The organism is Enterovibrio paralichthyis (assembly GCF_019209835.1).
Taxonomy (GTDB): domain Bacteria; phylum Pseudomonadota; class Gammaproteobacteria; order Enterobacterales; family Vibrionaceae; genus Enterovibrio; species Enterovibrio paralichthyis.
This window is the reverse complement of sequence record NZ_JAHUTS010000001.1, coordinates 173,015-230,560: the sequence shown is the minus strand read 5'-3', so window position 1 is coordinate 230,560 and position 57,546 is coordinate 173,015. Positions and strand designations below refer to the sequence as shown.

At 49.8% G+C, this 57,546-nt stretch carries 57 protein-coding genes and 1 pseudogene (2 of these 58 only partly in view); 24 read left to right on the top strand and 34 right to left on the bottom strand.

The genetic code is table 11. From position 1 onward, the window contains the following. Positions 1-326: the beginning of a hypothetical protein gene (locus tag KU854_RS01000; protein ID WP_218356634.1), read on the bottom strand. Its footprint begins 1,258 nt before the window's first position; only the first 326 of its 1,584 coding nucleotides appear in the window; it begins with the start codon at positions 324-326; the stop codon falls past the left edge of the window. Between the two features lie 489 nt (positions 327-815). After that, positions 816-1,712 (bottom strand): LysR family transcriptional regulator, encoded by an 897-nt coding sequence (locus KU854_RS00995; RefSeq protein WP_218356633.1) that lies wholly within the window; start codon positions 1,710-1,712, stop codon positions 816-818. A gap of 211 nt (positions 1,713-1,923) precedes the next feature. Here KU854_RS00995 and dgcN point away from each other — a divergent pair, with 211 nt between their 5' ends. The 4 genes from dgcN to KU854_RS00975 all read left to right on the top strand — a co-directional run bounded on the left by dgcN (position 1,924) and on the right by KU854_RS00975 (position 5,771). Then, complete coding sequence (gene dgcN, locus KU854_RS00990) at positions 1,924-2,946, top strand: N-acetyltransferase DgcN (protein WP_218356632.1); 1,023 nt, start codon at positions 1,924-1,926, stop codon at positions 2,944-2,946. Next, entirely contained in the window at positions 2,943-3,881 is a 939-nt protein-coding gene (locus KU854_RS00985) for an enolase C-terminal domain-like protein (protein ID WP_218356631.1), read from the top strand. The genes dgcN and KU854_RS00985 overlap by 4 nt, the downstream gene beginning before the upstream one ends. A gap of 192 nt (positions 3,882-4,073) precedes the next feature. Further along, complete coding sequence (locus tag KU854_RS00980) at positions 4,074-5,207, top strand: acyl-CoA desaturase (RefSeq protein ID WP_218356630.1); 1,134 nt, start codon at positions 4,074-4,076, stop codon at positions 5,205-5,207. A gap of 96 nt (positions 5,208-5,303) precedes the next feature. Continuing rightward, a complete protein-coding gene (locus tag KU854_RS00975) occupies positions 5,304-5,771 on the top strand; it encodes a GNAT family N-acetyltransferase (protein ID WP_218356629.1) in 468 nt (155 codons plus the stop codon). A 20-nt stretch (positions 5,772-5,791) separates the two neighbouring features. On the opposite strand, the gene KU854_RS00970 is transcribed toward KU854_RS00975, so the two are convergent. Further along, positions 5,792-6,781, bottom strand: coding sequence for a hypothetical protein (locus KU854_RS00970; protein ID WP_218356628.1), 990 nt, complete (start codon positions 6,779-6,781; stop codon positions 5,792-5,794). Positions 6,782-7,404: 623 nt separating this feature from the next. On the opposite strand from KU854_RS00970, the gene KU854_RS00965 reads away from it, so the two are divergent. Next, positions 7,405-7,728, top strand: coding sequence for a hypothetical protein (locus tag KU854_RS00965; RefSeq protein WP_218356627.1), 324 nt, complete (start codon positions 7,405-7,407; stop codon positions 7,726-7,728). Positions 7,729-7,743: 15 nt separating this feature from the next. On the opposite strand, the gene KU854_RS00960 is transcribed toward KU854_RS00965, so the two are convergent. Next, a complete protein-coding gene (locus KU854_RS00960; protein ID WP_218356626.1) occupies positions 7,744-8,412 on the bottom strand; it encodes a glutathione S-transferase family protein in 669 nt (222 codons plus the stop codon). Next, positions 8,409-8,834, bottom strand: coding sequence for a GFA family protein (locus tag KU854_RS00955; protein ID WP_218356625.1), 426 nt, complete (start codon positions 8,832-8,834; stop codon positions 8,409-8,411). Before KU854_RS00955 ends, KU854_RS00960 begins: the two co-directional genes overlap by 4 nt. 110 nt (positions 8,835-8,944) lie before the next feature. Here KU854_RS00955 and KU854_RS00950 point away from each other — a divergent pair, with 110 nt between their 5' ends. From KU854_RS00950 to KU854_RS00940, 3 genes are all read left to right on the top strand, one after another. Next, the gene (locus KU854_RS00950; RefSeq protein WP_218356624.1) at positions 8,945-9,226 is read left to right on the top strand and encodes a hypothetical protein; all 282 of its coding nucleotides are present in this window, start codon (positions 8,945-8,947) and stop codon (positions 9,224-9,226) included. 151 nt (positions 9,227-9,377) lie between these two features. Next, positions 9,378-10,079, top strand: coding sequence for a glutathione S-transferase (locus KU854_RS00945; RefSeq protein ID WP_218356623.1), 702 nt, complete (start codon positions 9,378-9,380; stop codon positions 10,077-10,079). A 56-nt stretch (positions 10,080-10,135) separates the two neighbouring features. After that, positions 10,136-10,579: a hypothetical protein gene (locus tag KU854_RS00940; RefSeq protein ID WP_218356622.1), complete on the top strand. Its 444-nt coding sequence runs from the start codon at positions 10,136-10,138 to the stop codon at positions 10,577-10,579. 85 nt (positions 10,580-10,664) lie between these two features. On the opposite strand, the gene KU854_RS00935 is transcribed toward KU854_RS00940, so the two are convergent. The 3 genes from KU854_RS00935 to KU854_RS00925 all read right to left on the bottom strand — a co-directional run bounded on the left by KU854_RS00935 (position 10,665) and on the right by KU854_RS00925 (position 14,008). Continuing rightward, the gene (locus tag KU854_RS00935; protein ID WP_218356621.1) at positions 10,665-11,066 is read right to left on the bottom strand and encodes a DUF1801 domain-containing protein; all 402 of its coding nucleotides are present in this window, start codon (positions 11,064-11,066) and stop codon (positions 10,665-10,667) included. Between the two features lie 114 nt (positions 11,067-11,180). Beyond that, complete coding sequence (locus KU854_RS00930) at positions 11,181-12,887, bottom strand: RluA family pseudouridine synthase (protein WP_218356866.1); 1,707 nt, start codon at positions 12,885-12,887, stop codon at positions 11,181-11,183. Positions 12,888-13,021: 134 nt separating this feature from the next. After that, positions 13,022-14,008 (bottom strand): CobW family GTP-binding protein, encoded by a 987-nt coding sequence (locus tag KU854_RS00925; RefSeq protein ID WP_218356620.1) that lies wholly within the window; start codon positions 14,006-14,008, stop codon positions 13,022-13,024. 215 nt (positions 14,009-14,223) lie between these two features. Between KU854_RS00925 and KU854_RS00920 the strand changes: the two genes are divergently transcribed. The 3 genes from KU854_RS00920 (at position 14,224) to KU854_RS00910 (ending at position 17,531) form a co-directional block, all read left to right on the top strand. Then, a complete protein-coding gene (locus tag KU854_RS00920) occupies positions 14,224-15,609 on the top strand; it encodes a TldD/PmbA family protein (protein ID WP_218356619.1) in 1,386 nt (461 codons plus the stop codon). Further along, positions 15,609-16,952: a TldD/PmbA family protein gene (locus tag KU854_RS00915; RefSeq protein WP_218356618.1), complete on the top strand. Its 1,344-nt coding sequence runs from the start codon at positions 15,609-15,611 to the stop codon at positions 16,950-16,952. Before KU854_RS00920 ends, KU854_RS00915 begins: the two co-directional genes overlap by 1 nt. A gap of 72 nt (positions 16,953-17,024) precedes the next feature. Next, positions 17,025-17,531, top strand: a complete 507-nt coding sequence (locus tag KU854_RS00910; protein ID WP_218356617.1) for a GNAT family N-acetyltransferase — start codon at positions 17,025-17,027, stop codon at positions 17,529-17,531. An 11-nt stretch (positions 17,532-17,542) separates the two neighbouring features. Here the strand turns inward: KU854_RS00910 and KU854_RS00905 are convergent, their stop codons facing one another. The 9 genes from KU854_RS00905 to KU854_RS00865 form a co-directional block, all read right to left on the bottom strand. Continuing rightward, positions 17,543-18,016, bottom strand: a complete 474-nt coding sequence (locus KU854_RS00905) for an NYN domain-containing protein (protein ID WP_054779773.1) — start codon at positions 18,014-18,016, stop codon at positions 17,543-17,545. A 385-nt stretch (positions 18,017-18,401) separates the two neighbouring features. Then, positions 18,402-19,259, bottom strand: a complete 858-nt coding sequence (locus tag KU854_RS00900; RefSeq protein ID WP_054780659.1) for an alpha/beta hydrolase — start codon at positions 19,257-19,259, stop codon at positions 18,402-18,404. Positions 19,260-19,347: 88 nt separating this feature from the next. Beyond that, a complete protein-coding gene (locus tag KU854_RS00895) occupies positions 19,348-19,938 on the bottom strand; it encodes a TetR/AcrR family transcriptional regulator (protein WP_218356616.1) in 591 nt (196 codons plus the stop codon). 109 nt (positions 19,939-20,047) lie between these two features. Continuing rightward, positions 20,048-20,530 (bottom strand): anthrone oxygenase family protein, encoded by a 483-nt coding sequence (locus tag KU854_RS00890; protein WP_218356615.1) that lies wholly within the window; start codon positions 20,528-20,530, stop codon positions 20,048-20,050. Between the two features lie 60 nt (positions 20,531-20,590). Next, a complete protein-coding gene (locus tag KU854_RS00885; protein WP_218356614.1) occupies positions 20,591-21,157 on the bottom strand; it encodes a Crp/Fnr family transcriptional regulator in 567 nt (188 codons plus the stop codon). Between the two features lie 73 nt (positions 21,158-21,230). Next, positions 21,231-21,863, bottom strand: a complete 633-nt coding sequence (locus KU854_RS00880) for a flavin reductase family protein (protein ID WP_218356613.1) — start codon at positions 21,861-21,863, stop codon at positions 21,231-21,233. Between the two features lie 72 nt (positions 21,864-21,935). After that, complete coding sequence (locus KU854_RS00875; protein ID WP_218356612.1) at positions 21,936-22,835, bottom strand: 1-aminocyclopropane-1-carboxylate deaminase/D-cysteine desulfhydrase; 900 nt, start codon at positions 22,833-22,835, stop codon at positions 21,936-21,938. An 80-nt stretch (positions 22,836-22,915) separates the two neighbouring features. Continuing rightward, positions 22,916-23,332, bottom strand: a complete 417-nt coding sequence (locus KU854_RS00870) for a VOC family protein (protein WP_218356611.1) — start codon at positions 23,330-23,332, stop codon at positions 22,916-22,918. Then, positions 23,329-23,802: an Lrp/AsnC family transcriptional regulator gene (locus KU854_RS00865; RefSeq protein WP_218356610.1), complete on the bottom strand. Its 474-nt coding sequence runs from the start codon at positions 23,800-23,802 to the stop codon at positions 23,329-23,331. Before KU854_RS00865 ends, KU854_RS00870 begins: the two co-directional genes overlap by 4 nt. Positions 23,803-23,944: 142 nt before the next feature. Between KU854_RS00865 and KU854_RS00860 the strand changes: the two genes are divergently transcribed. Then, on the top strand, positions 23,945-24,928 hold the full coding sequence (locus KU854_RS00860) for a hypothetical protein (RefSeq protein ID WP_218356609.1): 984 nt from the start codon (positions 23,945-23,947) through the stop codon (positions 24,926-24,928). A 104-nt stretch (positions 24,929-25,032) separates the two neighbouring features. Continuing rightward, positions 25,033-25,461: an N-acetyltransferase gene (locus tag KU854_RS00855; protein WP_218356608.1), complete on the top strand. Its 429-nt coding sequence runs from the start codon at positions 25,033-25,035 to the stop codon at positions 25,459-25,461. 62 nt (positions 25,462-25,523) lie between these two features. On the opposite strand, the gene KU854_RS00850 is transcribed toward KU854_RS00855, so the two are convergent. Further along, the gene (locus KU854_RS00850) at positions 25,524-25,838 is read right to left on the bottom strand and encodes a hypothetical protein (RefSeq protein ID WP_218356607.1); all 315 of its coding nucleotides are present in this window, start codon (positions 25,836-25,838) and stop codon (positions 25,524-25,526) included. 138 nt (positions 25,839-25,976) lie between these two features. Here KU854_RS00850 and KU854_RS00845 point away from each other — a divergent pair, with 138 nt between their 5' ends. Next, entirely contained in the window at positions 25,977-26,441 is a 465-nt protein-coding gene (locus KU854_RS00845; protein ID WP_218356606.1) for a DUF5680 domain-containing protein, read from the top strand. Between the two features lie 11 nt (positions 26,442-26,452). Here KU854_RS00845 and KU854_RS00840 read toward each other — a convergent pair whose 3' ends face one another. Then, positions 26,453-26,890, bottom strand: coding sequence for a hypothetical protein (locus KU854_RS00840; protein WP_255555350.1), 438 nt, complete (start codon positions 26,888-26,890; stop codon positions 26,453-26,455). A gap of 287 nt (positions 26,891-27,177) precedes the next feature. Next, entirely contained in the window at positions 27,178-29,724 is a 2,547-nt protein-coding gene (locus KU854_RS00835; RefSeq protein ID WP_218356604.1) for an Ig-like domain-containing protein, read from the bottom strand. Positions 29,725-29,828: 104 nt separating this feature from the next. Between KU854_RS00835 and KU854_RS00830 the strand changes: the two genes are divergently transcribed. Further along, entirely contained in the window at positions 29,829-30,089 is a 261-nt protein-coding gene (locus KU854_RS00830) for a hypothetical protein (RefSeq protein ID WP_218356603.1), read from the top strand. Positions 30,090-30,200: 111 nt separating this feature from the next. After that, positions 30,201-31,232 carry a TRAP transporter substrate-binding protein DctP gene (gene dctP, locus KU854_RS00825; protein ID WP_218356602.1) on the top strand — a complete coding sequence of 344 codons (1,032 nt, stop codon included), beginning with the start codon at positions 30,201-30,203 and terminating at the stop codon, positions 31,230-31,232. Positions 31,233-31,272: 40 nt separating this feature from the next. On the opposite strand, the gene KU854_RS00820 is transcribed toward dctP, so the two are convergent. Further along, positions 31,273-33,387: an EAL domain-containing protein gene (locus KU854_RS00820; RefSeq protein WP_218356601.1), complete on the bottom strand. Its 2,115-nt coding sequence runs from the start codon at positions 33,385-33,387 to the stop codon at positions 31,273-31,275. 495 nt (positions 33,388-33,882) lie between these two features. On the opposite strand from KU854_RS00820, the gene KU854_RS00815 reads away from it, so the two are divergent. Next, entirely contained in the window at positions 33,883-34,482 is a 600-nt protein-coding gene (locus KU854_RS00815) for a leucine-rich repeat domain-containing protein (protein WP_255555317.1), read from the top strand. 3 nt (positions 34,483-34,485) lie between these two features. On the opposite strand, the gene gloA2 is transcribed toward KU854_RS00815, so the two are convergent. Further along, a complete protein-coding gene (gloA2, locus tag KU854_RS00810; RefSeq protein WP_218356600.1) occupies positions 34,486-34,875 on the bottom strand; it encodes an SMU1112c/YaeR family gloxylase I-like metalloprotein in 390 nt (129 codons plus the stop codon). A gap of 498 nt (positions 34,876-35,373) precedes the next feature. Between gloA2 and KU854_RS00805 the strand changes: the two genes are divergently transcribed. Together KU854_RS00805 and dgt are read left to right on the top strand one after the other, a co-directional pair. After that, positions 35,374-37,368 (top strand): methyl-accepting chemotaxis protein, encoded by a 1,995-nt coding sequence (locus KU854_RS00805; protein WP_218356599.1) that lies wholly within the window; start codon positions 35,374-35,376, stop codon positions 37,366-37,368. Between the two features lie 125 nt (positions 37,369-37,493). Beyond that, entirely contained in the window at positions 37,494-38,954 is a 1,461-nt protein-coding gene (dgt, locus tag KU854_RS00800; protein WP_218356598.1) for a dGTPase, read from the top strand. Here dgt and KU854_RS00795 read toward each other — a convergent pair. After that, entirely contained in the window at positions 38,951-39,577 is a 627-nt protein-coding gene (locus KU854_RS00795) for a TetR/AcrR family transcriptional regulator (protein WP_218356597.1), read from the bottom strand. The two genes, dgt and KU854_RS00795, sit on opposite strands and share 4 nt — an antisense overlap. A gap of 135 nt (positions 39,578-39,712) precedes the next feature. Between KU854_RS00795 and KU854_RS00790 the strand changes: the two genes are divergently transcribed. Further along, complete coding sequence (locus KU854_RS00790) at positions 39,713-40,804, top strand: efflux RND transporter periplasmic adaptor subunit (RefSeq protein ID WP_218356596.1); 1,092 nt, start codon at positions 39,713-39,715, stop codon at positions 40,802-40,804. Positions 40,805-40,809: 5 nt separating this feature from the next. Then, positions 40,810-43,902, top strand: a pseudogene (locus KU854_RS00785) (efflux RND transporter permease subunit). Positions 43,903-44,294: 392 nt separating this feature from the next. Here the strand turns inward: KU854_RS00785 and KU854_RS00780 are convergent. The 3 genes from KU854_RS00780 to KU854_RS00770 form a co-directional block, all read right to left on the bottom strand. After that, a complete protein-coding gene (locus KU854_RS00780) occupies positions 44,295-45,455 on the bottom strand; it encodes an AAA family ATPase (protein WP_218356595.1) in 1,161 nt (386 codons plus the stop codon). A gap of 120 nt (positions 45,456-45,575) precedes the next feature. Beyond that, complete coding sequence (locus KU854_RS00775; RefSeq protein WP_054780465.1) at positions 45,576-46,037, bottom strand: methyltransferase family protein; 462 nt, start codon at positions 46,035-46,037, stop codon at positions 45,576-45,578. A 153-nt stretch (positions 46,038-46,190) separates the two neighbouring features. Next, positions 46,191-46,898, bottom strand: coding sequence for a cation efflux transmembrane domain-containing protein (locus KU854_RS00770; protein WP_218356594.1), 708 nt, complete (start codon positions 46,896-46,898; stop codon positions 46,191-46,193). Positions 46,899-47,082: 184 nt separating this feature from the next. Between KU854_RS00770 and KU854_RS00765 the strand changes: the two genes are divergently transcribed. Next, positions 47,083-47,964 carry a LysR family transcriptional regulator gene (locus KU854_RS00765; RefSeq protein WP_218356593.1) on the top strand — a complete coding sequence of 294 codons (882 nt, stop codon included), beginning with the start codon at positions 47,083-47,085 and terminating at the stop codon, positions 47,962-47,964. 22 nt (positions 47,965-47,986) lie between these two features. Here KU854_RS00765 and KU854_RS00760 read toward each other — a convergent pair whose 3' ends face one another. Genes KU854_RS00760 through KU854_RS00730 form a run of 7 tightly spaced genes read right to left on the bottom strand, consistent with a single transcriptional unit; the run spans position 47,987 to position 54,400 of the window. Then, a complete protein-coding gene (locus KU854_RS00760; RefSeq protein WP_255555316.1) occupies positions 47,987-49,408 on the bottom strand; it encodes a sensor histidine kinase in 1,422 nt (473 codons plus the stop codon). Further along, entirely contained in the window at positions 49,398-50,054 is a 657-nt protein-coding gene (locus tag KU854_RS00755; protein WP_218356592.1) for a response regulator, read from the bottom strand. Before KU854_RS00755 ends, KU854_RS00760 begins: the two co-directional genes overlap by 11 nt. Before the next feature lie 3 nt (positions 50,055-50,057). Continuing rightward, positions 50,058-50,699, bottom strand: a complete 642-nt coding sequence (locus KU854_RS00750; RefSeq protein WP_218356591.1) for a tetratricopeptide repeat protein — start codon at positions 50,697-50,699, stop codon at positions 50,058-50,060. A 17-nt stretch (positions 50,700-50,716) separates the two neighbouring features. After that, on the bottom strand, positions 50,717-51,535 hold the full coding sequence (locus tag KU854_RS00745; RefSeq protein WP_218356590.1) for an SDR family oxidoreductase: 819 nt from the start codon (positions 51,533-51,535) through the stop codon (positions 50,717-50,719). 8 nt (positions 51,536-51,543) lie between these two features. Then, positions 51,544-52,233, bottom strand: a complete 690-nt coding sequence (locus KU854_RS00740) for a TenA family transcriptional regulator (RefSeq protein ID WP_218356589.1) — start codon at positions 52,231-52,233, stop codon at positions 51,544-51,546. 6 nt (positions 52,234-52,239) lie between these two features. Next, on the bottom strand, positions 52,240-53,772 hold the full coding sequence (locus tag KU854_RS00735; RefSeq protein ID WP_218356588.1) for an AMP-binding protein: 1,533 nt from the start codon (positions 53,770-53,772) through the stop codon (positions 52,240-52,242). Further along, positions 53,765-54,400: a thermostable hemolysin gene (locus tag KU854_RS00730; RefSeq protein ID WP_218356587.1), complete on the bottom strand. Its 636-nt coding sequence runs from the start codon at positions 54,398-54,400 to the stop codon at positions 53,765-53,767. The genes KU854_RS00735 and KU854_RS00730 overlap by 8 nt, the downstream gene beginning before the upstream one ends. Positions 54,401-54,650: 250 nt before the next feature. Here KU854_RS00730 and KU854_RS00725 point away from each other — a divergent pair, with 250 nt between their 5' ends. Beyond that, complete coding sequence (locus KU854_RS00725; protein ID WP_218356586.1) at positions 54,651-55,571, top strand: M14 family metallopeptidase; 921 nt, start codon at positions 54,651-54,653, stop codon at positions 55,569-55,571. A 216-nt stretch (positions 55,572-55,787) separates the two neighbouring features. Continuing rightward, positions 55,788-57,254 carry a GGDEF domain-containing protein gene (locus KU854_RS00720; protein WP_218356585.1) on the top strand — a complete coding sequence of 489 codons (1,467 nt, stop codon included), beginning with the start codon at positions 55,788-55,790 and terminating at the stop codon, positions 57,252-57,254. A 106-nt stretch (positions 57,255-57,360) separates the two neighbouring features. Here KU854_RS00720 and KU854_RS00715 read toward each other — a convergent pair whose 3' ends face one another. After that, on the bottom strand, positions 57,361-57,546 hold the 3' end of the coding sequence (locus KU854_RS00715; protein WP_218356584.1) for a glutathione synthase. Its footprint extends 1,251 nt past the window's final position; the window shows 186 of its 1,437 coding nt (coding positions 1,252-1,437); its start codon lies off the right edge, out of view — the gene reads right to left on this strand; its stop codon occupies positions 57,361-57,363.

The following is a 57,546-nucleotide window of genomic DNA, read 5'->3' as shown; positions in this document are numbered from 1 at the left end:
CGTGCCAGCGGATCACTTGCATTTATGTCAGGCATTGCGCCGCCATTGTGGCGACGCCAGACAGTAAACATGTGCTGGCCGTTTTGCAGCACATGGGGAAGACGGTGGAAAAAAGACTGCTCGATATCGCCCTGCGATACCGCAGCAGCACGCATTTGTCTGCACAATTGAATGTAGGAAGCAAGAGTCTCTTTCTGCTTGGGATTGAGTTTGGCCTGATGCAGGAACACCTGACGCGCGACAGGCTCGGACACATTCAGGATGTAGCCGATAACACGGTGCCCCATGGCTTTGACGAAATTTGGGATTGGTTCTTTCAACGACATGACACCCCCAGCGTCAATGACTCCTTGCGTTATCCCCATATCGCAGAGAAGTCGTCCCCCCAAACAGTGCTAAACACCATCTGTATTGATGCCACGTACTCAAAAAGAAAAGCAGCTGTCTAGGGTCTGTTGACCTTTGGTGGTTAAATTTTGTTCTAGCCATAAGCGTTTTAGGCGCGGCGAGGTGTGTGCCGCCTAGTTATTCTAAGCAAATACACCTCAACAAAGCATAAAACGCTTAGGGCAGAACCCTTCGGGCAGCGTTTGTGGGGAATTTCTGCTGTGTTATCGGCTTCTCATGTAGGCTAGCTACACATCGAAGCCTCTGCCTTGCATAAAATCCCCACAAACTGCTGCAAAAATCATCATCAAAGGTCAACAGACCCTAGGTTTGTTTTGTTGTTATGGTTATCGGCAGCGCGTTCCAAAAATATAGCACCTGTCACATTTATTTGAGTATCAGATCGCGTAATGAGGGGATTTTTGCAGCTAGTTTAAGAGGTTATCAGCCGCAATTTTTTTCAGTACCGACCACACTTTTTCTCCTGTCGGATGAAGCCGTGATTGGTATCTATAGGCGTAGTAAGAAACCTGTCGGATAAGACCCCGGTTCCCTACCACACAGAGCCTCCCCTGCGCCAGCTCGTCCCCAACTGCAAAATCAGGCAACCAGGCCACGCCCTGACCAAGTAGCGTCTGTTGCTTGAGCATTTCGACCATAGAGGAAAAGAAAACCGGCGTAAGGTTCACTGACTGACGCAACGTCGCGGTTTGTCGCCCCATGTAGGAAGACGGACTGTAGGCAAGCCAGGGTGTGGGCGTATCTTCGCAAAGCCTAAAGTAAGGCTCCCCTTCACCATCAACGCCTGACACCGGGAGCAAATCCGCATTGCCGACCAAAATATGTTCGAACGGCGGTAGTTTCAGATGTTCATTATCAAAAGCCAGCAGGATATCGCACTCGCCCTGTTGCAGCGCTTCAACGGCTTCATCCACATTCATCGCCTCCACGCTAAGCATCGGGCGGTATTCAGCAGAAAAAGAGTGCTGGATAGCCTGGGTCATATCGAGTGCCAGTGAATGGGCAGAAGCGATACGCACCACACTGCCATCCGTGTAATGAAGTGCCGAGATCTGGCCGATCCCTTCCTCAATCTGGTTAACCAGCGTTCTCGCCGTTACACGGAAAATCCTGCCGCTCGCCGTCAATGCCACCGGTGTTTGGGTACGGTCAATCAACTCCGCACCAACTGATTGTTCCAGCATTCGGATGCGGCGGCTGAATGCGGGTTGAGTGATATTCCGAAGCGCTGCGGCCGTTGAAAAGTTTCGTGTATCGGCCAGTGCAAGAAAATCTTCCAGCCATTTACTTTCAATGTTGAGCATTCAAGCATCCCGCCTTTTCGTATCCTTCCTTCAATCATTGGCATTTTATAGCCAGCGAAAAACCAGAATGACTTATTGATCACACTTATTAGGGATTTTGATAACCATTCGGCATCGGCAAGGTGCAAACAGCATTTATCAGCCTGCGCCTTCACTTCTATAGTGAAAACACTCGAATACGGACAGACAACAGATTCCATCAAGGAGAGCCATGAACATTCCTGCCCCTTACCTGCTGATGCTGGGTGAAACCAAAGACCCTCTTGCTATCAAAACCGCCCGTGGTGTGCATTACTGGCGCCCGGAGAAATGCCTGGGCCAGCTCCGACTTAATGACGATGTACCATCATTGGGTTTACCCGAAATGGACATTGAAACCGCCGTGGAAAAAGGGGCAAAGACATTTGTACTGGGCACCGCCAATGCGGGTGGGGTTTTGGCTGAGCACTGGATCCCTATGATTGTCGATGCTATCGAGCGTGGCATGCATGTAGCGTCCGGTCTTCACCAGCGCCTTTCGGATATTCCAGCAATTGCAGAAGCAGCGAAAAAAACCGGTGTATCACTGTTTGATCTTCGCCACTACAAAGAAAAGCTGGATGTTGGCAACGGCAAAAAGCGCTCAGGCAAACGACTGCTTACCATTGGCACCGACTGTTCTGTCGGCAAGATGTTCACCACGCTGGCGCTTGAGCGCGAAATGCAATCCAGAAACCTCAAGGCGACTTTCTGCGCCACCGGCCAGACAGGTATCCTGGTAGCAGGGAAAGGCATTGCAGTGGATGCAGTGATTTCCGATTTTATCGCAGGCGCGACCGAAGCCTTGTCACCCGACTGCCCGCCTGATGAATGGCAATTGGTGGAAGGCCAAGGTTCGCTGCTTAACCCTGCGTTTTCTGGCGTGACACTTGGCCTGTTGCATGGCTCACAACCGGATGCATTGGTGCTGTGCCACGAAGCTAACCGCGAGCATATTCGCCACATGCCACACATGCCAATTCCAACCTTGCAGGACATCATCGACCTGAGCCTGAAACTGGCATCGTTGACCAATCCCAATCCGCGCTTTGTCGGCATGGCGATCAACACGTCTATGCTTAGCGAAGAAGACGCGAAAGCATACCTGCGGGAGATGGAAACCACCTACGGCCTGCCCGCGACAGATCCGGTGCGCTTTGGCGTTGCCAATATCATCGACAACTTGATCGATGTATTTGAGGAACAGGTTGAATGAAAATCACCGCGGAAATAGTCTCCTATACCCTGAAGCGCCCTTTCACTATCTCGCGCAGCAGCAGAACCAAAGCTGATGTGCTGCAGGTGACGATAGAAAAGGATGGTAAAACCGGTGTCGGGGAATGTTCCCCGACCAGCCGCTATGGCGAAAGTTTTGAGAGCGTCCAGGCACAGATTGAATCCGTCAACGGCAAGACGTTCGATCGCATGCAGTTGCAAAATCTGCTGCCACCGGGTGCGGCAAGAAACGCTCTGGATTGCGCCCTTTGGGCGATTGAACAAGCGACGTTTCCGTACAACTTTTCATTGCCCGCCAAAATCCAGACAGCCATGACAGTTTCCATTGCTGAGCCAGAAGCAATGGCAGATGAAGCCGCGCAATATGTCGCCCAAGGCGCGGGGCTTATCAAAGTCAAACTCAACGGAGAGCAAGTTGTTGAGCGGTTAATGGCGGTGCGCGCTGCCGCACCGGAAGCCACCTTAATTGTTGATGCCAATGAAGCATGGGGAAATATCGACATTGCAGGCACTATCAAGGCTATCGCGCCATTGAACATCGCAATGATCGAACAGCCATTCCCTACTGGCGATGACGATGCCCTGCTGGAATTGCAAAGCCCCATCCCGATCTGTGCCGATGAAAGTTGCCACACTGCGGATGATGTGGGTGCGCTGGTGGGCAAATACCAAATGGTGAATATTAAATTGGACAAAACAGGCGGTTTAACCGGCGCCTTTGCGTTAGAACAAGCAGCACGTTCGGCAGGGATGCAAGTGATGGTCGGTTGTATGCTCGGCAGCTCTATCGCCATGCGCGCCGCACTGCCTGTTGCGGCGACCGCTATTTTGGTCGATTTAGACGGCGCATTCCTTATTAAAGATGATGTTGAGAATGGGTTGGCTTATGAAAATGGCACCATATTGATCGAATAAATCGGCCAGGTCTGCGGGTTCGAAAAAGGGGTGAAACGGCGTGGCGCTGTTTCACCCCTTTGCTATTTGTGCGCAGATAATAACGATGTAGCCAACAAAATTGCGACAAAGTGTTAATGGCTATCTTGACCACTTTACAGGTCGCCCCTATTCTAGCGTACATGTGTACGCTGGATTTTGCGGTATTTAAAAATGGAATCGAAAAATACAAACAAACCGCCGATCATATGGTTAAACGTATCGGTATTCGTCATCACTTTCGCTGTCGCGGCCATTGGTACGCCGCTATGGGCCTACTACCATGGATTTGACTGGGCGCAAATCGCCATGTTCGTTGCAGCATTCAGTTTTGCAGGGCTTTCAATTACTGCAGGCTATCACCGCCTTTGGTCCCACAAAACTTACGAAGCCCACCCTGTTCTAAAAATGATTTTTGCTTTGGGCGGCGCATTTGCCCTGCAAAACAGTATTCTCCACTGGTCTTCCGACCACCGTATTCACCACCGCCATGTAGACAACAACGATATCGACCCTTATTCCGCTAAACGTGGATTCTGGTACTCCCATATCGGTTGGATGTTGCGTGAATATCAAAAACACCGCTATTCCGATTACAGCAACTGCCGCGATCTACAAAAAGACACAATCGTCATGTGGCAGCACAAGTATTATCTGCCATTGGTTCTGGCAACCAACTTCGGTATTCCTATCGCGTTTGGTTTGATCCACGGCGATTTCTGGGGCGCGATCATTCTGATTGGCTTTACCCGCCTAGTGATAAACCACCACTGTACGTTCTTCATCAATTCTCTGGCGCACATCTGGGGTAGCCAGCCATACACCGAGAAAAACACGGCGCGTGACAATGGCATTTTGGCACTGTTCACCTTTGGTGAGGGCTACCACAATTTTCACCACATCTTTGAGAACGATTACCGAAACGGCATCTACTGGTGGCAATTCGACCCTACCAAATGGCTGATCAAAGCGAGCAGCTGGATGGGCCTGACAACTAAACTCCGGGTGGTGCCTGAAGATCGCATCGAAAAAGCGCGTGCAACCATGATGCTGAAAAACATCCAGGCACGTTTGAGTGTGTCACCAAACACGGCGCACCGCCTGCAGATCATCGAGCAAGAGTATGATGCGCTGGTTGCACGAATGAGCGATTACTACGAAGCGAAAATGCGATTAATTGATTTGAAGAAAAAGAACCTGCTGAAAAAGTACGAGAAGGCGATTCTGGTACAACAGCTGCAGATTCTGAAAACCGATTTCAAACAGCAAAAACGCAGCTGGGCGACACTCACCGCCTCCTATGCGTAACATCGCAAACTGAAAACCAAAGGGCAGAACAATCTGCCCTTTTTTATTGTTCCCATTTCGTTGAAACTAACCAGCCGCGCATACAGGAAGTTTTCAATGATCACCATCCGTCGATATCAAGTGGGCGATGAGCCCAAGCTCTGGCAATTGTTCTTTCATACCGTCCGCCACATCAATATTCGTGACTATTCAACCGAGCAGGTCGAAGCTTGGGCACCAGACAACTTTGACGCCGAGGTTTGGAAGCAAAAAATCCGTGCACTGAACCCTTTTGTGGCAGAAATCGACGGCGAAATTGTCGGTTATACCGACTTACAGCCAGATGGCCTGATTGATCACTTCTTTACTCATCATCAACATCAGGGAAAGGGCGTTGGCCGGGCTTTGATGAATGCCCTATTCGAAGAAGGCGATAAGCAAGGGATCAGCCGGTATTACTCTCATGTCAGCATTACCGCTAAACCATTTTTCGAAGCGATGGGATTTAAAGTGATAACAGCGCAGCAAATCGAAGTTCGCGACGCGTTATTACAAAATTACATAATGGAAACCCAATCGGCATAGTTGCCGATTGGGTTTTGCAGTTAGCGTTGAAGCGTAATGCTGTTGCTTCGCGCAATTTTCGTTGTACCGTTAGAGTAACGGATATAAGCCACAACCTGCATTGTGTCGCCAATACTCATCGCAGCATTCGCGCCGAGATGATGCTCTCTGCCGGTTTCAAAGCTGATTGCTTCTGTTTGCTCAAAATCGGAGAAATCAATCAGACGAGGATCTTCACCTGGTGTTGGTGAAAATACACTTCTAATTGCGTATTCATGAAAAGCTACGCTTTCAGGTTGTGAGCCATCCTCTAACGGCTCAAATTTAAAATTGATGGTAAAGCCATAATTTCCCCATCCGGTATGGCCATTTGTTAGTTCAAATTTGCTGTAGGATGACGAGTCATAAATTTCTTGTTCTACGCGCTCTGGTGACACCTGTGCTTGAACTGCCCGGCGCTGCGCTTCAAGTTGATGTTCAGACAAGGCGATAGTCACCGGGATCTGTTTCTCAATGCCTACAAACTGCCAATCTGCATTTGAGCTCTGGTTAGTTGGGAAATACCAATACCCGCCTTCATGTTTTGCCTGAAAAAGTTCGGCTTCACGGGTGTGAGGGTTATGGTAAAGGAATAAGTCACCGTCATCAGCTTCGTCATTGTACTTCCAATAACGGACGCCATTCACGTTATAGCGGAAAGACATCGCTGTGATATCGGCGATACCATCACCTGAAATTTCTATGGCCTCGCTTTCATTCCCATAAGTTCCACTTACGGTAAGTGCATCAGAGTTCCCACTAAACGTCGTTACAACGGTATTCGCCGGAACACAAATTTTGGTGACATGGCCAATGTAAGTTTGGGGGAACAGGACTTGGCGTTCAGCAAAGCCGTTCTCAGGACCCGACTGGAATCCAGTAACCTGAGAATCAGTAAAAACTGTTACTTTTTCCAGAGAGTCACAGTCAATGGCCAAAGCATTAAAACTGGCGAAAATACCACCAATAATCACTGTGTTTATTAGTTTCATTGAAACATTCCTTTTGATTTATTTCTTGCCTCCATCGGCAGCAGCAATGCTAAATAACCAGTCAAACAGAACAGATCCGACTTCAAAAATGAGACTAATACAATTTATTCCACTCCACATAAGACTAATTGGTTAGAAAAAGTCGGTTGCAAACTAACACTTAACCTGAATGGCAAGATCTACTGATTAGAGCTCAACACAATGAACTTTAGCAAGTAAGAAAATACTAAATAATACGTCGTTAAATTAGTAGAATTTGAATAACAAAGCTGGTGGTTACAATTCTTTAAATCATGCACTCCAAAACCAAGCAAAAAATCAAAACCACACAAACTTTTAAAACTTGCATTCATGACAAGGAAGTGAATTTAGTTTGATATGTAATGAATGAAATATCTGATACATCCAAATCATTTATGAGATTTCAGTTGTAATGAAATCCAGAAAGACGAAAAAGCGTAAAAAATTATTGCGCTTTTTGTCTCATATTTGATTCGTTTTACTTCAGTTGCAGAGTGTGGAGAACGGAGTCTTCTCTTGAATTGGGCTATTCCCATCTTTGGCATTTACCTGAAAAATGCAGCACCTAGGCTTATTGGACGTAACCTCGAAAGTTATCCAGCATGATTCATCTCTCCCATGTTCTGCCGCTGATCGACAAACTGATTGGCACTATGAGCCCCAAAGAGGCTGTTCAGTTCAAAACTTACAAGAAAGATCGGGGATTCATCCTTTACTGTATCGCGCCCAATGAATTCCAGATTATTGAGAATGGCTTTAAGAACGAGAATTACCTTGGTGATGCGGTAAGAATCAAGAAGCAGGCAAAGAAGACGTTACATCGCGAGTTTCCCCGCAGCAACAACGCCTGGGTGGCGTATTTTCAGGATGTGGAATCCCCTTTCGATATCAAATCTCACCACGCAAAACAGATGAACCTGTTTTGAGTGACTTCATCACGTTCAAATCGCAGGTTGGCGAAACGCCTCCAGATCAATTTCTTCAACGCCACAAACAGCCTCAATCGTCGAAAGGTGACTTAATCTGTCCAGATAGTCGCTTAGCGAATCAAACGACATTGGAGATGTCTTCATGGGCATCGACCATCCCGCCAACATAAACAGGAAATAATCGCAGGCGGTTAACGTATCACCCAACAGGTATTGCTTTCCTTTCAACTGCGCATCAATGATCGACAAGACATCTGCGATCCGTTCCTCCTGGGCGGCTCTGATACTGTCACAGGCCAATTCTTCCGTCGTGTGCCTTTGTGGGTAATACCGAATCATCAACTCTGCCTGCAGTGTGTTATTCAAATACGCCATCCACTGGAAAAACTGCGGTCTTAACGGGCTACCCAATCGGGGAATAAGCTGATGTTCAGGATGGCTTTCACACAGGTGGATACAGATAGCCGAGCTTTCGAATATGGGTAAACCGTCCGCAACCAGCGTTGGAATACGCCCAGCCGGATTGAGCTTTAAATACGCTTGCGACTTTTGCCCATTCCCCTTTTTATCCACCAGCACCAATTCGTAATCCAGCCGCATATGATGCAATAGAAAATGGGGTGCCAGGCTGGCGTTGTTTGGGTAGTAGAAAAGCCGGTATTTCGGCGCGTTGCCCTTCATACTGATTCCCTACCCTCATCAAACTGGGGTAAATCATCGGTGATCTCATACCACTGGGCTTTGAATTTGGTGAAGATGTGGGCATCTGGCTTTAAAGGGATCGGGCTTTCCAATGTACCCAAGGTGAATTCCACCAATTTCCCTGTGCTGTCCGAAGCTTCAAACAACAGGCTGGAACCACAGTTTTCGCAGAATGTCCGTTTGGTACCGTTCTCAGCTTCGTAAACCTTCAACTTGTCAGCACCTTTGGTGAATCGGAAGTTTTCCGCTTTGGCTTCGCCAAATGTTGCGAATGCAGAGCCGTGAAATTTCCGGCACATCGAGCAATGGCAGTGTCCCATATCCGGTTCGATTTGATCGACTTCATAAGCAATTTGGCCACAGAGACATTGGCCTTTGAATGGCAGAGTTTGGTTTTTCATTGAGGCAATCCTTTTTCTGACTCTCTCCAAGCTACCTGCCAAGCGCCCTATCGACAACTCAAAAACAGAAGAATAGAATCCCCGGTCTCAATAACAGGCGGGTCATTGCCATGAGTAAAAAACCGACTCGCATGGACGCAATGAAACAGATCATCGAGCAGGTAAAGCAGGAACTTCCGCTCTATGAATCAGACACCTTTGTATGTGGGCCTGAAGGCAATTGCATCGGCTGCCCTAAAAAGCTGTTAGAAATGGTGGATTCAGAACTGACCTACTGGGAATCTGCCATGGCGCGAGGTATCACACCACAGTTCGATGAAATCCGCCGCTTCGGGAAAATGTGCACCAGCGTTCGCCGCGAATTGGTGCGAAACAACATTATCTCTGCGTAACACTGTCCTTTGTGGGCTGATTTGTCTTGTTCAATCAGCCCCCTTCCTACGGTATTTCTCCATATACGTCACACACTTGCACCAAACAATCCTAGTTAACTCCCCTATTATTTAGCGTATCAACCAGATAACGACATGTCATCGAGGAAAGATGTCAGACGCTAAATACACCCTTTACTACTGGCCGATTGCCTTTCGCGGGTGCTTTATCAGCTATCAGTTTGCTTACAAAAACGAACCGCTGACACTGGCAGGTACCTGGGAAAGCATTGCAGCAATGAATGCAGAGCAGCCAGAAGAGCAGAACATTCCCTGTACTGGCCCGCCGGTTCTGTTTGAACACGAAACCGGAAGGTACCTCAGCCAGACGCCCGCGATCATTTTGTACGCCGCAAGCAAGTTGGGACTCGCTCCCGCAGATCCTTATGACACCGCCATGTGTTTAAAAGTACAGATGGATTGCAACGACGTGTTGATGGAGATCTGTCGCCACAACGGCTCAACGATGTGGACGCGGGATGAATGGGTTCAGTTTCGCACCAAACGCCTGCCAAGATGGATGCGGGTATTTGAAGAGTCGGTAAAGCGTGGTTTTATTGGCAAAGAACAGGTCACCTTTGCGGATATCAGCGTGTTCGCCCTGTTTGGCACTATGACTCGCTGCCTACCTGAACTTGATGGCGACCTTCTCCAACATGCGCCGAATGTTCACCAGCTATGTAAACGCATGGGCGAAACACCCTCACTTGCCAAAGCCGTGGAACTTGATGAACAACGTGCAGGTAAAACCTATTGCGGTGGGCAAATAGAGGCATCGATTCGGGAGATGTTGGCGGGAGACCGCCAGGGTTGAATAGATTCAATGGATTTCATTTAGTCCTTTTAGGTAGCGTGATATTGGGTTTCGCCATGATCATTTTGTCTTTTACCAATGGTGCCGTTTTGCCAAAATCAGAATTGACCCAACTCAATGGTCAGATTGAATGGTTAGAAGTCAAAGGCAGATACAATGACACTTTGGCGTTTAAATTTAAGGGGATAGATACTTATCTCGTTTACTCTTCCATTGGTGGGCACATAAGCGAAGTTCACTCCGCTTTGACAACTCCAGGAGCGACAATTTCCGTTTTATATGACCATACGAGCTCACATACACCACCATTTGGTAGTCACTCCTATTTCACCATCTATGAACTAACAAAAGATGGGGTTACTGTCCGTAGCTACGAAAGTATAGTTGCTGCTTATGCAGAAAATAACGGATTAGGATTTTGGGTTGGCTTGGCGTTTTTATCCATACCAGTCATCTTTATCGTTTTGATAGTTCGATATTCCCGTAACCGACGCCTTTAAATCAGGCTTTACCCTAACCGTATCGCTACCCAATTCGATAAAGATAATTCGGGAGCTGTTGGCAGGAGACTTGGCACACTGATACTTACAAACCAAGTAAAGGAAGATTCCGACGCGCTTGGTAGGTAAACGCTACCTGAATGCAGGTTTTCAGCTCTGCAGCAGATAGCGGCTTATTCAAAGGAAACGTCAATTCTCTGTTTCCGTGGTATTGGAAAACATCAGGCATCACCTCCCGCAGGGTATCCACCATCAGACTTTGACAGTGAAAATAGAGAGAAATCGTCTCCGGTGATTTTGACTTCCAATCAAATCTGAGTGGAGTGCCACCTTTCACCGCATAGCTGGGCTCACCCCATTTCAGGCTCTCTTCAACCTTGAAGTTGTTAGCCTCTGCAATACTCAAGATCAACGACCTCAGTTGCAATAGTTTTGTTTTTGCTGGCTCTGGGTAACTGTCGAATTTTGCCTGGATATCCTTATCCATGATTAACCATTCCTATTTGCCGATGACGGGAAACCAAACCCTCTAGCCTTGGTCTCCCTCAGAAACATGCACCTTGACCATAACTGTCTGGAGCCTTGAGGCAAAACCGAATGACTAAAACTCACAATCCGCACTAAACGTCATCCGTTCTTTGGTATACGGATGATCAAAAGAAAGTTGCTCTGCGTGCAGGTGCAAGCGGGAATCCGGTTCGCCGTATAACGTGTCACCGACCATAGGCATGCTCAGCCCCTCATGGTGCGCGCAATGCACGCGCAGTTGATGGGTACGGCCGGTTTTTGGGTACATCTGTAATTTACTGCGTCCGTCTTTTACTTCGAGCAATTGCCAATATGTTGTCGCTGGCTTGCCATGTTCATAGCAAACTAGCTGTCTTGGTCTGTCATCCGGGTCGCCGCGCATCGGCAGGTTGATCTCACCTTCTGATTGTTCAACGATGCCTTCAACCATCGCAAGGTAGCGCTTCTCTACCCCACGGGTAATAAACTGCTTCTGCAGACTTTTGTTCGCACGGCGTGTCAGGGCGAACACCAACAGGCCGGACGTCGCCATATCCAGGCGGTGCAGCACAAACGGGCCTTCGACATCAGGGAACATGGCTTGGACGCGGGTATAGGCAGAATCGGTCACCGCTTTACCCGGCACTGACAGCAAACCAGCGGGTTTGTTGACCACCACAATCGCCTCGTCCTGATACACAACTTCCAGCGTTTTATCTTCGCCCCAGTTCTTTTCCAGCGGGTTTGGATCGACCTCCAACCCTTCCAGCATATGGCTGAGGATCGGATGACATTTTCCGTGGCACGATGGATAGAACTTTTGATGCTGACGGACTTCAGATTTCGGCGAAACACCCCACCAGAATTCGGCCATTGACAGCGGCGTGTAGCCGTGTTTGTAGGCGTATTGCAAAAGCTTCGGTGCCGCGCATTCGCCCGCCCCGGCAGGCGGTGTTGGGTTAGTGGTGGGTGCAAAAATCGCTTTCAGTGACTTCTGTTCGCCATTTGCGTTCAGGAAACGGTATTGCTCAAACAGCTTGTTCTGGAGCACGTTGGACAGCGCCTTGCGTTGCTGTTTGGCCTGTTCAATTTCTGAGGTTAATGCTGTCAGCTCTGATTGAGTGGCGGCAATTTTCCCGTCCCATTCCAGCTTTAAGTATTTAAGCGCGTTCTTCTCTGCCACGCTTTGTACAGCGAGCGCATCCAGTACTGCTTTCAATGCATCACCGGTCAGGTTTGCTTCTGCTTGCTGGCGCTGTTGCTTGCGTAGAGCGCGGCCTTCAATCATCTTCTGCCGTTGCTGTTGCTCAAGCGTTTTGTATTGCACTAAACAGTGCTGCAATTGCGTGCCAAGGATGTCGATTTGCGGATTCGCTGATAAGGATTTCACCTGCGCATTGAGTGCAGTAATCGCTTCCAGTTCGCGCGGGAAGAAGCTCTCTTCCGCCAGCATATCGAATACTGGTGGGACAAAGTGCGGCAGTAGGTTGTGATCGGCAATTTTGCCGGAAAATGCGCTGAAATAGCCCAGCTCACCCTTTGGAGAACGCACCAGGAGAACGCCAAACATTTTGCCCATGCGGGCGTCGTTTTCTTGCCGGGTTTCCGGATGCGCGTCCAACTCCAGCCCAAAGTCATGAAACCACGCTGTCTGGGTCAATAGATGTTGTTGTAATTCCTGCGCGGCAATCACACACAGTGGGTGCGGCTGATAGAAAAATGGAAAGGTAAACGCATCTGGCAACGCTAAGTGCGCAATATCGGCGTTAAAATGGGTAAACAGTGCGTGGGGTTGGTGCATGGCAAAACTTCTATCAGCGACACGATGGGCGCGCGATTGTACCTTTTTAGCCAAAGATTGCCACCTTTGGCGGGATTTTGGCGCAGACAGAGGGACAAAAAAATGCCCAACACAGGGTTGGGCATCTGGCGTCGTTATTGCTGGATAAACGAAAGCAGGATCTCTTCCAGTTCATCCCACGGCAGCGGGTCTTTGTCGATCACTTCGACTTTAGATTCCACGCCATCCAGGCTGATTGGCGTGACCGTCACCATCTGGTTCACCGCGTTGAACGCAAACATGCCGTCGTCAGTTTTCATCACCGCTTTCACGCGCTCAGCGTTAAGGTTGGAAAACAGGCCATAGAGCGAATCAAACGGGAATACAGTGTTCGGTTCAAACACCCAGCCACAGCTGACATAGCCCTGCCCTTTGTTTTCCTTGCGGCAGAATTTCTGACCTGGTTCAAGTTCAAACGGCGGCATTTCATCACCGTCATGGGAATGGTGGTGGGCGAATTGAGCGTTGCGGTCAACACGTGGCAATGACAGCCATTCTGGGTTCAGTTGACCCTGCTCGGCATAGCCTGCCGCCAGCTTGGCAATTTCAGAATTCGCCACATAGGCATCAAACGCGGCCAGATCTTCTGGCGAGGATAAATCGACCTTGTTGGCTACTACGACATCTGCCAGTGCCAGTTGATCCTGGAAATTCTGGTTTTCGGTGTAGCGTGCATCTGCGAAGTTGCGTGCATCCACCAGCGTGATGGTCGCATTGAGTTCGATATAGTTTTCGTAATGCTCAGAAAGCAGTTTGCCGATAATGTCTTTTGGGTGGCCAAGGCCGGTTGGCTCGATCAACAGGCGATCAGGATTTTGCGCCAATAATGCATTGATGCCGATTGCCATTGGCAAGCCTGCCACACAGCACATACAGCCGCCCGGGACTTCTTTGACTATCGCGCCCTGCTCGCTCAGGAATGCGCCGTCGACACCCACTTCACCAAACTCATTTACCAATACCGCCCAGTTTTCGTTTTCAGGCTTCTGTTTAAGCAAATTCAGGATTGCTGTGGTTTTTCCAACACCCAGGAATCCGGTGATGATATTTGTTGGAACTTTTTTCGTCAGTTTTTCGGCCATTTTTGTTTCCATGTACAGGCAGCACCAAGAAAGCGAAGTGTATCAAGCTGTTTTCAAGAAGGGAGTGTTTTTTCCATTTCTGACTGCAATTGAGCAAACTTTCAGCACATAGAAATGGTCTATCTCACTAAAAGGTAAAGATGATTGGTGCGTTTACGCATTGCTGATAACCTCAAAGTAATAAGAGAAAAACTCACTCTGGCGAGGAGAAACGAATGTTAAATCCAAACACTGCCAAGGCCGTGATTGATCACGCGCTGTTTTTGGGGGCAGATTTTGCGGAGTTGTTTGTTGAAAGACATCACTCCGGTAGCGTTGAAGTGCTTTCCGGTGACGTCGATAAAGTGAATTCAGGCATCGATTTTGGTATCGGTATCCGTCTATTTTTCGGCCATAAAGTGCTTTATGGCTACACCAACAGTCAGGATGAAGAAAAGCTTAAGCAGGTCACCTCCCTGCTGTGTGCGAAAGACAAACGTGACCAGATTGCACAAGCTGGCGCATTGAACTTCATGCAGCGCGAAGACCGCCATCCTGTCAGCCAGCCTTTCTCGACTAACAACCATGTTGAAGAGAAAATTGCATTCCTTAAGCGTGTTGACGCCCGCGCCCGTGCTGAAAGCGACAAAATCTCGCAGATTGTCAGCCGCATTCTTCAACGCGAGCAGCAGATTGAGATCTTCAACTCTACTGGCCTTCATGCGCAGGATACCCGCCATTACACCCGCATTGCTTCATCGGTTGTAGCGACTCTGGGCAATGAGCAGGCTACCGGTTACGAAGCACCGGGCATGCTGTCCGGCTGGGAATTTAACAGCCAAATCGACCCGGAAGCGCTGGGCGAAATGGCCGCCAAGCAGGCGCTGATTAAGCTCGGCGCATCAGCCTGTCCTTCCGGTGAAATGCCGGTAGTGATCGGTAACGGTTTTGGCGGCGTGATTTTCCACGAAGCCTGTGGTCACCTGCTGGAAACCACTTCGGTTGCCAAGAAAGCGTCGGTCTTCCACGACAAGATGGGCGAAATGATTGCAAACCCAGTCGTGAATGCGGTCGACGATGGTTTGATGACCAATGAATGGGGTTCTATCAACATCGATGATGAAGGCATGGAAACCCAACGTACCCAACTGATCAAAGATGGTAAGCTCACCAGCTTTATGGTTGACCACATGGGCAGCCTGAAAACCGGCTTTGAACGCACAGGCTCTGGCCGTCGTGAATCCTACAAATACGCACCGACCTCACGCATGCGCAACACCTTCATCGAAGCGGGTAATGATTCGTTTGAAGACATGATTGGCAGCATTGAGCGTGGTATTTACGCCAAGAAGATGGGCGGCGGCTCCGTGCAGCCGGGTACCGGCGAATTTAACTTCGCGGTGCAGGAAGCCTACCTGATTGAAAACGGTAAAGTGACCAAGCCGCTGAAATCCGCCACGCTTATCAGTACAGGTCCAAAAGTGCTGAAAGAGATCAGCATGGTGGGCAAAGACTTCGAACTTGCCGCCGGTATGTGTGGTTCAGTGAGCGGTTCTGTTCCCACCACGGTTGGGCAGGCAGCGCTGAAAGTCGACAATATCCTGGTAGGAGGCGGTAACTGATGAGCGAAATGAAAACATTGGAAAACGCCATTGAGCAGGTGCTTGAACTGGCGAGAAAAAGTGGCGCAGAAGCGGATGTGATTGCATCAAGCAGCGAAAGCTTCAGCCTGAAAGCCGATCAAGGCGAATTGTCTGAATACAAGGTAACAGCCAGCCAGGTGATTGGTGTTCGCGTGATCAAAGATGAGCACGTGGCGATCAGCTATTCCGAATCACTGGAGCCGGAAAACCTGGCACAGATGGTTGACCAGGCACTGACCAATGCCAGTTTTACCAAAAAAGATCCGCTGCAGAAAATCCGCGCGGAAGGTTTAAACATCAGCACGGATTATCCAGAAATCTACCAGCAGGATAACGCCACCGCCGAGCAAAAAATCGAGTTGGCGCTATCGCTGGAAGGCAAAATCCGCGAGAAACCACTGGCGAAAAGTGCCCCGTACAACGGTTACAGCGAAAACAGTTCCCTGCTGTTACTGGGCAACACACTTGGCGCCCGTTGTTCCCACCGCGAGCGCACACTGAGCTGCTATACCACGGCGCTGATTGACCACAACGACAAGCAAGCAATGCATATTGCCGCTTCTGTTGCCCGTACTTTCGACGGCCTGACGCCAGAGAAGATCATTGAAGATGCTTACCAAATGGCGGAAGCATTGCTGGAGGGTACGCCAGTTCCAACCGGTCAATATTCAGTGATCTTTGAACAGGACTGCCTGAACGAAGTGTTGGGTGCGTTTGGTTCAGTCTTCTCCGGCGAATGGGCGAAAAAGGGCATTAACCCTTGGCGCAATAAAGTGGGTGAACAGGTTGCCAGCCCACTGCTGACGCTGACCGATGTTGCCTATATGCCGGGTGGTCATGCCATTAAAGCATTCGATGGCGAAGGCTTCGCAACGGCAGATACACCACTGATTCAGGACGGTGTACTGACTGGCTTACTGCACAACTCAGCCACTGCAGCACATTTTGGCGTGGCACATACTCCGAACGCTGGCCGTTCGGCGAAAGGTTCGCTCAGCATTGCTTCACGCCATGATGTGATTGGCGCTGGCAAGAGCAGCGAAGCCGAAGTGACTGCAGGTGAATATCTGGAACTCGTTGAGCTTCAGGGTGTGCATTCGGGTGCGGACTCCGTCAGCGGCGAATTCTCGTTTGGCGCAAGTGGCTTCCTGTGCCGCGATGGCAAGCGTATCCAACCGGTTCGTGGCATTACGGTGGCAGGCAACTTCTACACCATGATCAAAGAGGTAGAAGCCGTCAGCAACACAGTGATCGCCAACTACGACGGTCACTTCTTCGCGCCTATGATCCGCTTTGCGCGACTGAGCATCGCCGGTAAGTAATATATAAAGAAAAAGCCCCGTATCGGCATACCGCTTGGTCATGTTGATACGGGCTTTTTATAGGACAAAATCATGCAGTCTTTGCCTATCACCACCCAGCGCCTCACCCTGCGTCTTCTCCATGAAAGCGATGCCGGTTTCATCAACCGGCTCTACAACACCCCGGGCTTTTTGTACTTTGTCGGTGACAAAAACATCCGCAGCGATATTGATGCGGCGGTATACCTGCGATCAACCTTGATTCCTATGTACAAAGAGCGGTTTATGGGTCTATTGGCGGTTGAGCTGAAAGACTCCGGTGAACCGATTGGCGTGTGTGGTTTAATTGACCGCGATACGCTGGATGATATCGATTTGGGGTTTGGCTACCTGCCCGAATTTGAAGGCAAGGGATATGCGAGAGAAGCGGCTGAGCTGATGATAGAAGTTGCCAGGAATACGCTGGGCATGACATCACTTATTGCTATCACGCTGGAAGATAACCACCGATGTTTGAGCTTGTTGGATAAACTGGATTTTGTTGAGCAATCGGGCTCGCGACCGGAACCCGATGTTATGCTGCTGAAACGTCGCCTCTGATTAAGCGCAATCTAGAGGAGCAAATCTTCTTCAATGCGCATAAAACGATCGGCGCTGTTGATCAGGGAATTAGCAGTCAGCGCCGGTACGCCGAACACAATGGCTTCTTTGCCATAACGTTCACGCACTTTGTTGAGCAGTAAATCAAAATCCCCATCACCGGAAAGCAGGATCACCGCATCGACTTCAGGCGCCAGTTCCATCACATCAATGGCGATACCCACATCCCAATCCCCTTTCGTGCTGCCATCGGCACGCTGAATATAAGGTTTCAGCTTCACTTCAAAACCGATATGGCGCAGTGCATCCTGGAATTTAATTTGCTGATCGTCATCGCGGCGGATCGCATAGGCAGTCGCATGCACCACCTCGCCCATCTCCTGCAATTTTTGCCACAGTTTGCGGTAATTAAACTGACGGCCATAAGCCTGTCGGGTGGTGTAATAGATATTTTGAACGTCTGCAAATACGGCAATTTTCTTCAAGGGGAATTCCGGTGTGCTGTTGTGAGATCACGGGGAGGATAACACACCGGAAGAACAAAAATCAGAACAGAGACAGGGATAGCGCCCAGATTGATAAAGTGATCAACATTGATGCCATACTAGGGTCTGTTGACCTTTGATGATGATTTTTGCAGCAGTTTGTGGGGATTTTATGCAAGGCAGAGGCTTCGATGTGTAGCTAGCCTACATGAGAAGCCGATAACACAGCAGAAATTCCCCACAAACGCTGCCCGAAGGGTTCTGCCCTAAGCGTTTTATGCTTTGTTGAGGTGTATTTGCTTAGAATAACTAGGCGGCACACACCTCGCCGCGCCTAAAACGCTTATGGCTAGAACAAAATTTAACCACCAAAGGTCAACAGACCCTAGGCACACCCACCAGCGATTTTTGTAAATGCCTCTTTCAGCGGATCGGCTTTCAGCACACGGCCGTGGCCCAACCCATCAGTTTCAACCAAGGTGACATGTGCATAGTTTTCAGAGGCTTCTTTAGAGACGCCAAATGGCGCAAACCGATCACCTCTATCATGGACGATAAACACGGGAGACTGGCGGTTACCGAGCTTTTTAAAAGGATCCACATCTTCGATACGCACGTTGTATTCATTGCTGACCGTTGATACCACTTCCCGGAAAAGTTTCATGGAGTAACCGGACGCTTCCACTGTACCGAACAGGTTGTCCCAATACTTGAGTACCGGAGCCACCAGAATGATCGGCTTACCCTGCAATGCCGGGTGTTCGCTTTCCAACAGCGTCGCACCTCCCATTGAATGAGCGATCACCCCTTCGATTTGCGCCTCTTTGTTCAAAATGCCGTCCAGCGCCATCAAAAAGGCTGGAATGCTCCCTTCTTTGCCTTCGCTTTTTCCGTGCGCCGGATGGTCGTATGCCAATGCAGTAAACCCAGCATCGGCGATAAACTGCATCAGGGGAAAGAATTGGTTGGAAGACCCAGACCAGCCATGCGTCAGTACCCAGGTTGGCCCTGAGCCCAAACGGTAGGTCATCATCTTGCCTTGTGATGTAGAAACCGCTTCTATCTTCATGCCTTGAGGGAGTGGGTTAATCTCTCTGCCTTTTGCTGGCGTCAGGAACAGTCGGCGCGCGGTTTTCAGAGCATGCTTCGGCGCGATTTTGTGGTGCAGTTTGCTGGCAACACTCAATGCACTGCGGCGAAAGCTAAACCGGTTATTGTTGCCAAAGTAGATTTTGCTACTCATGAAATGTCCCTCATCATTTTTAGAACGGTCGTGCTATTTTGAATTAATGAAAAAGCAGCCATGATCGTTTGCTGCTTTCCGTCTTCGCTTAACGCCTGATTTTCTCAAACAGGGAATCGATCCCTTTCCAGAATTTTGGTGAGCCTTCGGCTTCCAGCTTCAAGGTCTGGAACAGGTGACAGCTTAGGTACAATCCGTAGAGTTCATACACGGTTTGCCAGCAATCAAGATCTTGCTTGAATTCGCCGGTTTCGATCCCTTTTTCGAACTGAATATGCAGATAACCGAGCCATTTTTTAATGGTCACTTCCAGCGCTTGCTGCATGGTATCTTCTTCACTGTGGCTTTCCCGCCACGCATCCAAGAACATGCAACTGCCCTGAAAGGAGCCGTTCCAGGTCAGCCAGTTGTCCAGCAAATGACGGACTTTGGCCTCTACACTCGGGTGCGAGGCTTCACGGCATGGCGCAATTACACGGTCAGTAAAGCGATCACCGGCATACTCCACCACCGCTGCCTGAAGGTTGGCTCGGGCATTGAAATGGGCAAAAAGACCGCTTTTGGACATGCCTACCCGTTTTGCAAGTTCACCGATAGTCAGGCTTTCCAGCCCTTCCTGGCTCGCCATATCAAACGCTGCGGATAAGATCTGCTCCCGGGTCTGTTTCTTTTTGCTCATTAGGTATCACTCAATTCGTTAATTTCAAAATAGCACGAACGTTCGATTTATCAATTACCCATTCACTGGTCAGAGTTGCTGCAGGAAGGTTCTAAAACCACTGGCTGCACTAGGGCGTTTTGGGCTTCCACAGCTCCCTGATAATCAAAGCAACAGCAAACAAGCCGATAGATAAGACCGCCCTAAACAGGTTGGCATCATTCCAGCTAGCCCTGATCGCTTCCCAGTCTCCAGGCAGAGCCATCGGGTTCCACGATTCTGTGTAGTAGTTCAGGGGTAAATTGATAAACCGGGTAAACACTATGATGCCAAGGATATAGGCCAAAGCAATGACTAACCACGCCCAACCGGATATTCGTTCCCGTTTGGTGAACCAATAGACGGCAGTAAGCAGTGGCAACGCACCTGCGCCAAAGAAACAGAGAAAGAAACCCGCGTGACGGACATTCTGGTTAAACAAAGACTGGACGGTGGCATACATCTCACCGTTCACTTCTAACATGGCATAGTTGACGTTAAAACTGTAAGTGGCAAAAAAGCCCGCCATCAATCCCAGCAACAACGTCGACCCCAAACTCAGCACTGTTCCCATAACGCCTCCTTTCAATCGTGTTGAAAGCCAGTGTGTTATCTGAAGATTGATAGTGCCTTATCATTTGTTAAGTTGACGTTTAATCCTCGAAAGGGATTCAGGTGTAATGCCGAGGTAACTGGCGAGGTGCATGTCAGGAATGCAGTGAATCCAGTCAGGTTTTGTGGCGAGCAATTTCTCATAGCGCTGACCTGCGTTAAGTTGCAGCCAATCCTGCTCCCTTTCCATCTTTGCATTCAAGAGCCCTTCCACCCAAGGCAGCGAAAAACGTTGCCATTGCGTGTCCGTGAACGCCGCTTTAAAGCCGGAAACCTCCCAAGAGACGAGCGCGCTTTCGCAAAGGGTTTCGATAAAAAAACCACAGGGTTTGGTTTGGAGAGATTGGGTGACCGGCCAGAAAAACTCGCCGTCAACGAAGAACGCTTTGTTGTGCTCTTTGCCATCCCGGTCAAGGTAGTACAAGCGCACAGCACCGGAGGAAACCCAATAGCAATGACGCCAGATTTCTTCGGGACGGAGGATAATGCGCTGCGCACTACATCCAAGCGGCTTAGCACTCTGTTCAAGCATTTGCTGGATGTTTGGCTCCATCCCTTTCAGTAGCGGTCCAAATGGAATACTGCCCACTGGCATCTCATCTCTGGCTGCGGTAACCTCATTCTAGGCAACCCGCTCAGTCCCTGAGTGTTTCATTGCGTTGTCAGTCGATCTTCTTAATTTCTTGCCCCGGTTTGGCGTAGCTCAGCCTGCCAAGACGCTGCGTTGTGTGGTAGCTGTCCAGACCGGATACGGCGACTGTGCCGATTTTTTCGATATCCACGTAGCCATCTTCAGCGACCGCGTCCTCGCCAACGAAAATCTCGCCGATCTCACCAATCACTAATACCGTCCCGTTGATTTCCAGCGTCTGAATTTCCCGCACATCCAGCGCGTACTTCAACTGGCTTTCAGCCACAAAGGGCGGTAACACACCTTCTACATACTCCGGCGTCAGCCCAACAGCATCGAATTCAGAAATATCTGCATCATAGCGTGCCGAACACTGATGTGCCTGTTGCCAAAATCTGTCAGAAACCTGGTTGATCGTGTATTGGCGGGTATTAATGATGTTTTCCAGTGTATCCCGGGTGACAGAATGCGGGCGGATAATCATGCCCACCAGCGGCGGATTTGCGCCAATATGGAATACTGAGCTGACAATAGAAAGGTTGGTTATGCCGTTGTCACTGATCGTGCCGATCAGGTTGGCACTTTTGAAGCCCGAGAGACTATTAATCAGTCGGGCACGAAAGCGGTCTTCCAGTTGATCTAATGCTTGTCTGTTGAAATGCATTGGAAATTCCCAAGTCAGAGTTTCCTTGCAGTACCAGCCAAGAGGACATTTCGATCACCCGGACAACATCATTTAGCCGCCAAATTTGCGTCTATAGCGAGGCAACATACTCTCGTTGCCGATAATGCCGCCCTGATGGATGTAGAGCAGCGACTTACCCCTGTTTTGTGGCCGCCAATTTTCAAGGCAACGCCACATTAGCGGGTCGTAGAGCAGGTCAAATTCGACACCGGTTTGCTCAAGCAATGATTGCCACACCTGATAATCCTGCGGATAGAGCTTGCCAAAGTGGTGTTTGGTTTCAGGCTGCAAGACAGTTGGGAAATCTGTTTCACCCAGTTCCTTAAACTGCTCGATAAGATAATCGGTACCGCCCACACACGCGCAGGTCACTACCTCGATACCATGCGGCTTGAGGTGTTTGTGCAAAAAGAGAGCGGTGGTGCCTGTTCCTGAAGGCAAGGCGACAATCAAATTACTCTGTTGCGCCTCTTCAACCCAGGTAAGAATTTCCTGCGCCAACCCAGCAACGCCTTTTTCTGCAATCGGCGTGCGCCCACCTTCAGGCACGACCAAACACCCTTCGCCAGACCGATGCAAATGGATGTATTCAGATGGATGCATCGGTTTTGAGGCTAAATCAGACACCGCAAGAACCTTGGCACCAAGGTTTAACGCTGCCCGATAATTGCCAATCGGCGTCTCTTTGAGCCAGGCAGGAATGCGGTCAACATAGAATTCCAGCTGCCAGCCTTTCATGTCGGCCAGTGCCGCGAGGGAAAGCAGTGAATTGGCTTGTGGAGAGCCGTAGCCAATCAGATGGGTGACCGAAGGATCTTCCACTTCCAGCAACGCCATTAATTTACGCGCTTTATTGCCCGAAAAATGCGGATGAAGCTGATCATCACGTTTAAGGAAAAAAGTGAAGCCTTCAAAAGTGTGTTGTGTAACCGGGGTTTGGTTGAGTTTCATGGCATGCAGACTAAATTGCAGGTGGGCGGATTATACCTGCAAATTTGCCTTAACACGCAAAGCCTCTAGCCTGCGCCCAATTACCGCTTCGCCATGGGGTGTTCAGGGTTTAACTGGAGCAAATCCCAAAGGTTGCCATACAAATCTTCAAATACCGCAACCGTGCCGTAATCCTGCTCTTTCGGTGGCCGGATAAAATTGATGCCTATCGCTTTCATCCGTTCGTAATCTCGCCAGAAATCATCGGTATTCAGGAACAGGAAGACCCGTCCACCCGCTTGATTTCCGATAAATGCTTGTTGCTCGGGCTTTGAAGCTTTTGCCAAAAGCAATGTCACGCCATGTGATTTCGGTGGCGCAATCACCACCCAGCGTTTGTCCTGCTCCGGTTGGTAAGTGTCGTCAATCAGCTCAAACTGAAGCTTGTTGACATAGAAGTCGATGGCTTCGTCGTAATCCCTGACTACCAGCGCAATATGGACAATATTCTGTTTCATTGGCTTTCCCCATCAAGGTCAATCGCTGTTTCAAATTTCACCTGACGCATCGCGACCGAGGTATGGAATTTGCGGATATTCAAATCAGTGTGGAGCACTCGCTCAACGAAGGATTCATAGACTTTGATATCCGCGACATTCACGATTAGGACAAAATCGTAACTGCCTGAAATTTGATAGCACTGGGTTACTTCAGGTGCTTTGAGAATTGAGGCGCGGAATGTCTGGTAAATCTCTTTTCTGTCCCTTTCCATTTCAACAGAAACAATCAAGGTGAGCTTGTTTCCCGCCAGTTCAGGATTCAGGATAGACACATCTTTGGAAATCACCCCTTCATCACGTAACCGCTTTACCCGCTTCAAACACGCTGGCGGCGATAGCCCCACCCATTCCGCAAGTTCGACGTTGGGGATACGGTTATCTTTTTGCAGTGCAGTTAAAATGCGTTTGTCTATCCGGTCCAGTTCCATCCTTTCTCCTTCCGTAGCGCGAATATTTCCCAAATCGTCCATCTAAGGAAATCATCAAAACCACACTCAATGCAAATGGAAATCCTGTTAACCAAAATCGGAGTAATATTGAATCCTACAGTCTCAGAAGGATACGAGGGCTATGCAGGCAGTCACAGCATTTTTACGGCGCACACTGGGAGACAGCATCAACGTCGCCAAAACACTCTACAAGGTGATGATCCCTACCATCATCGTCGTGAAAATTTTTCAGGAAATGGGCGGTGTGGTCTGGTTTTCGGATTTTATCGCACCGGTAATGGGCGCTGTCGGGCTTCCACCGGAAATGGGGTTGGTTTGGGCGACCGCCATTTTCGTCAATATCTATTCGGGATTGGTCGTGTTAATCAATACCGATATCACCATGACGGTTGCTCAGGCTTCGATTCTCAGCTGCATGATGTTGGTTGCCCATTCCATGCCGGTTGAAGTGGGCTTGGCAAAAAAATCCGGCGTCTCCATCTGGTGGGCGGTCTTTTCCCGCATTGCCGGCGCCATGTTTTTCGGCTGGATTCTCTATCACTTTTTCAATGCCACCGGGTCACTGCAACAAACGGCGCATATTATCTGGCAACCATCAGGTGAAGGTGACAACGCCCTCGGCGCTTGGGCGCTCATCCAATTGCAGAATCTGGTGATGGTGTTTGTGGTGATATTCGGTTTGGTGTTGGTGCTCAATATTCTCAAAATCCTGGGTATTGAGCGTCTGATTGCCAAGGCTTTGAGCCCCTTTTTACGTTTGATGGGGATCAGCAAAGAGGCCACCAACTTAACCTTGATTGGCATCACCTTGGGCCTCTCTTATGGTGGAGGCTTGCTGATTAACGAAGCGCAGAAAGGACATGTTCCACCGCGTGATGTTTTCACCTCTATTACCCTGTTGGGGTTACTGCACAGTTTGATAGAAGACACCTTGTTGATGCTGGTGATTGGGGCGGATTTCACCACTATCTTCTGGAGCAGGCTGGTCTTTGCCCTTGTCATGGTTGGTATCGTATCGCGGCTGATCAGACTGGTTGAAGGCAAGCGCTATGAAAAATGGTTCTATCGCTCCGTCGTCCCGACGCAGGCCTGCCCTGCCCAATAACCGGAGGGCGCTTGTCGCCCTTTTTTACCTCCTTTCCAAATTCACTTACTCAAAGCCAGTCAAACCGCTATCATCTCGTCCATTCGTCTTTTAAGGATAAAATTATGATTCGCGCCTTTCGCACAGAAGATATGGACGCCGTGTTGGCGATTTGGCTTCAAGCCTCCATCAAGGCCCATGATTTCGTTGATGCCTCGTTTTGGCGCGGGCAAGTGGAGAACATGCGCAACATGTATATTCCAGCTTCCGAATGCTATGTCTTTGAGCGGGATGGTGAAGTGGCCGGATTCTACGCTTTATATGAAGATTTTCTTCCTGCGATCTTTGTCTCGCCGGAACATCAACGCCGTGGTATCGGCAAAGCGCTGTTAGACGACGCAAAATCTAAACGCAGTGAAATTACCCTTTCCGTCTATAAAGAAAACCCCGACAGCGTTGGCTTCTATCAGTCACAGGGGTTTGCGGTTGTCAGCGAGCAAGACGATGAACACACAGGCCACCCAGAACTCACCATGCAATGGTCAAGCAACTAGTGCCCGAAACACTTAAAGCGTAAGACTTACTCGAGCACGGCGACTTAACTCAGAAGGGTTATTTACTGGTAGCTGACCTTTATTTCAACTTCATAGGGCGTTTCCAATCGAATGGTTTCGCCCAGCTTTACGATCGTTTCCTGCGCCAGCACCTCACCGGTAAATTCGGTTTTTTTGTTTTCCAGCACATCGCGCCATACATTGCCCAACGACAATATTCTCGCATCGTTGAAACCATCAAAACTCAAAGTCAGGCAATCCTGCCAGTCTTTTCCACTGCCGGATTTTTCGTACTCCGCGCCCGTATTCCCTATGGTTCGCTTTGAGATCACAGCCAGCGCAAACTCAGCAACTTCCTGCTCTTTCCAGTTATCCATTTACATTGCCTCTCTTGCCTACCTGACGAAATTATAGACACAGTCATTGTTTTTGCTCTCATGTTTGAGACGCAATACGCAAATACTGTTTATTTGTACAGCTATAATTCTGCATCTCTCTTTCAGTCAGGAACCGACATGTTTACAGCGCATTATCTGTATGACTTCATCGTCAAAGCCAAGGCCAATTCCTATGTCGCGCGCGCACCAAAATGCCAATCCAGCAGGACTGGCTCCCACGATATCCGTTTTGAAGAAGGCCCGTTTTCTTATCTCGACAGCTACTTTGGTGGCACCGATTTCCTTGGTCAGGAAGTCGTTTATTTTGAAGGTAAACCCGTTTGGGCAATGAATTACTATGGAAGGATCATCAGGCCTGCCACCTATAACGCGGAGATGGCAGGCAATGCTGTAATGGCGAGTTTGGCAAACCTATACCAAACCGGTCACTTTTTGGGTGACTCCGTGAACGAAACACCCTGGGGGACTTACCACGATACCAACCTTGGCGATGTCGAGCATTTTAAAGGCTATGAGTGGATCGTGTTTGACGGCAAAAAAGTCTATGAACTTCACTACCACGGCGGGCTAATCAAAGACTAGGGTCTGTTGACCTAGCGTCGCCACCACGTTAGCAAGTGGAACAGCGCAAACAGACCATGCCCCCACACATAGGCTTCAATAGCGCCTACTGCGGTCTTGTGAATCGCCAGAAAATCCGGATCTGAGGTGTTATTACTCAGGAAGGAGATCATCCAAAGTGTCCCGGTAACGGCTGCCAGCAATAACGCCAGCAGCCCAAGACCTTCTATGGTTGCAGCTAACCCTGCCGGTCTTGCTTCCGGCAATTTAAAGGTCAGCAATACCTTAATGTCTTCAATAATCCTGCCTACGTTGCCGCTAAGCCACGGGTAGAGATCCGTCACTTTACGCCTACTCAATACCACGACGAAAAACACGGTCGCGAACATCAGCAACCCCAATCCCCCGTACATGTGGGTGTAATCAATCCAGGTCAATCCAGCGGCGGTGGTGTCACCTTTCACGTGCATGCCCGAAGAGGTTAATAGCTGTAAAAGCACCCAGCAAATGGTCGTAAAGTGTAACCATTTTTCAGCAGAAGGAAGATGGGAGAATAAGTAAGAAAGCCCTTGTAGAGCCTTGTTTGAAGAATTTTTCAATTTCGGCAACTCGCGAGTAAAACTGTTCGATCAGAGTGTAAAGAGACCCCGTCGAATCAGTTGTTTCAAATATTGGTAATCGTTGTAATTTTTAATAAAAAAAGCGGGAGAACATGCTCCCGCTTGGTTTCCGGTTTAGAGATTAAACCTGCTGGTAACTAGCGTCCAGCGTTCATTGCACTCAATTTGTCTCCGACTGGGCCTGAGAAGTTATAGCCGTCGTGTTTATCCCAGTTGATTGACCACGTCATTACCCCACCGAAGTTTGGATAGTTGAAGGCAGGTTTTACTGTGCCGCACTGGGTTCCCTTGGTTAAACAATCCAGCGCATCCAGGATGTTGCGAGTCGGCGCCTGACCTGAGTTGGCTGACGATGGACCCGAAGGCAGGCCAATTGCAACCTGATCATCACGCAGCGGCGCAAAACGCGTACCGTTGGCAAGATCAAAACCTTCAATCAACATCTTGGACTGAGCCACCATCATGTCTACAGAGCCTTCCGGTGCCGCACCGGAAAGATAAGGGTTAGGCAGGCCACCGTTGTTGTAGAGCTGTACATGAAGCAGATCCAGCGTGTCGCGCAGTTCATCAATCAGAGGAATATAGGCACCCCAGATACCACTGTAAGCCACCATACCACCGTGAACATAAGGATGTTCCGGCGCCATGGTCAGGTACATGTTACCGCCCATGTTCGCTTCGATTTGCTTCAGGGCACGAGGCAGACGCGCCTGAATTTGTGAACCGTGAACAAGGTTTGAGCCGCTTTCCAGGTCGATATCCAGACCGTCGAAGCCCCACTCTTTGATGATCTCAGTCAGGCTGGCAACAAAGTTGGCTTCATCAGCGTCAGTATTGAGCGTGATGGTGCCCTCTGCGCCACCGAGTGACAGCACAAACACTTTACCTTCAGCCTGAAGCGCAGCCATATCCTGCTTGAACTTCACTGGATCCAGAGCAGCACAACTGCTGTAGATATCGCCGCTGTACAGGTTGAAATGAACCGTACCATTACTGCTGCGGTCATTTTCTGCAAACGCGATATCAATGATATCCCACGCTTTAGACATCTCGCTGAGGTTCAACGGACAACCGGCACCGTTCACAAAGTTGTGCCAGTAACCAATCAGTTTGTGTTTTTTGGCCGACGCTTCAAACACACGGATTGAAACACCCGGAGCGGTGAACATCGCGCCAGTATCATCGACAGCCACTGCTGAGATACCGTATTCACCCGCCGCACCCGGCGTCCAGCTACCTGTGTATGGCGCAGTGGTATCCGTCGCCACCACTGAACCGTTAACCAGGAACTCTACCCTATCGATGTTGCCGTTCAAGGCACTCGCTTCAGCTGCAAAATCAACTTTGCTGCCGAGTGAATAGGATGCGCCCGCTGACGGCGATGTCAGGCTCGCCACAACCGGCGTATCACTCACACTGACTCGTACGCTTGCATTGCCGGTATTTCCTTCGTTATCCGTCGCGACGGCGCTCAGGCTCACATCGCCTGCACCTGTCGCCAACCAATCTACAGCATAAGGCGCTGCGTTATCCATACCGAGGCTGGTAGCCCCAGCGAAGAATTCGACATTGGTAACGCTGCCGTCTGCATCGGATGCGTCAACAGCAACGGAAACGGTTTGTCCTGCCAGCACAGTGGCGTTGTCTGCTGGAGAGGTGAAAGTGACGGTCGGGACAATGGCGCATATCCCTTGCTCAGTCCAGGCATCCTGCCAGTAAAGGCCAAATTGTGGCTCGTAAGCCCATGCAGAATCAGACGAACACCAGCCTGCAACATCACACTGGTACTTGTAGTTTCCGTTCTGGACAATGTCTCCTGCCGCATACTTGGTACCCGCTGTATAGACAGGAACCCCAGCACAGCCGCCACCCACTACATCACCGGCAACATTGAGCGTTACTTTCCCAGCCCAAGTCACCAAACCATCTTCATCTGTGGCTTTGGCATCAAAGGTATGGGTGCCTTCAGTTGCCGTCCAGTCAACCACAAAAGGCGCTGAGGTTGCACTGCCGACAGAGATGTCATCAACGAAAAATTCCACGCTGGCTACCGGGCCATCAGCATCTGCTGCCGACGCGCTCAGGTTTACAATTTCACCGGCTTTGATTTGGGAGTCGTTGGTAGGGTTGGTAAGGCTAACTGTGGGTGGTACACCGAAATCGGGAGGAAGAACGTTAACGGAAACCGATGTCTCGGAAGTAGCGCCTTCGTTATCTGTAACGCGCGCTTTGATCGTGAACTGCCCTTCTGTCGCCGTCCAGTTCAGCGTATACGGTGCGCTGGAAACAGAACCCAGGCTGGTATTGTTGGCAAAAAATTCCACATCACGTACTGAGCCATCCGAATCCGTCGCCGTCGCCGCCAGCACCACCTTGTCACCCACGGTGAGCTGGGCATTGTTCAACGGAGAGGTCAAATCCAGTGTTGGAGAAACGTTTCCGCCTGGCTGGTCACACTGTCCCAGCGGCGTCCATTCCTGCCACTGGCCCGAGAACTCAGCCGGGTTATTACCGCTTGTCCACCAGTTCGCTTTATAAGCCTCACCTTGATGAACCACCTTACTTCCGCCAGTGTAAACCGCCGAACTTTCCCAATCCGGAAGCCCGTTACAATCTACTGCCCAAGCGGGAAAAGCCGCCGCGACGCTGAGCGCTACTGCTGTCAGCGTAATACGTTTGTGCATAGTCATTTTCCTTATTCGATATTCAAACACATCTGAGACTTGCAGCTTTGAAACCAGCGTTCGTGCATTGACCCGCTCTAAGCCAGAAGCCCCTGGTTAGGGATGTGAACTTAATTCTTTTTATGAAATATCCCGACACCATCATCGAAGATCAGACGTTTATGCTCCACTGTCCGGCGGCACTTTTTGTCCGGTTTTACACCCAATGCGCAAACACACTGCGCAACATTTTTCTTTCACTGAAAAAACGTCGTTCGTTGTCACTTTTTCTTGAATATCTGCAATTTGTGGGCACCAGAAAGCTATTTGCCCCAAGTCTCAATGCGGCAACGCCACACCTTGGTCGGGATGGATTATTAACTTAATCAAACAACCAATGCACACAGAGCACCTGCCAAGGCAAGCGACTTTCGGTGACGTGCATATAGTTAAAGAAGCGTTAACGCCTAAGCCGCTTAAACAAGGATGAGCATTCAATGTTGCAAAAAAGCTTTCTCATCGCTGTGATTTACCTGCTATCTGCGTTCTATCTGCCATTTGTCGCGCACGCAGAAAATGCCAAACCCGAAGTGTGGCGTTTCGGTCTGGAAGAGATAGAAGGCTCAGTGCAGGACATCTACGCACAGGAATTCAAAAAACGTATTGAGGAAAAAACGCAGGGGCGGGTTTTGGTGGATATCTACTCGTATGGCATGTTGGGCGAGTCTGAAGATCTCACCACTCTCACCTCTATTGGAACCTTGCAACTAACCCATGCATCAGTTGGCATTATCGGCAGTCTGATCCCCCAAATGCAGGTATTCAATATTCCCTATCTTTTCTCTGCCAACGACGCGCACAATCAATCTGTCCTGAGTGAAAACCCGGCAATATATACAGAAATTGGCAACGCACTCATCGACCAGAATATGCGCCTGCTTACCCTCTATCTGGAAGGCGATATGGTATGGACGACCAACAAAGCTATCCGCCGCCCTGGTGATTTCGATGATTTTCGCATGCGGGTGATGAATTCCCCCTTGGTGGTTGAAACCTTCCAGCAATATGGCGCAGAAACTATCCCTCTTCCCTATTCGCAGGTTTATGGCGCCCTGCAGGCACACATTGTCGACGGACAAAGCAATCCCATCTTTGCTATTGAAGAAATGAAGTTTTATGAAGTGACCGACTACCTGATATGGGCAGGTCAAAGTAAATTTGTCACCAGTGTTATCGCCAACCAACCCTGGTATCTGACCCTGAGTAATGAAAACAAACAGCTGCTCAACGACACGATTAAAGAGATGTCTGACTTCATTTTTAAACAGCAAAATGACTTAAACAAAAGCCGCCTGAAGATGATTCAGGAGACAAAACCTGATGTGATTTTGATAAGGCTGAGTAACCACCAGAAGAATGCGTTTCGGAAACTGGCACAGCCCATTAAGGCGCAGTTTCTGCAGCAAACCGGTAGTCAGGGAGAACGGCTGTTAAGCGCATTGGAAAAGGCATTCGCCAGCAAAAAGTAAGGGAGCCTAAAGCTCCCTTACACTCTCATGCCAACTCTTTCTAGGCTGTTTCTTCAACGTCCAACGATGAGGTATTGCATACCGCTGCGCGTTGTACACTGTAACGCCGAACTTCCTCCGCCGAGACCGAGCGACTGAAATACCACCCCTGAACCACAACGTCCGGTTCACGAGAGACAATTTCGAATTGCTCTTTGGTTTCGACACCTTCGACGACAATGTTCATGCCCAGTTGCTTGGCAATACCGGTCAGGCTGTAGAACACCTGCTTGCCACGTTCACTGTCGAGCGCCATAACGAAGCTGCGATCAATTTTCAGGGTATCTATATCAAAACGGTTCAGGTAACTCAGTGAGCTGTAGCCTGTGCCGAAGTCATCAATATGAACGGTAGATCCAGCCTGGTGCAATCGTGAAATGGATTCTTCCACCATCGCCTGGTTATCGATCAGAGACTCTTCAGTGATCTCGAAATGGATAAGTCCCGGCACTTTGGAAATCTGTTTCAGGATCTCTTCCAGCGCCACCTTGTCTGTCAGGGTATGGCTACTGATATTGACGCTGATTGGCATATAGAAGGTCAGATCCATCCATTTCTGGCTTTGGATAACTGACTGTCGCACAACCCAGAGATCGATATCCGTCATCAGATTCGCCTGCTCGAAAACAGACAGGAACTGTCCCGGCCCTTCAACATTGCCAGCGTTATCACGCAAACGAATCAAGGCCTCTACACCCACCACCTGACCGGTGTAACTTGAAACCTGCGGCTGGTACTCAAGGTAAAACTCGCGGGTGGCAAACTCTTCCAGCTGACTCTGCATGCCTTGGATTTCACGGACTTTCTGCAGCGATTCTGTCACAGGGTCAACGGTCAGGATATACGCTTCCTCTTCCCTGCGCGTAAACGTGGTATCCAGGGACGGAATGTACAAATCACGCGTTTTGGCGTGAGTGTCCAGCAAGCGCACAAACGGCAGGTAAACTAGGGTACTCAACAGCACCAGCCCTGCTTGCAGTACCACAGCTCCAACATCCCCGCCGGTGGCAACCAATGCGTTGATCACCAAAGGGCTGGTGATAGGCGTCATCACTACCGGTGTGGCTACCCAGCCAAGCTGGAGAACCATGAGTGCAATTGCCATGTTAAGAAGAGGTGCCAACAAGAACGGGAAGAACAGGCGCAGGTTGAAAATGATAGGCAGGCCGAAGAGCAGGATTTCATTAATATTGAACAGCCCCAGCGGAATACTGGTAATCGCGATCACTCGCGTCAGCTTATCTTTGGAAATAAGCAGAATCGCCAGCGACAATCCCAGCGTCGCCCCCGAGCCACCGATAAAGATAAACGACGACATGGTTGACATGTTCATGATGTTGGAAGGAATACCACCACTCTCGAAAACGAGGTGATTGATTTCCACCATTTCCATCAAGGGTTCAACCAGTGGTGTCAGGGCATAGTAGCCATGAATACCCAAAAACCACAGCGACGAGTTCAGGATAGAGAATATGGCACCCACACAGTAGGGATCGCCTGCTGGGTTATACATAGTAAGAAAGGTCGGGGAATCAAGATAGACACCGGCAAACTTCACCATTTTGGTGACCAACACCACAACCAGCGTCACAATCACGCCGGGGATGATGAGGTTCATGGAGTCTTTAACCAAGCGCCCCGCGACTTCGTTTTCCAATAACCGCGCCCAACGCTGCCGTTTGATTTTTGAAAGCAACGGCACAGCATAAAGCGGAATGGTCAGGCCGACGAACGTTAGAAGAACCGACGTTATTTGCCCGCCGTAACCCAATACCTTCTCCGCCACGGCGACATAAGCAATGCAAAGCACAGCGATTGGCGGTCTGGGAAGACGCCATTTAATCGCAAGCATCATGCTGATCGAAGCGGCAAACAAGTAGGGATATAAAGAAGTTAGGGAAAGCCGCAATAGATTAAGTTCGTGAATCACGACAGGCGCGTCTACATTCATGAACTCGAGCATGCTAGCAATAAAGCCCAAGATACTCGACACAATTAGACACGGCACCAGCCACAACATTCCGTCACGCATCGCGCGCAATGAGCGCGTTACCGATTCAAACCTATACGGATTTACATGACGTAATAGTGACTTTTTCTGAGTATTTAAAGTCATTCAATTCGCTGCCAAAGGGCAGAAGTTTCCTTCGCCCAAAACACCACCAAAAATAAAGTTATTTAAAATTTATATTTATAATTTTTGGCGTATTGTAGTGCGTGAAAAAACTAAATCAATCAATTCCATAAACAAAGTCCAGATTTACCACCCCTTAACATTGACGACATGAATGCAACAAGCGCTTTCATCCGAGAAATCTCTCATTCGCAAACGTTTTCCCAACCTCACCACTGATTTATATTTTTTTCACATAAGTATCTGTATAGTCCCACAGCGCAGAATTGTGATGTTGAGCCAAAAATATTTATACCATTGAGCCCACGCCTAATATGTTTTATTAATATTCATAACATTTGCAAAGGTTATTATTTAATCATCGATTTTAAATAATATCTTTTATTAATACTGAGGGTAATTTGATAAATATATCGATGGACATCACACAATTCACGCTATAATTCGATCAGTATCCAAGTGCAAAGCAATAGTAAAATGAAACGATTCAAAACCTATGAAAGGCAGCGCGTCATACGGTCATTGATTGTCATTGCGGCCGTCATCACACTCAGCCTAACCCCGGGTTTTGCTAATGCTTTCAATAAGAAAGCCCCCCACTTTGTCGATACCCTTAAGCTGCATGGCTACATAGACAGCTATGGAAATCTCAGACTGAATAACTCGTCATTCATTTCCTTGCCCAGCCCTTTAAATGTGGATGGCTTTCTGGACATGAGAAGAAGCGCGATAAAACGGCTCCCCCAAGAGTTAACTGTAAAGGGACATCTGGACGCCTCACATTCACAATTAACCAGGCTGCCAAAAGCAGACATTGGAGGGTTTATAAACCTGACTGGTTCAAAAGTGACGGTTTTACCCGCCGGTCTGCGCGTGAATGGTGACTTGAGTTTGGTGGACACGCCAATCTCAGCCCTGCCCCGAAGGTTAAACGTTCAAGGGAATCTGTATCTGGGCAACACTCAGGTAACGAGCCTGCCACCCGATTTGCGTGTAGGGGGAAATTTGTATTTGAGGGGATCACAGGTTTCTGTCATCCCCGATACCGTAAAAGTGACGGGCAGGATTGTCCGCTGAGCGTCAACGAACTTCGTATAGCTCAAGCGGCAGGCCGTCAGGATCACTGAAAAAAGTGAATCGCGCTTGGGTATAAGGATCAATACGGACTGGTTCGACGGCAACACCACACCGGTTGAGGTGAACAACAGCCTTATCAATATCCGGCGTCTGGAAAGCCAAGTGCCTTAGCCCTCTTGCCTCAGGGTAAGAAGGGCGCTCAGGACTAGCGGGGAAAGAGAACATTTCCAGATTCCGACCATCAGGCAGTTGCCAGTCTATCTTCCATGAGTCGCGCTCTTCACGGTAATTTTCGGCGATGATTGTCAATCCCAAGACATCGCGGTAAAAGCGCTTTGCGTTCTCGATATCACTGACAATCAACGCTACGTGGTGAATACCACTAATCTCCATAAAATACTCCTGTCTATCTGCACAACCCAGTTAGCGCGACTTCGTTCAAATCTGTACCTTAGATTGCTAAAATCCGCGCCAATTTTTAGCCAAATTTACCAATCAACCGAACTCTAACCAGTGAAAAATATTATTTATCAATAAGATAAAGTTGGCATCCAACCTGCAAAGCTCAAGCTAAATTCGTATCGACAAGGAATGAGTATGATAGCAGTCACCAAACGAAAATCTCAGCACATTGCTGGCCTATTCATTTTTGCATTCGGTATTGCCGCCGGTATCGGACTCCTTTCCCTGCTGCTCTGATCGCCTATTGGTTCCCCTTCTTTCTAGTGTTGTTACCCGGTAACAATGGACACGGTTTCCTCGACAAAGCAAAGTGTGACGCCTAGCCCAAGTGTTTAAATAACCATCAAGAATCTGTGATCGTTTTAGGTAAACCCACCTCAAAAGGCGTCTAGACTTTGAGTCACTCATCTCAAAAAAGAACTAGAAACAATGAACCTTATTAGAAACTCAAAGATCAGCCACAAGCTGTTAGCACTTGCGGGCCTTCCCCTTATTCTGTTTACGGTTCTGGGCGTTCAGGAAGTCATTTCCAGCAGAACGCAAGTCGAACAGAGCCTTCGAACAGAAGAAGCCATGGAAGCATTCAGTCTGCTGGACGGCGTGGCACACAACTTTGCGGTTGAGCGTGGTCTTACCGCAGGATTTTTGGGTTCAAAAGGCGATGCCGGGATCAAAGACAAACTTGATAACCAGCGCTTGAAAGCAGACAGCGCACAAAATGCGCTGCAACGTTTTTCGCCAGAATATATTGATACTGCCCTATGGAACAAAGCAGTCAGCGAAGTGAATTCCCTGTTCACTGACAAAACAAACGTCCGGGCGCAGGTCGATACTCTAAAGCCAAGTGTTTCACCGTTTGCGTATTATTCTAATCTAAACCGACACGCGATCGCTGCGGCTTCGCTGGTTGCATCGCAATCCAACTCGCCAGAAGTTTCTCAGCAGCTGAGCGCCCTGCTTTCACTGATTACGATGAAGGAAAAAGCGGGGCAATCCCGCGGTGCCATGAACGGTATCTGGGCGAGAAAAAACACCACGCTGGACAACTACGCGCAGGTGAACAACTACATTAACGACTTTAACTTTGCCGCTTTCTCAGTCTCATCTTCTTTAGTCGGCAACCGGTTAAAGCAGTTCAATGGCCTTTCAAAAGACGCGGTATGGGGCGAAATTGACAAGATTGAAAAGCAGTTCCTGAACCAGAAAAACAACCTGTCTGCACTCGAAGGTCCTACGCCGCAGGAATGGTTCCCCCTTGCAACCAAACGTATCGGTGCCCTGAACGGCTTTAAAAATGAAATTATCTCTAGCCTACGCGACCAACTGAAAGCCGATGCTGCCGCTGCTTCACAACACAGTCTGATGATAATGATTGGGCTGGCTGTGGTGATCACCATCGTTGTACTGCTCTCTTTCTCGACAATTACCAGTATCAACAAGCGCGTGAGAACATTGGCTAGCACTCTCAGCACCATGGCAAACAACAAGGACGTATCACGCAAAGTGTTTGATGGCAGCAAAGATGAAATCGGAGAAATTGAACGCAGCGTTGACCACTTTGTAGAAAACCTGCTTGGTGTGCTGACCAGTGCCGCACAGCTTTCTGTCAATGCAGAGAAAACCCTCGAACAATTGATGCGACTGACCCGCGAAGACGTTGCATCCGCCAGACAGACCTCATCACGCTGCGAAACCCTGGCCGCCGCAATGACCCAGATGTCCCAAAGCAGTGATGAAGTAGCCCGCTATGCCCAGGAAGTAGAAGGCGCGACCAACTCTGCCCGCGAAGTTACCCACCAGGCCATTGGCTCGGGTGAGCAATCCGCCAAGCAAACCACCGATCTTATCTCCAGTATCGACACCACTTTCGGCATGATGCAGGAACTGCAAAAACAAACCGCCAATGTGAAAGAGATCCTCGACAACATCACGGGCATTTCTGAACAAACCAACCTACTGGCACTGAACGCCGCCATCGAAGCTGCACGTGCAGGAGAAATGGGACGCGGCTTTGCCGTTGTTGCTGATGAGGTGCGTAACCTTGCGCAACGCAGTAAGCAATCCACGGAAGAAATATCTTCGATGCTGGAAGATATCCGCCGCAATACAGAAAACTCATTCTCCAACATGCAGCACAGCCGCGATGTCAGCTACAGCACGCAACAGGCGGTGGATACCTCGAAAGAGTCGTTGGAGCAGCTAGGCTATAACATCGACGATATGGCGACCAAAAATGCGGATATCTCGGAAGCTGCCCGCCAACAAGCACAGACAGTTTCCACCGTATCGCAGGAAATTGAAGCCTTAGTAGAAATCTCCCGTGCATCCAGCGAGGGATCCCAAACCATTGAGCATGAACTGGCAGAACTGAGAGACCGAATCAAAGTGCTGGCCGACAATATCGGCTATTTCAAAATCGCTTAGTCTCGACGTCTGTGAAAATCTGAGTGCCGGTCATCTCAAATGACTGGCACTTTTTATTCTGTCGACAGCACCTTTTTTCAGCGTTAAGGTGATGAAAATACGCAGCTTGGTGAACAGGAAACAGGATGACCTCGATCGATTTCAGAAAGAAAGTCAGTATTGCCCGCCCTTACCCAAATGGCAGTAACCTACAGCGCGCACTCGAAAGTGACAGGGGCCGCATTATCAACTCTGCCCCGATCCGCAGGCTGCAACAAAAAACTCAGGTATTCCCTCTTGAACGCAACTCAGCCGTTCGAAGCCGCCTGACGCACTCAATGGAAGTACAGCAAGTTGGCCGGTTTATCGTTCACTCTATCTTCGAACGGCTGTCAGACAGCCAAATAGAAGCGTATGGCCTACAGGGGTTAGAGAGGGCTATAGAGTCACTGGTCGAAATTGCCTGCCTGATGCATGACATGGGCAACCCGCCATTCGGTCATTGCGGTGAAGATGCCATTAACCGCTGGTTCAGTAACCATCTGACACACCTCACGCCAATGAAAGCACTGGAACAAGGTATTGCCGATTCTGATCTCAAACCCGTTATCCACGAGCTTTGTCACTTTGACGGCAATGCTCAGGCTATCCGGTTAGTCCAATCCTTGCACCGCTTTAACCTCACCTATTGCCAGGCCGCATCTGTGCTCAAATACACCCGCCCTGCAACGGAAAGCAAAGATGATGTCCCGATCAATAAAAACTACCTCACCAAGAAGGTGGGTTTTTACATTACCGAAGCTGCCTATGTAGAAAAGTTGATGGCCGAAATGGCGATGGAACCTTACTGCCGTCACCCTCTCAGCTACATTATGGAAGCAGCGGACGATATCTCTTACTGCTTGGCCGATCTGGAAGATGCGGTAGAAAAACGGATACTCTCGCTCGAAACCCTTACAGAACACCTCAAAACCATGTTCTGCCAACTCGAGCCGGACAACCGCCCCATCAAAAAGCAATTTACCTTCGATGCCCTGCTGGATCGTGTTTACGACGATGCCCAACGCGATGAAATCAGCCCTACCCATAAATTCTTTATCAAGCTTCGGGTCGAAATGGTACATCCACTGGTCAGTCATGCCGCGCAGCAATTCACCGACAACATCGAAGCCGTTTATAACGGCGACCTGAACCGAGCACTGCTGGAAGATGCCAGTCAGTTCCATGCGCTGGCAAAAACCTTCAAACAAGTGGCGATCAAGCATGTATTCAGTGATCCTGAAGTTGAAACCCTGGAGCTTCAGGGTTACAGAATTATCAGCGGGCTGTTGGACCAGTACCGTCCACTGCTCGAGCTGGATGGGGAAACGTTCAACAAAATTGTTTCAGGGGAAGGACGCTACTTTCCGGTTGAACGCCGCCTGTTCAACAAATTGTCGCGTAAACACGTGGCGGCGTATGAAATAGCATTGAAAGGAAAACCTGCACTCAGCCCCCAACCTCTTTGGGAGTTTTATCTGCGATGCCGCCTGCTACAGGACTATATCAGCGGCATGACAGACCAGTTTGCGTTTGATGAATACAAAACCCTGATGGTCAGCGATTAATCAATCTTTCTGGTATACCCATAACCACGCAGGAACATGTCGACACACTCGTTCACATAACGCCTGCGTGTTTCTTCATCCTCACCCGCATCAAAGCCAAAAAATGCCCAGTACACGGAGCGACCATGCAGCATTAAAAGCAGTTGCATTGCCGCATTCTGCGTGTCACCACATTTTGGCAGGTCACCTTTTTCGACCAGTTTTTGCAGGTAATCACTGACAAGATTGATGTTTCTCACCGGCCCTTGTTCCAAAAAGATTTTGGCGATTTCAGGGTGTGTATCTGACTGGCGAATCGTATTGTTAAAGGTGCTTCGCGCTTCATCGCCTAACAACAGGTTTTGAAACAGCCAGCCGTATTCTCGCAACACAAGATGAGGCTCACGGGTGTCATCAGGTAAGTCCCACCCCACCCCGGCAGTCACACATTTTTCAATGATACAGGTTTCAAACAACTGATCTTTACTGGAAAAGTGCGCGTAAACCGTTTGTTTGCTGACATTGGCATGTTCCGCAATAGCATCCATCGAAATGCCATAGCCTTGCTTACAAAACATTTCCATCGCTGCCGTCAGGATTTGCTGGCGTTTTTGCTCTTTTCTCGAAGAACGGTGCGTTGTCATTTGTGTCCCTTAGTCGATACGGCAAGTAAATAACTTAAAATCAAACTGGACAGTCTAGTTTGGTTGATCTATTTTTCATCAAAATGGACTGGACAGTCTAGTTTGAAATCTTAAACGGAAAACGAGAATTTCGCCATGAATAACCGCGCAGTCACGATCGCCATTACGCTTTCTGCTTTTCTTCTGGCGGCGTGTAATACGCAGTCTGACCCTCCTCCCCAAACCGATGAGCAAGCCTTGCCCAAGGTCAATACGGTGAATGTGGAACTATCGCCGAACTATGTTGTTCAACGTGAGTACGTCGGCACCGTGCAGGCAGCACAGAACGCCAAACTCGGCTTTGAACTGGGCGGAAAGGTTGATGAGTTCAACGTCGATGTGGGTGACGTCGTTAAAAAAGGCCAGCCGCTGGTCACGCTTGATACCCAATTGCTGGACAACGAAGCGCGACAACTCAAAGCGCAACTGGCGCAACTGGATGCCCAGTTGGACTTAGTAAAAACCAACTTGCAGCGCCAACGTCAATTGAAGAAAAAAGGATTCAGTGCTGACGCAGAAATCGACTCCCTGACCAGCCAACGTGATGCATTGTTGGCGAACATCCGTCAGGTAGACGCATCACTGGCATCCAACACCCTGCGCAAAGAAAAGTCGACCATTACGGCGCCTTACGACGGCAAGATCAGCGAGCGTTTTGTTTCACAGGGCGATGTGGTCAATGTCGGCGCCCCTACTGTCACCTTGCTGGCCAATGCCAAAAAAGAAGCACGTATCGGCGTGCCGGTTAAATTCCTCGATACCCTGAACAGCAACGATACCGCAACGATTCGTATTGGCAACAATGCTTACCCCGCCACGTTGCTTAACCCCGGCGCGGCAATCAACATGCAATCGCGCACTGTAGAACTTCGTTATCTATTACCCGAGAACGTGCAGGCGATTGATGGCCAGTTGGCGTATCTGGGCTTTACATTCAAAACACCGATGGAAGGCTTTTGGATGCCGCTCACCGGATTGACTGACGGCCTACGTGGTACCTGGAATATCTATGCCATCGTGCCGGACGCTGAGGGCGGCCAGTTTGTCTCGCGACGCTCTATTCAGGTTCATTACGCCGACGAACAAAAAGCCTATGTTTCCGGCGCTATCAACGATGGCGACCGTGTCGTCGCCGATGGTGTTCACCGCATCGTCTCAGGTCAGCATGTTGACCTCGTGCAGGAGTGACCGGCATGGAAAAGCTGCTGAAAAATACCCGCCTTCTGGTGCTGTTTACCATGCTGATCCTGGTTGCAGGCTTGTCTGCACTGTCGACCGTGCCCCGGGCGGAAGACCCGCCACTGATCAACCGATGGGCGACGATTACTACCGCCTATCCCGGAGCCAGCCCGGAGCGTGTTGAGGCTCTGGTTACTGAAGAGCTGGAAACTGCACTGCGCTCGCTGGATGAAATTGCCCTGATTGAATCCCAATCCCGTCCCGGTATTTCAGTGATCACCGTTGAGCTGAACGATTCCCTTTCAGACACCGAATCTGTGTGGTCAAAAATCCGCGATAAGCTTGGTGAAACAGAGTCATCGCTGCCACAGGAAGCATTGCCGCCAAAGTTTGATAACGACCATTCCAATGCTTTTACTTATATCTCTGCGCTTCAGTGGCAAGGTGACAGTGAGCCCGATCTGCTCGTCCTCGGCCGCTATGCAAAAGAGCTTGCTAAACGCTGGCGAAACCTGCACGGCACAGAATTTGTAGAAACTCATGGAGAGCCGGAAGAGGAAATATTAGTCACCCTTGATGTGGCTGCATCCGGTTTGCTCGGGCAGTCAGCGTTGTCGCTTTCCAATGCGATCAATGGTGCAGATGCCAAGAATGCGGCCGGTGAGCTGCACAATGACAAAAACCGTTTTCAGGTGGAAGTCGCTGGCGAGCTAGACTCCATAGACCGCGTGAAACGGGTGCCAGTTTCTGTCGATGCGAACGGGTATCTGGTGCGATTGGAAGATATCGCGACTATTAAACGCAGTCAGGTGACGCCCGCCAGCAGCCTGGCATTTATCAATGGCAAACCTGCGGTTCTCATTTCTGCAAGAATGCAGGGCGATATTCGGGTAGATGCATGGACAGAATCTGCCAACGACCTGCTCGACAGTTTTCGTACAGAGCTGCCGGACAATATTCAGCTAAACCCTATTTTCCAGCAAGCTGGATACACCGAAGTACGCCTGTCAGATCTGGTCGATAGTCTGCTACTCGGCTTTGGGTTGGTTCTTGCGGTTTTGTTTATCACGCTAGGTGCCCGCTCTGCCATTTTGGTTGCATTGTCATTACCCATCGCATCCGCTTTTACGCTGGGGATGATGAGCTTTGTCGGCCTGCCGATTAACCAGATGTCGGTCACCGGCCTGATTGTGTCACTCGGTATCATGGTCGATAACGCTATCGTCATGGTGGACACCATCCAACATTATCGGCAACAAGGCGTGCAGCGCCTGAAAGCCGCTGTGAATGCTATCGAGCACCTTTGGCTTCCGCTGCTGGGTTCAACCCTGACAACAATCCTGGCGTTTGCGCCAATATTCCTGATGCCCGGCCCTGCAGGAGAATTCGTGGGTGCAATCGCCATTACCGTGAGCTTCTCATTGGTTGGCTCCTATCTGGTATCGCACCTTCTGGTTTCAGGTTTCGCTGCACGCTGGTTGCCCGCAGGGCAGCCAAACCGACACTGGTATCAGGCGGGTATTTCACTTCCGTGGCTTAGCAAACTTTTCCGCACAACCGTATCCGGTGCCGTCAGGGCACCCTGGCTTGCTATACCCATTGTTTTTGCGTTACCGCTAACCGGATTCTGGTCTGCCGGGCAACTGACTGAGCAGTTTTTCCCACCCTCTGACCGTGACATGTTTGAAATCCAGGTTTTCATGGCACCACAGGCCAGCATGGAGGCAACACAGGCAGCCGCCAATGAAGTGGATGGATACCTGTCCAAAATCGAAGAGGTTGAACAGGTTGGCTGAGTGTTTGGCGAAAATTTCCCTTCTTTCTATTACAACATGATGGGAAGACAGCGCGGCGCGCCAAATTTTGCCCAGGCATTGGTCAAGGTTCAGGATTTCGATGCGGCAAACCGTATTATCCCGCAATTGCAGGAGACCTTGTCTGACAACATGCCTGAAGCGCAAATTCTGGTACGCAAACTCGAGCAGGGCCCGCCATTCAATGCGCCGCTTGAAGTGCGTGTTTATGGGCCAAACCTGGATACTCTCCGCGATCTGAGCAGTGAAATCCGGCTATTAATGGCGACCACACCGAACGTCATCAATACACGGGAAACCCTGCAGCCAGGTATGCCGAAAATTTCGGTGGTGGTGAATGAAGAGGCGAGCCAACTGACTGGCATGTCGCTGAGCGATATTGCCCGTTTACTGAATGCCTCCATGAGTGGCATGGTGCAGGGAAGCCTGGTTGAGGAAACCGAATCTATTCCGGTGCGGGTTCGCGTGGCTGACAACGAACGTGCAGAGCTGAACCAACTCAATAAACTTAGGCTGCCCAATCCCGGCGCACAGGGCTCTGCTGACCTACCATTGTCTGCAATTGCTGATTTACGCATCGAAGCGAGCCGTGGCGCAATTCCAAGGCGAAACGGTGAGCGCGTCAATGTTATTGAGGGTTACCTCACTGCCGGTGTATTGCCACAAACGGCATTGAATGCGTTTTCAGCCAAACTGGAACAGGCAGACATTCATCTTCCACCAGGTTACCGACTGGAATTTGGTGGTGAATCGGCCGAGCGCAACGACTCGGTGGATCAGCTACTGGCCAACCTGACCATTGTCTTTACCCTGTTGGTGGCGGTTGTGGTGGTGTCGTTTAATTCATTCCGTCTCAGCGCCATCATTTTTATGGTGGGCTTTCAGGCTGCAGGGCTCGGTTTACTCTCGGTGTGGCTGTTTGGCTATCCCTTTGGCTTCACCGTCATCATCGGCCTGCTTGGCTTGGTGGGGCTGGCAATCAATGCTGCCATCGTTATCCTTGCAGAGATCAAATCCAATCCTGATGCGAAAAGAGGTGACAGGGCTGCTATCGTTGAAGCGGTTAGCGAGTGTGGCCGACACATTACTTCCACCACAATCACAACCATTGGTGGTTTCCTGCCGCTGATACTGGCAGGCGGTGGTTTCTGGCCTCCTTTCGCCATTGCCATTGCAGGTGGCACTCTACTCACCACTTTGCTGTCGTTTTACTTTGTGCCCGCCGCGTTCAAAGTTGCTGTGGCCTTCCGGGCCCTCGACAAACCTAACGCACTGGAAGCCTCAGAAGCATAAAAAAACAGCCACCGTAAAGGTGGCTGTTTCATTCGTGTATGTGTCCATTAAAGCTAAAACGCATAAAGCACCGGACTTGCCATCAAGCCCATCAGCAGCAAAATTGGAAACAAGATCTTAATGATAAACGGTATCCGCATTATCCTATCCTTGTTCAGTTGGGTACGAAATCCAATACGAACTTCCTTCGCGTATCCTCCCCGGATTTCTGTACCACGCTTCCACGACTGTTAATTATAGATACAAACTTTTAACATTACATACAACATTGCATACCTTATTAGGCATTTTCTTTGCGTTCTGCTGTTTATCAATGAAATGAAAGGAGTTTTATTGCAATCATATTCTTATTTATGTGAAGTAACGCAGATTATCTGTACAGAAACCAAACGCTAGTCCGGCCAGTACCAAGTTGGTGTACTTAACATGTCCTGCCCCATCACTTCGGTTTGCCCCAGAACCTTTTCCAGCTCAATAGTGTGGCATTCCGGATGCTGGTTCAGTGCATTGATTAACCGGTTGGCATGGGAGATAACCCATACTTGTGAGTGCTGGCAGGCATGTCCTATCAGGCGCGCCAGTGCGGGGAGCAAATCGGGGTGCAGGCTGGTTTCCGGTTCGTTCAGCACCATCAGTGCTGGCGGGCGTGGCGTAAGTAGTGCCGCCACCCAAAGAATAAACCGTAAGGTTCCGTCTGACAGCTCCGCGCCGGTCAATGGTCTGAGCAACCCTTTCTGGTGAAACTGAATCGAAAAGCGGCCATCATTCCCTGTGACAATGCGAAGGTGGCATCCCGGAAAAGCGTCTTCTATTGCCCGATCCAATGCCTCTTTGTCACCAATTTCAATAATGGTCTGAAGCGCGGCCGCCAAATCTCGGCCATCGTGGTGTAATACCGGGGTGCGGGTACCCAGCTGGGGTTTGCGGGCAGGCGCATCTGAATCAGTACGGAAGTGATCGTAAAAACGCCAGCTGCGGATCATTTCCCTGACATGAAAGACTTCCGCTGCCGCGCTTGGATCTGCATGGGCATCAAACATACTGTCGTAACTAGGCACATGCTGGGAAACCACTTCCCACTGTCGGCCAGAACGGATTTTCACTACGTTGCCCTTCCTGTCCACCAGCGCACTGGCTGGTCTGTAGTAAGGACCATTGAATATGCATTCCCGTTTGATTTCAGGGTCAAAACAAAACGCGGATTGTTGTGGCTCAGGTAAGCCGAGAGAAATGGTATAGCCAAAGGTTTCGCTGGCAAAACCCAGCTTGAGGCGTACCACATCTTTGCGTGGCCCACCTTGAATCTCCGCCTCGCCGCGCCGCATTGCCCCAGTAATTTCTTCCGGCCCCGCCCAGAAAGTAGAATGCAGGCCACCTTCATCAGCCAGGGAATGGATAACACCGCCTGATGCGGTTTGCGCCAGAAGTCGCAGCGCTTTATAGAGGTTGGATTTTCCACTGCCATTGGGGCCGGTGATTAAATTCAACGGACCAAGGGCAATCGTCACGGAGAGAATGGAACGGTAGTTGGCAATAGCCAGCGAAGTAAGCATGCGTTTTACCATGAACTGTTTTTATATACAGTATCATTTTTTGCTTAGTTCGCCAGCCTAATATTGCCCTTACCGATAAGTACAGGTGGCTAAGTGTTACCAGGCAAAAAGCTGTCAGACTTAAAGCCAACGCCTTACACGGGATTGATAGTCAGCAAAAGCGTGAGGGAATTTTTCCTGCAGGTATGCCTCTTCCGGTTCAATTTGGAATCGGTTCATGTAAAGCACAAAAAGCGGACAGATGAGAAGGGTGTAAAAGTTGGACCAGTAAAACATCCCTGCCAATAGCGCAATCAACATCCCCAGATACATAGGGTTGCGGGTGTATCCATAGATACCACTGTCAACCATCGCTGTCGCTTCCGTTTTCAGCATAGGGTTCACGGTTGTTTTATGACGACGAAACTCGACTACACCACTGATTGCCACCACAAAGCCTAGAATTACAATGAGATAAGGAATTGCCGTCGGTAACGTGGCCAAAAATGCACTTCCCGGCGTGATAAGTGCCACTGCCTTCATCAACATCACCGCGATAAACGCAACAACAACCGGTGGCACTTTTAGCTTCAGGCTATCCATATTCATCAATTCCCTTCAGTTTTGGCGAAACCTCACTGTATCAGATAGATACCGCGGCGGCAGCACGAAATTGACCAGCCTAAGATCGAAGAAAGAGTGATCGAAAAAAGAGCAGCCTTAGCTGCTCTTTTGAGTTTTGGAGATGGTTAGCGCTCAAGCCAGAATGCCACGGCCACCACGCACCTTTTCATTGTCTGCCTGATAAAGCTTTACCAGTTTAGACACAGACTCACTGATCATTTTCACCGGCACAGTAGCAAAGTAAACCGAGGCCAGGATAACCATCACTGGGTCTGCATACACAGCGTATTCAGAAAAGTCGGTCATCATCAATACCGTTGCTACCAGGAAGCCAACCAGCACTGCAGCACTGATCACTGTGTCCATCAACCATTGGCTTGATTCCGCTTTCAGGATAGCTGATGGACGTTTACCCGAATGCTTGCTGACGGCAAAGTACGTCGCCAAACAACCGGCAACGTTCACCACACCAAACACCAGTGCAAAACCAGCATTCACTTCTCGACCGCCTTCAAACAGCGCATCAATTGCTGAGGTCAAAGACACCACGCACACAACCGCGACGACAAGACCTTTAATTAAAACCACCAGTGACTCAATAACTGCCGCTTTTTGCGCAGAAACTGGCTTACCGTTTTTTCCTGAAGGCTTGCGAATGTAAGTGGAAGCAGCAAGAGCCATCAGAGAGAGCGCTAAACCTACCAGCGAGTAGGCGCCATCAAAAACGATAACCATGGAACCCGCCCATAAACCCAGGCCAATCCCCAATGCAGCAAAACAAAAACAAGCAAAGGTAGAAAATTTCAGTAAGTTACGTTCTTTCGCATATTCACACGACATAAATCCCCACAAGTGACAAAAAATTTGACTGTTGCGCGTATCCATCGCGCTTTGAGAACACAATATCGGGTTGATAGCAGGTTATCGAGCCGCTGAGCGACGAAATTCCTGTCGCTGGTATTTAAATCAATTTGTTTAGGTGTAGAATCATTTCCACCGGGATTGATGGAGTTGCATACAGACAATGCGAAGCAGCCAAATAGAAATGTTCCTGACCGCCGTGGAAGAAGGCTCCATTGCAGGGGCAGCCAGAGAGCTGAGCAAAAGCCGCACTACGGTAAGCGCAGCGATTAGCGCACTGGAAGATAACCTTGGGGTTCAGTTACTTAAACGCTCCGGAAACAGCGTTGCACTGACAGACGTTGGTAGGATGGTGCACGACGATTGCGAGCGCCTTTTGCAGGCAGCTTATGACGTTGAAGCCAAGTGCCGTCAGTTTGAAAGTGGTATCGAATCTGCGCTGCGGATCGGCCGGGATGATGCGTTGCCGGAATCGTTCTGGCGCACAATCATGCGGGAAATCCGCCAACTTTTTCCGGATTCAAGCGTTTCACTTTACGTTGCTCCGCCACCGGAGCTTTACGAGATGGTGGATGAAAACATGGTGGATGTCGCGTTCGGCCTCTTACCCGAAACGCGGGCATTTGGGCGCATCAAATCGAAAAAACTCGGGCAGGTGCGGATGATGTCGGTGGTCAACAAAGATCATCCACTGGCAAGGTTACAGCGGATCCAGCGTGCTGACCTTGAACGATACACGGAAATTACGCTGGCCTATGTGGATGATGAAGGCCTGAAAGCACTTGACCCCATCTCACCCCACTACATTGCTCTGCCTTTTTACGAGCATTTGCGAGACGCCGTTTTGGATGGTTCAGGATGGTCAAACGTGCCGTCACTGCTACTCAGGAAATATCTGCGAAGTGGTACTCTGCAGGTACTTCGCCATTCCGATGCGATGCAATGGCAGCCTTACGGTCAAATCACCGCAATGGACGGCCATACAGGTGCATTGACCATCTGGCTGGCTGACAGGCTGGAGGCGTTTCTGGCAGAAAACAGCTAGTCCCGCCCTCGGGCTAACCGTTTCAGGCCAAAGGAAACTGGACACTGAAGCGGTTGCCTTTGTCATTTTCCACCGGCGCCTCCACCACAATGGTTGCGCCGTGCAAATCAGCAATGTCTTTCACTATCGACATTCCCAGACCTGCGCCGTCCCCTTTCTCGGAATTGCCACGGTAGAACTTTTCAAACAGACGGCTGCGGACTTCTTCACGCATTGCTTCGCCGGAATCAGTCACCGTCAGCAACACCTTCCCTTCGCTTACGCGAGTGACTTCCACATCGATTTGCGCACCTTCTCCCGCATAGCGGATGGCGTTATCAATCAGGTTAGTCATCAAGATAGGCAACATGACCTGATGCCCATTCACTGCTACCGAATCTTCACCGGAAAGGGAAATTGTCTGTTTGTTTTTCAGCGCCATTGGCACCAGGTTAGCAATGCTTTCCCTCGCGATTTCCACGGCATCCAAGGGGGTGAGCATAATGCTTTTTTGCTGCTCTACCCGCGACAACATCAGCAACTGTTGGATCACCCTGTCTGTCCGTTCAATGCCTGCGAGAATCCGCTTCAAATCATCCTGCCGCTGGCTTTCATCGAGTGTCATCAGCGCATTTTCAGTATCGAGCCGGAGCACAGCAAGGGGAGTTTTGAGTTCGTGGGCAGCCGTCCGGATCAGCCTTTTTTCACGACGCCACGCATTCTCAACTTCGGCGAACAGGAAATTAAGCTGGTTAACCAGCGGGTCGAGTTCAGTTGTTGGGTGCGAGACTACAACGCGCTCAAGATTGTTAATGCTGCGGTCGGCAATCACGGCGCGCAACTCTGAAATCGGCCGAAAAGAGCGGTTTATCAGCACAATGATCAACAAAATCAGAATGGGGATCAGGATAAGTTGCGGCAAGCCGATAGAAAGTGAGACTTCGTCGATAAGCTCATTGCGGATACCGACCCTTTCTGCCACCAGAACCGTACCGGTTTGCTGCTGTGACACCGTTTTCAGCGGCATCTGGAATGTCCGCCACTTGTGACCGTCCACCAGCTTGATGCTGAAACCGCTGTAATCCGGCTCTCCAATAAAGGTATCCGGTGCATTCGGGCTTTTTACAAGCACCTTGCCACCAACCAAATACTGAAACAGCAGGTTTTGCTCGTAGGGGTGTCCCATTGGTGTGGGTGAATCGTCGCTGACGGCAGACCGTTCAATCAGGGTCAGCCACTGCCGGTAAGTATCATTGAGCGAATCAAGCGGCGCATCTCCCCAGCTCATCAGCGCAAGAGCCAGTGTTTTGGCTGACTGCCCTAACCGGGCGTCATACACTTCATTTATCTCGTGGCGGGTTTCTTTGTAAACATAGAACAAGGAACCCAGCACCAGAATGGAGCTAAGCACCGCCGACATCGAAATCAGCTTGCGCTTGATAGAAAAGAGGGGTTCAGCGCTCAATGATATACCCCACACCCCGGATGTTTTTGATCAGGTTTCCCCCCATTTTCTTCCGCAGATTATGAATGTGAACCTCAATAGCATTGTCACTCGCAACGTCATCCCAGCCGTGCAAGGTTTGCTGCAACTGGTCTTTACTCATCACCCGGCCAGCGTTCGTCATCAGGGTAGAGAGCAACTTAAATTCTTTGGGCGTAAGCTTGAGAGCATCGCCATTGACTTCAACCTGCTGACTAGAAAGTGACACTGTCACACCGTGCAGTTCAATATTGGTATCGGTGAAACCGGAAATGCGGCGGATCATCACCCGAAGGCGTGCTAGCAATTCTTCAAGCGCAAAGGGCTTCACCATGTAATCGTCGGCGCCACCGTCCAGACCTTCCACCCTGTCTTCAATGTCATCGCGGGCAGTCAGTATCATCACTGGCAAGGAAAGCTTGGCCTGACGCACTTTTTTGAGCACTTCAATCCCGTCGGTATCAGGCAGCGTTAAATCCAGGATCATGGCCGTGAAGCTTTCCGTTTTTACCAACAGCTCCACACCCATTCCCTGCTGTACCCAATCAACCGTGTATCCATGGCGGCTCAAAGACGCCACCATGGATTCCCCAAGCATTTGATCATCTTCAACCAATAGCAGGCGCATTACTTACTGTAGCTCCTCAAGTTTTCGCATAATTTCTGTTTGTCTGCCCTTATCGGCAAGCTCGCGCCCTTCCCGCGGGGAAGCCTGTTGTGCGCGTTTGAGATAGGCAATCGCTTCTGTTTTCTTTCCCTGACTGGCTAAAAAGTCACCGTAAAAGAAATTTGGATCGATACCATCGGGATTGAGCGCCAGTGCTTTTTGCAACATGGCCTCTGCTTCATCGTCATCCCCAAATCCAATCGGCCACCCCGGGACCCGATAATAGAGGGTGCCGAGACTGGTGAACGCAGAACCCTCAAGAACCTGTGGTTGTACTTTAATCACATCCACCAGCAAGTCACGGGCTTCTTCCACCATAGAAAGTGCACCCAAGCCACCTTCAAGCCCAGCCAGGGAGCTTTTATTGATCGCCAGCCAGACTTTCAGGTCATTGCGTGACGGGTCGTTGGCGATGGCTTGCTGGGTTTCCGCAATCAGCGAATTCAGACAGCTGATTTTGTTATCTTTATTAAAGGTGTCGTACTGACATTTTGCCCAGGCTCCCTGCACATTTTTGAGGGTTTCGTCAGCCTTTGCAGTCAGTGTCACTAACGCAGCAAACACGGAAAGTACGGATACCAGCAGAGTTGAATGTAAAGTTTTCATGGTCGTTCCCTCAAGATTTATATTTTTGGATTTGCAGTCGGTTTGGAAGCATATTCCGTGATAGTTTGGTGCTGCTGCCGGATGAAGAACCCCACCAGCGACGGAAAAATCTGGTTCAGTCGTACGAACACTTTTTCCGGCCAGCCCAGCCAGGTAACCGGCGCACCGCTTTTCAACGCTTCAACGATTTGAACCGCAACACGGTCAGCATCGTCAGTTTTGTTTCCCAGTTTCTGGTTCATCTCCATGACGCGATCGTCATTCAGCGATGTGTTGGTCGCACGGGGCGCAAAGTACTGCACACGCTTTCCTGTGCCGCTCACTTCCCGGTTCAATGCTTCACTGAAGCGCTGAAGACCGGCCTTAGAAGCACAGTAATTGGCGTAGCCGGGGAAGCCGATAGCACCAAATGTCGACCCCACATTGAGAACAACCCCCTTCTCGCTCAGCCAGTGCAGCGCTTGTTGGCTCAGAAGGATCGGCGCGACGAGATTGACATCAATTTCCTGTCTCAGTGACCCAGGCTCCCGCTCTTGCAGGTAGCGGAAAGTGTTGCACCCTGCGTTGTTTATCAATACATCGACTGGCCTGCCTGACGACTTCATCGACCAGCACAAGCGCTGGATACGCTCCAATCCTTCAATGCTGGCAATGTCTGCGGCCACGCCTTGGTGAAACGCGCCGTTTGGCAGCGATGAAACCAACGTATTGAGGTCATTGGCGCTGCGGCCAACCAACACCAGCTCCGCGCCTTGCGCTGCCAGTGCTTTGGCAATCTCCCTGCCAATCCCGCCGGTTGCACCCGTCAGTAAAACCCGCTTTCCTTTCAGTTCCATATTTCCTCCTACGCCGCCTGAGAGGCCGACAATACAGGCAGATCGCGAAGCATCTGTCCATACAGGGCAAACACACGGTTGGCACCATCGACAATCGCCTTCTGGTCAGCCGGGTCGGTAATTTTATTCATCAGGGATTCAAAGAAGCCGATATGCTCAACATCCAGCGTGCTGTGAGAAGTGAGATAGCTCATTGCTGCGTCGGGTAATCCCAACAGGTGTTTGACCAGCTTCGCCATGTCACCACCAACGGAAACACTGGTGCCTTCCAGCACCCAAACCATGCCGAAAAAGGCCATGGGATTTTTACGGTCGATCTGGTGGTACAGATACGCCACCATCATCTCAATCGGTAAGCCAACTGCACCTTCGCCCACATTGTGGCGTGCCTGTCCGGCATCAAATCCACACTTGTTGAGGTCGTTGAGTATCCATTCGTGGTGCCCTTTCTCTTCTTCGATGTATTCGCCAATGTCCTGACGCAGCCATTCATATTTCTCCGGCAGGCGTGCGCCGCAGGCCATCAAGAGCGGCACTGTGTGTTTGACGTGGTGATAGGCCTGCACGAGAAAGGCGGTGTACGTATTAAGATCTACCTGTCCACGACGACAAGCTTCAAATATCGGCGCAGACAACATCGCGTTTCTCGCGTCCTGGGTTTGTGCTTGCAGCGTTGAGAAAAAGAGAGCGTCAGTCATGGTCTGTCATCCTTGTGCAGTGGCAGTTGCAGCGCTATCGACACTGAATGTGATTGATTTGCGCTGGCTGTAAATTCGAGAGTTCGCAGGGATATGTTTGGAAAACTGGTCTGCAAAGCGGGTTCGTTTCGGGCGGCCGTTTGGCGTCAGCAAGCCACTTTGCAAATGAAATGGTGAGGTGAACACCACATGTCCAATCGCGGCGTAGTCCGGCAGAAGTGCGTTCAGTTGGGCAATTTCTGCCAGCGCAAGAGGCTGGTTATTGGTTGAAACCACGGCAGAAAGCACAGCACAGCCATCCCCCATCACCACCATTTGGTGCAGGTGAGGAAATGCCATCGCCTCGGCTTCAATCCATTCAGGACTCACATTGCGGCCGAATGCGGTGATCAACAGATTCTTCTTGCGTCCGGTAACGTAGAGATAACCGTCTTTGTCGAACCGTCCTAAATCGCCGGTGCCTATGGCTTTGTCACCTTGCGGTTCCTCGCCGATATACCCCAGCATGGTCGCACCAGAGACCAGGATTTCGCCTTCACTTGAAAGGGAAATACCACAGTGCGGGAGTGGTTTGCCAACGCTGCCCGCGCGTCTGCTTTTGGGTGAATTGAAACTCACCACGGAACCGCATTCTGACAGGCCATAACCTTCGTAGACTGGCAAACCCAGTTGCTCAGCCCGGGTCAACAGCGCTGCCGGCACCTTAGCGCCCCCAACCGCAATAAACTTCAGCGATGCCACCGTTTCAGGGTTTTGTGTCCCCAGGGAGACCAATGCCATCAGGAACATGGGCGTAATAACAAGGCTTTCCGGCTGGTAGCGCACCATGGCATGGGCAAATTGCTCGGCGCTAAAACTGCTCGAACCTCGAAGACCTATTTCATAGCCTTCAACCACAACGGTTTCGAGGCCGAGGTACAAAGGCACATATATACCCGTGATATTTTCCAGCAATGTAGAGAGCGGCAGTGCCACCAAATGACGTTCAGGGCGGTTTTCCTGTGAGACTGCATCCGCGAGCGATTGGGTAACGGCATCAATCAACCCGGCACTCAGCTTTACGCCTTTTGGCGCGCCGGTTGAACCGGAAGTAAACGTGATTTTTGCCAATGCATCAGAACAAAATCCGCCGCTGTCCGCGCTTTTTTCGAATGCATTGAAGTAGCAAGGCAGCCCGGCCAACCCCGTATCCGGTGCACCTCGGAGGTGCTGCCAGTTCCCCACCAACACATCGACATGGGCTGTCTCAAGCAGGTGCTCGATTTGCACAGCGGAAAAGAAGGTTGGGACAGGTATTACAGTGACACCGGCAAGCAGAGCCGCCAGATCAACCTTGGCCCAGGCAATGCCATTTTCAGCCATCAATGCCAGACAACTTGCCTCCCAGCCACGCAAAACATCACCAAGCACCTGTACATCTCGCCATAATTCGGCGTAGCTGACTGTCACTTGCTCACCGTTTGCTTCGCGGCCGATCAACGCCGTTTTATCCGGTTGCTGAGTGGCATGGTTTTTCAGTTTTTCCAGCAGATTAACCATGGGTTCCTCCGCTAACAGCCGCGTTGATGTCATCACTTTGCGTAGGTTGTTGGCGCACCAAAAGCTGCTCTGCACCTTTGACCAAATCACCCGCAGAAACTTTTGGTTTGTGGCAGTAGTAGTTCCCCCAAATCCGTTCTGCGTTTTCAATTCGGGTAGCATCAGCAGGCACCAGCGCTTCAGGAGACAGACCGAACCGGCGCATCAAGGCATACAGCGGGCCTGTGGCAGTAAAAATGCACCAGCGGTAACCCTGTTCCACCAGATAGTGGGAAAGAAAAGAGAAATGCTGTAGCGAAACACCGCGGGAAAAAGAGGCCAGCTGACCGAATTCAATGATGGAATCGCGCGGCACAGGCTGTTGGAAATGCTCAGAGATCAGTGTCTCTGCCGGCTGATCGAGGTATTGCTCCAAGAAAAGGGAGGAAGCACCAGCAGCACGGAATCCACACACAGATAGAATCTCCCCTTCCTCACCCAGCAGGCAGGAAAAGTTCGGCATGAATTCATCAACGTTGGCATTGAAGGCCTGGTTGTAGCGCTCAGTGACGATGCGCTCGACCTCACTTCGAAGGGGATGCCCTTCTGCCACAATAACAAACCGTTCCTTTTGACTGATATTACTCATCCGCTGGGTCCTGTTGGTGTCCTCGATATAAACAGGCTAATCAGCGAGTCTTAAGAAAGGCTTAAGGGTGACTTAATGTTGAGAATTTTTTCACTATCTATTTTTATCCCACTGAAAAATGTTGAGATATTCGCCAAATTTATTTTTCCTGACAAAGACGCAATCACAGTTTGCTTTCATCCGCTTCACAGCGGAAAAAGGTGTGTTACTCTCTTCGCGTTCACCAAAATAAAATCAAAAAGGAAATACGATGACATCGTCCAACTTCCCAATCGGCACCCCAGGCACTCCTTGGGGTGATGAAGAAAAGTCAGCATGGCTTGCAACCACCAGCGTTAAACGCAGTTACAAAGAAGATGTACTCACCAAGATTGATGCGTTGCGTGGTCGCTTTGAGGTAGTCCAGTACGGTGCGCTTTCCTTCAACCCGGCCCGTTACCCGCAGTTCGGCATCCGCAGCCGTGACTTTAACCCAAAGAAGCCGACCATTCTGATCACTGGTGGTGTGCATGGTTACGAGACAAGCGGTGTTCACGGCGCCCTGAAATTTCTGGATACCGAAGCAGAAGCTTTCACGGCGGAATTCAACTTTATGGTTGCGCCCTGTGTCAGCCCTTGGGGTTATGAAACCATTAACCGCTGGAACCCTTATACGGTCGATCCAAACCGCTCATTCACCGAAAACAGCCCGTCTGAAGAAGCCGCCAATGTGATGGCATGGGTAAAAGGTCTGGGTGTGGACATCTTTGCCCACATTGATTTGCACGAAACCACAGACACTGATGAATCTGAGTTCCGCCCTGCGCTGGCAGCGCGTGACGGCAAAGATTATGAAGAAGATATCGTACCGGATGGCTTCTATCTGGTTGGCGATACCGATATGCCAAACACCGAGTTCCAAACCGCGATCATCAATGAAGTGCGTAAAGTGACCCATATTGCCCCGGCAGATGAAAGCGGTAATATCATTGGCTCGCCGGTTGAACAGGAAGGTGTGATTAATTACGCAACCAAGTCGCTTGGCCTTTGCAGCGGTTTTACGGATTGTCAGTACGGCACCACAACCGAAGTGTACCCAGACAGTCCGAAAGTCACCGATGAAGAATGTAATGATGCGCAAGTTGCCGCCATTCGCGGTGCACTGAATTACCTGATCGCTCAGCGCAGCTAACGCCTTTTCTACACGCCTGTTCCAGTCAACTGTTTGTTTTGGAACAGGTGTTTCTCCCTGACTCCCACATAATTTTCTGCACATCCTGACGTCGTTGGCCTTCGCCTGCAATCAACAAAAAACTCTCCATTTTTATGACGTTAGCCACCTTCTTGAAATGGAAAAAACCGTCTCAACAACTAGATTTAATAGTAAACCCTGCCAAAAGGCGAACCCATGATATCCACGAGGAAAAAGCACAGTGCGGTGGCGCTAGCTCTGAAAATATCCCTCTGGCCTTCAACCGCGACACTGCTCATCGGCTGGCTGGCGCTTGTCGGTTACAACCTGGATATTGAACGCCTTTACCGCCCGTTTGAAGGTGGCCCTGCCACACACCCGATGACGGCACTGGTTTTCATTTCCCTTGGGTTTGCCTGTTTTACCTCGAAATGGGGACATCTTTACTACGCCCGCTCATTCACTACACTGGCCATTGCTGTTTGTATTCTCCGCCTTTCCGACAGCTACTGGGGCACTGCCTATTTTGAATACCTGACACCATTTTCCCAGACCCTTGCCCACCATGAAATAACCGGACATAACATTAATATGGGTGCCAATACCGCCGGCACTGGACTAGTGCTTGGCATTGCCATGATGTTGGACAGTTTCCGTCGCTACTACCTTTCCCAACTGCTGGCATTCCTTTCATTTGTGATCATTCTTGCCAGCTTTGTCGGTTACGCCTACCACATCGAAAACTTCTACGGCAATATGTCGTTCCTGACTGCTTTGCTCGCTGCAGGGGTTGGGCTATCCCTTTGCTTTAAACATGCCAACCGAGGAGTGGTCAGAATCCTTTTGCTGAACAATGTTGCGGGGAAAATATCCCGGGCACAGATTTTTGCGGCCTTTATTTTTTGCGCATTCGCTGCACATATACAATTCACCATGTTTAACGAAAAAGCTTCGTCCAGCCTGATGCTGACAATAAATATGTTTATGTTTTTCTTTATTTTTTTCCTGATAACGGTGAGTTCTTACTTCCAGGAGCAAGCTGACGCAAAACGGCGCATCATGGAAAGGCATTTAATGCAGCTGGCAAGAACAGATTCTCTGACCGGGTTGAACAACCGCTTCGCCTTTTTTGAAAGTCTGGGCAAATTTCTTAAAAGCCAACAACACAAGACTTGCCCCATCACCGTCATGATCATCGACATCGACCACTTCAAGTGTTTCAACGATCAGTTTGATCATGATGTGGGTGACAAAATACTGGTGGATATCGCCAAATCAATCCGCAAAAGTCTGGAACCCGCCGATTTGCTCTGCCGCTATGGCGGCGGGGAATTTGCAGTAGCCATGTACAATGTCCCTATCCGGGATGCTGTTCTCCGCGCCACAGCAATTCGCCGCAATGCACGGCTTCATAGCCAGACAAACTTGACGGAACCTATGCTGCCTCTGACAGTTTCAATAGGATGTGCCCCGCTCGAAGCCTCATCGCCAGACACAGTAAAAACGATGAAAAACGCCTATATGGCACTCTATCGCGCCAAGCGTGCAGGACGCGATTGTGTCGCTTATTGTGAAACCTTGGGCAAAGGCGCTGAAGAATTTTATGTCTATGAAGATGACAATGATTTGCTGGATGGCATGCTAAGTACCAATGCCAACCGCAACTATCGTTCTGTCAGCTAGAGACTAAAAAAGCCCGCTGGACATTAGCGGGCTTTCAACAACATGTCGTGAACAAGCAGATTTTTATCGCGCTAGCTCACTGTAAAACCAGGAAAGTTAAAGAACCCTACTGGCCGAAAACCAGAGAATCCAACGCCCCCATTCCACTGTGAACCCCACCCTCAGTCACCTTGGCGGATTTACTGCGAATAAGATATCCGGCATAGCCCCCTTCCGCCACGGCCGGTTCGCCACCAACGTGAACGGTAAATAATCCCAGTTCGCTGATCAGGTCGTCTTCCGGATATATCTC

Bases quoted from the DNA above. Each gene is read 5' to 3' on its own strand.
- KU854_RS00945 (WP_218356623.1), top strand. From the start codon at position 9,378: ATGTCAGACGCTAAATACACCCTTTACTACTGGCCGATTGCCTTTCGC.
- KU854_RS00995 (WP_218356633.1), bottom strand. From the start codon at position 1,712: ATGCTCAACATTGAAAGTAAATGGCTGGAAGATTTTCTTGCACTGGCC.
- gloA2 (WP_218356600.1), bottom strand. From the start codon at position 34,875: ATGGAGATTAGTGGTATTCACCACGTAGCGTTGATTGTCAGTGATATC.
- KU854_RS00835 (WP_218356604.1), bottom strand. From the start codon at position 29,724: ATGCACAAACGTATTACGCTGACAGCAGTAGCGCTCAGCGTCGCGGCG.
- KU854_RS00805 (WP_218356599.1), top strand. From the start codon at position 35,374: ATGAACCTTATTAGAAACTCAAAGATCAGCCACAAGCTGTTAGCACTT.
- KU854_RS00795 (WP_218356597.1), bottom strand. From the start codon at position 39,577: ATGACAACGCACCGTTCTTCGAGAAAAGAGCAAAAACGCCAGCAAATC.
- KU854_RS00940 (WP_218356622.1), top strand. From the start codon at position 10,136: ATGATCATTTTGTCTTTTACCAATGGTGCCGTTTTGCCAAAATCAGAA.
- KU854_RS00875 (WP_218356612.1), bottom strand. From the start codon at position 22,835: ATGAAACTCAACCAAACCCCGGTTACACAACACACTTTTGAAGGCTTC.
- KU854_RS00865 (WP_218356610.1), bottom strand. From the start codon at position 23,802: ATGGAACTGGACCGGATAGACAAACGCATTTTAACTGCACTGCAAAAA.
- dctP (WP_218356602.1), top strand. From the start codon at position 30,201: ATGTTGCAAAAAAGCTTTCTCATCGCTGTGATTTACCTGCTATCTGCG.
- KU854_RS00915 (WP_218356618.1), top strand. From the start codon at position 15,609: ATGAGCGAAATGAAAACATTGGAAAACGCCATTGAGCAGGTGCTTGAA.
- KU854_RS00820 (WP_218356601.1), bottom strand. From the start codon at position 33,387: ATGACTTTAAATACTCAGAAAAAGTCACTATTACGTCATGTAAATCCG.
- KU854_RS00765 (WP_218356593.1), top strand. From the start codon at position 47,083: ATGCGAAGCAGCCAAATAGAAATGTTCCTGACCGCCGTGGAAGAAGGC.
- KU854_RS00980 (WP_218356630.1), top strand. From the start codon at position 4,074: ATGGAATCGAAAAATACAAACAAACCGCCGATCATATGGTTAAACGTA.
- KU854_RS00725 (WP_218356586.1), top strand. From the start codon at position 54,651: ATGACATCGTCCAACTTCCCAATCGGCACCCCAGGCACTCCTTGGGGT.
- KU854_RS00870 (WP_218356611.1), bottom strand. From the start codon at position 23,332: ATGAAACAGAATATTGTCCATATTGCGCTGGTAGTCAGGGATTACGAC.
- KU854_RS00930 (WP_218356866.1), bottom strand. From the start codon at position 12,887: ATGCACCAACCCCACGCACTGTTTACCCATTTTAACGCCGATATTGCG.
- KU854_RS00790 (WP_218356596.1), top strand. From the start codon at position 39,713: ATGAATAACCGCGCAGTCACGATCGCCATTACGCTTTCTGCTTTTCTT.
- KU854_RS00780 (WP_218356595.1), bottom strand. From the start codon at position 45,455: ATGCTTACTTCGCTGGCTATTGCCAACTACCGTTCCATTCTCTCCGTG.
- KU854_RS00860 (WP_218356609.1), top strand. From the start codon at position 23,945: ATGCAGGCAGTCACAGCATTTTTACGGCGCACACTGGGAGACAGCATC.
- dgcN (WP_218356632.1), top strand. From the start codon at position 1,924: ATGAACATTCCTGCCCCTTACCTGCTGATGCTGGGTGAAACCAAAGAC.
- KU854_RS00895 (WP_218356616.1), bottom strand. From the start codon at position 19,938: ATGAGCAAAAAGAAACAGACCCGGGAGCAGATCTTATCCGCAGCGTTT.
- KU854_RS00815 (WP_255555317.1), top strand. From the start codon at position 33,883: ATGAAACGATTCAAAACCTATGAAAGGCAGCGCGTCATACGGTCATTG.
- KU854_RS00750 (WP_218356591.1), bottom strand. From the start codon at position 50,699: ATGAAAACTTTACATTCAACTCTGCTGGTATCCGTACTTTCCGTGTTT.
- KU854_RS00890 (WP_218356615.1), bottom strand. From the start codon at position 20,530: ATGGGAACAGTGCTGAGTTTGGGGTCGACGTTGTTGCTGGGATTGATG.
- KU854_RS00735 (WP_218356588.1), bottom strand. From the start codon at position 53,772: ATGGTTAATCTGCTGGAAAAACTGAAAAACCATGCCACTCAGCAACCG.
- KU854_RS00850 (WP_218356607.1), bottom strand. From the start codon at position 25,838: ATGGATAACTGGAAAGAGCAGGAAGTTGCTGAGTTTGCGCTGGCTGTG.
- KU854_RS00970 (WP_218356628.1), bottom strand. From the start codon at position 6,781: ATGAAACTAATAAACACAGTGATTATTGGTGGTATTTTCGCCAGTTTT.
- KU854_RS00960 (WP_218356626.1), bottom strand. From the start codon at position 8,412: ATGAAGGGCAACGCGCCGAAATACCGGCTTTTCTACTACCCAAACAAC.
- KU854_RS00755 (WP_218356592.1), bottom strand. From the start codon at position 50,054: ATGCGCCTGCTATTGGTTGAAGATGATCAAATGCTTGGGGAATCCATG.
- KU854_RS00975 (WP_218356629.1), top strand. From the start codon at position 5,304: ATGATCACCATCCGTCGATATCAAGTGGGCGATGAGCCCAAGCTCTGG.
- KU854_RS00935 (WP_218356621.1), bottom strand. From the start codon at position 11,066: ATGGATAAGGATATCCAGGCAAAATTCGACAGTTACCCAGAGCCAGCA.
- KU854_RS00720 (WP_218356585.1), top strand. From the start codon at position 55,788: ATGATATCCACGAGGAAAAAGCACAGTGCGGTGGCGCTAGCTCTGAAA.
- KU854_RS00965 (WP_218356627.1), top strand. From the start codon at position 7,405: ATGATTCATCTCTCCCATGTTCTGCCGCTGATCGACAAACTGATTGGC.
- KU854_RS00880 (WP_218356613.1), bottom strand. From the start codon at position 21,863: ATGCATTTCAACAGACAAGCATTAGATCAACTGGAAGACCGCTTTCGT.
- KU854_RS00770 (WP_218356594.1), bottom strand. From the start codon at position 46,898: ATGTCGTGTGAATATGCGAAAGAACGTAACTTACTGAAATTTTCTACC.
- dgt (WP_218356598.1), top strand. From the start codon at position 37,494: ATGACCTCGATCGATTTCAGAAAGAAAGTCAGTATTGCCCGCCCTTAC.
- KU854_RS00775 (WP_054780465.1), bottom strand. From the start codon at position 46,037: ATGGATAGCCTGAAGCTAAAAGTGCCACCGGTTGTTGTTGCGTTTATC.
- KU854_RS00840 (WP_255555350.1), bottom strand. From the start codon at position 26,890: ATGCACGTGAAAGGTGACACCACCGCCGCTGGATTGACCTGGATTGAT.
- KU854_RS00920 (WP_218356619.1), top strand. From the start codon at position 14,224: ATGTTAAATCCAAACACTGCCAAGGCCGTGATTGATCACGCGCTGTTT.
- KU854_RS00900 (WP_054780659.1), bottom strand. From the start codon at position 19,259: ATGAGTAGCAAAATCTACTTTGGCAACAATAACCGGTTTAGCTTTCGC.
- KU854_RS00730 (WP_218356587.1), bottom strand. From the start codon at position 54,400: ATGAGTAATATCAGTCAAAAGGAACGGTTTGTTATTGTGGCAGAAGGG.
- KU854_RS00745 (WP_218356590.1), bottom strand. From the start codon at position 51,535: ATGGAACTGAAAGGAAAGCGGGTTTTACTGACGGGTGCAACCGGCGGG.
- KU854_RS00950 (WP_218356624.1), top strand. From the start codon at position 8,945: ATGAGTAAAAAACCGACTCGCATGGACGCAATGAAACAGATCATCGAG.
- KU854_RS00845 (WP_218356606.1), top strand. From the start codon at position 25,977: ATGTTTACAGCGCATTATCTGTATGACTTCATCGTCAAAGCCAAGGCC.
- KU854_RS00855 (WP_218356608.1), top strand. From the start codon at position 25,033: ATGATTCGCGCCTTTCGCACAGAAGATATGGACGCCGTGTTGGCGATT.
- KU854_RS00925 (WP_218356620.1), bottom strand. From the start codon at position 14,008: ATGGCCGAAAAACTGACGAAAAAAGTTCCAACAAATATCATCACCGGA.
- KU854_RS00955 (WP_218356625.1), bottom strand. From the start codon at position 8,834: ATGAAAAACCAAACTCTGCCATTCAAAGGCCAATGTCTCTGTGGCCAA.
- KU854_RS00740 (WP_218356589.1), bottom strand. From the start codon at position 52,233: ATGACTGACGCTCTCTTTTTCTCAACGCTGCAAGCACAAACCCAGGAC.
- KU854_RS00910 (WP_218356617.1), top strand. From the start codon at position 17,025: ATGCAGTCTTTGCCTATCACCACCCAGCGCCTCACCCTGCGTCTTCTC.
- KU854_RS00985 (WP_218356631.1), top strand. From the start codon at position 2,943: ATGAAAATCACCGCGGAAATAGTCTCCTATACCCTGAAGCGCCCTTTC.